The sequence below is a fragment of the Lactococcus ileimucosae genome, assembly GCF_943193185.1.
Classification (GTDB): Bacteria; Bacillota; Bacilli; order Lactobacillales; family Streptococcaceae; genus Lactococcus; species Lactococcus ileimucosae.
This window is the reverse complement of sequence record NZ_CALPDE010000002.1, coordinates 114,623-172,069: the sequence shown is the minus strand read 5'-3', so window position 1 is coordinate 172,069 and position 57,447 is coordinate 114,623. Positions and strand designations below refer to the sequence as shown.

General features: G+C 38.4%; 61 protein-coding genes and 1 other annotated feature (2 of these 62 only partly in view). Of the genes, 14 read left to right on the top strand and 47 right to left on the bottom strand.

The annotated features are described in order from the left end of the window. Positions 1–83, bottom strand: partial view of an excinuclease ABC subunit UvrA gene (gene uvrA, locus NFR51_RS01860; protein ID WP_251712068.1) — the beginning only. The gene continues 2,737 nt to the left of window position 1, outside the view; only the first 83 of its 2,820 coding nucleotides appear in the window; its start codon is at positions 81–83; its stop codon lies beyond the left edge, outside the window. Between the two features lie 104 nt (positions 84–187). Here uvrA and NFR51_RS01855 point away from each other — a divergent pair, with 104 nt between their 5' ends. Beyond that, positions 188–490, top strand: a complete 303-nt coding sequence (locus tag NFR51_RS01855) for a GIY-YIG nuclease family protein (RefSeq protein WP_251712067.1) — start codon at positions 188–190, stop codon at positions 488–490. Positions 491–862: 372 nt separating this feature from the next. Here NFR51_RS01855 and NFR51_RS01850 read toward each other — a convergent pair whose 3' ends face one another. From NFR51_RS01850 to NFR51_RS01805, 10 genes are all read right to left on the bottom strand, one after another. Next, positions 863–1,189 (bottom strand): heavy metal-binding domain-containing protein, encoded by a 327-nt coding sequence (locus tag NFR51_RS01850; RefSeq protein ID WP_251712066.1) that lies wholly within the window; start codon positions 1,187–1,189, stop codon positions 863–865. Between the two features lie 36 nt (positions 1,190–1,225). Continuing rightward, the gene (locus tag NFR51_RS01845) at positions 1,226–2,149 is read right to left on the bottom strand and encodes a Gfo/Idh/MocA family protein (RefSeq protein ID WP_251712065.1); all 924 of its coding nucleotides are present in this window, start codon (positions 2,147–2,149) and stop codon (positions 1,226–1,228) included. 9 nt (positions 2,150–2,158) lie between these two features. Continuing rightward, positions 2,159–2,776 carry a thiamine diphosphokinase gene (locus NFR51_RS01840; RefSeq protein ID WP_251712064.1) on the bottom strand — a complete coding sequence of 206 codons (618 nt, stop codon included), beginning with the start codon at positions 2,774–2,776 and terminating at the stop codon, positions 2,159–2,161. Then, entirely contained in the window at positions 2,773–3,120 is a 348-nt protein-coding gene (locus NFR51_RS01835) for a nucleoside triphosphate pyrophosphohydrolase family protein (RefSeq protein ID WP_251712063.1), read from the bottom strand. Before NFR51_RS01835 ends, NFR51_RS01840 begins: the two co-directional genes overlap by 4 nt. 209 nt (positions 3,121–3,329) lie before the next feature. Continuing rightward, positions 3,330–5,597 carry a BspA family leucine-rich repeat surface protein gene (locus NFR51_RS01830; protein WP_251712062.1) on the bottom strand — a complete coding sequence of 756 codons (2,268 nt, stop codon included), beginning with the start codon at positions 5,595–5,597 and terminating at the stop codon, positions 3,330–3,332. A gap of 280 nt (positions 5,598–5,877) precedes the next feature. Continuing rightward, a complete protein-coding gene (gene asnS, locus NFR51_RS01825) occupies positions 5,878–7,215 on the bottom strand; it encodes an asparagine--tRNA ligase (protein WP_251712061.1) in 1,338 nt (445 codons plus the stop codon). Positions 7,216–7,234: 19 nt separating this feature from the next. Then, positions 7,235–7,564, bottom strand: a complete 330-nt coding sequence (locus NFR51_RS01820; RefSeq protein ID WP_251712060.1) for a GIY-YIG nuclease family protein — start codon at positions 7,562–7,564, stop codon at positions 7,235–7,237. Continuing rightward, positions 7,554–8,747, bottom strand: a complete 1,194-nt coding sequence (locus NFR51_RS01815) for a pyridoxal phosphate-dependent aminotransferase (protein WP_251712059.1) — start codon at positions 8,745–8,747, stop codon at positions 7,554–7,556. The genes NFR51_RS01820 and NFR51_RS01815 overlap by 11 nt, the downstream gene beginning before the upstream one ends. A 3-nt stretch (positions 8,748–8,750) precedes the next feature. Beyond that, on the bottom strand, positions 8,751–9,194 hold the full coding sequence (locus tag NFR51_RS01810) for a cell wall elongation regulator TseB-like domain-containing protein (RefSeq protein ID WP_251712058.1): 444 nt from the start codon (positions 9,192–9,194) through the stop codon (positions 8,751–8,753). Between the two features lie 180 nt (positions 9,195–9,374). Beyond that, positions 9,375–11,729, bottom strand: coding sequence for a helicase C-terminal domain-containing protein (locus NFR51_RS01805; protein ID WP_251712057.1), 2,355 nt, complete (start codon positions 11,727–11,729; stop codon positions 9,375–9,377). 368 nt (positions 11,730–12,097) lie between these two features. On the opposite strand from NFR51_RS01805, the gene NFR51_RS01800 reads away from it, so the two are divergent. Next, a complete protein-coding gene (locus NFR51_RS01800) occupies positions 12,098–12,535 on the top strand; it encodes a universal stress protein (protein ID WP_251712056.1) in 438 nt (145 codons plus the stop codon). Between the two features lie 71 nt (positions 12,536–12,606). Here the strand turns inward: NFR51_RS01800 and NFR51_RS01795 are convergent, their stop codons facing one another. Both NFR51_RS01795 and NFR51_RS01790 read right to left on the bottom strand, forming a co-directional pair. Beyond that, positions 12,607–14,298, bottom strand: coding sequence for a bifunctional lysylphosphatidylglycerol flippase/synthetase MprF (locus tag NFR51_RS01795; protein WP_251712055.1), 1,692 nt, complete (start codon positions 14,296–14,298; stop codon positions 12,607–12,609). Between the two features lie 678 nt (positions 14,299–14,976). After that, on the bottom strand, positions 14,977–15,894 hold the full coding sequence (locus tag NFR51_RS01790; RefSeq protein WP_251420911.1) for a magnesium transporter CorA family protein: 918 nt from the start codon (positions 15,892–15,894) through the stop codon (positions 14,977–14,979). Between the two features lie 632 nt (positions 15,895–16,526). Between NFR51_RS01790 and NFR51_RS01785 the strand changes: the two genes are divergently transcribed. Beyond that, entirely contained in the window at positions 16,527–16,925 is a 399-nt protein-coding gene (locus NFR51_RS01785) for a VOC family protein (protein WP_251712054.1), read from the top strand. A gap of 164 nt (positions 16,926–17,089) precedes the next feature. Here the strand turns inward: NFR51_RS01785 and NFR51_RS01780 are convergent, their stop codons facing one another. Next, positions 17,090–17,611: a hypothetical protein gene (locus NFR51_RS01780; protein ID WP_251712053.1), complete on the bottom strand. Its 522-nt coding sequence runs from the start codon at positions 17,609–17,611 to the stop codon at positions 17,090–17,092. A 205-nt stretch (positions 17,612–17,816) separates the two neighbouring features. On the opposite strand from NFR51_RS01780, the gene NFR51_RS01775 reads away from it, so the two are divergent. Continuing rightward, positions 17,817–18,797: an aromatic acid exporter family protein gene (locus NFR51_RS01775; protein ID WP_251712052.1), complete on the top strand. Its 981-nt coding sequence runs from the start codon at positions 17,817–17,819 to the stop codon at positions 18,795–18,797. A 144-nt stretch (positions 18,798–18,941) separates the two neighbouring features. Here NFR51_RS01775 and NFR51_RS01770 read toward each other — a convergent pair whose 3' ends face one another. From NFR51_RS01770 to infC, 5 genes are all read right to left on the bottom strand, one after another. Further along, on the bottom strand, positions 18,942–19,652 hold the full coding sequence (locus tag NFR51_RS01770) for a demethylmenaquinone methyltransferase (RefSeq protein WP_251712051.1): 711 nt from the start codon (positions 19,650–19,652) through the stop codon (positions 18,942–18,944). 137 nt (positions 19,653–19,789) lie between these two features. Next, positions 19,790–21,091: a surface-displayed alpha-enolase gene (gene eno / locus NFR51_RS01765; protein ID WP_251420918.1), complete on the bottom strand. Its 1,302-nt coding sequence runs from the start codon at positions 21,089–21,091 to the stop codon at positions 19,790–19,792. A gap of 348 nt (positions 21,092–21,439) precedes the next feature. Continuing rightward, positions 21,440–21,799, bottom strand: coding sequence for a 50S ribosomal protein L20 (gene rplT, locus NFR51_RS01760; RefSeq protein ID WP_003133061.1), 360 nt, complete (start codon positions 21,797–21,799; stop codon positions 21,440–21,442). Between the two features lie 326 nt (positions 21,800–22,125). After that, positions 22,126–22,326, bottom strand: a complete 201-nt coding sequence (gene rpmI, locus NFR51_RS01755) for a 50S ribosomal protein L35 (RefSeq protein WP_003133063.1) — start codon at positions 22,324–22,326, stop codon at positions 22,126–22,128. Positions 22,327–22,357: 31 nt separating this feature from the next. Beyond that, positions 22,358–22,855: a translation initiation factor IF-3 gene (gene infC, locus NFR51_RS01750; RefSeq protein ID WP_237459962.1), complete on the bottom strand. Its 498-nt coding sequence runs from the start codon at positions 22,853–22,855 to the stop codon at positions 22,358–22,360. A 52-nt stretch (positions 22,856–22,907) separates the two neighbouring features. Then, positions 22,908–23,034: a sequence feature (ribosomal protein L20 leader region), on the bottom strand. A gap of 238 nt (positions 23,035–23,272) precedes the next feature. Between infC and NFR51_RS01745 the strand changes: the two genes are divergently transcribed. The 4 genes from NFR51_RS01745 (at position 23,273) to NFR51_RS01730 (ending at position 25,462) form a co-directional block, all read left to right on the top strand. Then, positions 23,273–23,776, top strand: a complete 504-nt coding sequence (locus tag NFR51_RS01745) for a GNAT family N-acetyltransferase (protein ID WP_251712050.1) — start codon at positions 23,273–23,275, stop codon at positions 23,774–23,776. Between the two features lie 188 nt (positions 23,777–23,964). Next, positions 23,965–24,171 carry a GNAT family N-acetyltransferase gene (locus NFR51_RS10820; protein ID WP_369127875.1) on the top strand — a complete coding sequence of 69 codons (207 nt, stop codon included), beginning with the start codon at positions 23,965–23,967 and terminating at the stop codon, positions 24,169–24,171. A gap of 428 nt (positions 24,172–24,599) precedes the next feature. Then, complete coding sequence (locus tag NFR51_RS01735; RefSeq protein ID WP_251712048.1) at positions 24,600–25,088, top strand: DUF6568 family protein; 489 nt, start codon at positions 24,600–24,602, stop codon at positions 25,086–25,088. Positions 25,089–25,099: 11 nt separating this feature from the next. Continuing rightward, on the top strand, positions 25,100–25,462 hold the full coding sequence (locus NFR51_RS01730) for a hypothetical protein (RefSeq protein WP_251712047.1): 363 nt from the start codon (positions 25,100–25,102) through the stop codon (positions 25,460–25,462). A gap of 1,409 nt (positions 25,463–26,871) precedes the next feature. Here NFR51_RS01730 and NFR51_RS01725 read toward each other — a convergent pair. The 19 genes from NFR51_RS01725 to NFR51_RS01640 all read right to left on the bottom strand — a co-directional run bounded on the left by NFR51_RS01725 (position 26,872) and on the right by NFR51_RS01640 (position 44,581). Beyond that, entirely contained in the window at positions 26,872–27,555 is a 684-nt protein-coding gene (locus tag NFR51_RS01725; protein WP_251712046.1) for a LutC/YkgG family protein, read from the bottom strand. Between the two features lie 2 nt (positions 27,556–27,557). Then, on the bottom strand, positions 27,558–29,030 hold the full coding sequence (locus NFR51_RS01720; RefSeq protein ID WP_251712045.1) for a LutB/LldF family L-lactate oxidation iron-sulfur protein: 1,473 nt from the start codon (positions 29,028–29,030) through the stop codon (positions 27,558–27,560). 13 nt (positions 29,031–29,043) lie between these two features. Then, complete coding sequence (locus NFR51_RS01715; RefSeq protein ID WP_251712044.1) at positions 29,044–29,811, bottom strand: (Fe-S)-binding protein; 768 nt, start codon at positions 29,809–29,811, stop codon at positions 29,044–29,046. A gap of 478 nt (positions 29,812–30,289) precedes the next feature. Continuing rightward, complete coding sequence (locus NFR51_RS11090) at positions 30,290–30,373, bottom strand: hypothetical protein (protein WP_500683832.1); 84 nt, start codon at positions 30,371–30,373, stop codon at positions 30,290–30,292. A gap of 46 nt (positions 30,374–30,419) precedes the next feature. Continuing rightward, on the bottom strand, positions 30,420–30,593 hold the full coding sequence (locus NFR51_RS01710; protein ID WP_251712043.1) for a hypothetical protein: 174 nt from the start codon (positions 30,591–30,593) through the stop codon (positions 30,420–30,422). A 173-nt stretch (positions 30,594–30,766) separates the two neighbouring features. Then, positions 30,767–31,120, bottom strand: coding sequence for a DUF4176 domain-containing protein (locus NFR51_RS01705; protein ID WP_251712042.1), 354 nt, complete (start codon positions 31,118–31,120; stop codon positions 30,767–30,769). 35 nt (positions 31,121–31,155) lie between these two features. Then, positions 31,156–31,809: a hypothetical protein gene (locus tag NFR51_RS01700; RefSeq protein WP_251712041.1), complete on the bottom strand. Its 654-nt coding sequence runs from the start codon at positions 31,807–31,809 to the stop codon at positions 31,156–31,158. Then, complete coding sequence (locus NFR51_RS01695; RefSeq protein WP_251712040.1) at positions 31,802–33,046, bottom strand: hypothetical protein; 1,245 nt, start codon at positions 33,044–33,046, stop codon at positions 31,802–31,804. Before NFR51_RS01695 ends, NFR51_RS01700 begins: the two co-directional genes overlap by 8 nt. After that, positions 33,037–33,393 carry a hypothetical protein gene (locus NFR51_RS01690; RefSeq protein ID WP_251712039.1) on the bottom strand — a complete coding sequence of 119 codons (357 nt, stop codon included), beginning with the start codon at positions 33,391–33,393 and terminating at the stop codon, positions 33,037–33,039. Before NFR51_RS01690 ends, NFR51_RS01695 begins: the two co-directional genes overlap by 10 nt. A gap of 3 nt (positions 33,394–33,396) precedes the next feature. Further along, positions 33,397–33,678, bottom strand: coding sequence for a hypothetical protein (locus NFR51_RS01685; RefSeq protein ID WP_251712038.1), 282 nt, complete (start codon positions 33,676–33,678; stop codon positions 33,397–33,399). Between the two features lie 92 nt (positions 33,679–33,770). Beyond that, positions 33,771–34,310, bottom strand: coding sequence for a DUF6609 family protein (locus tag NFR51_RS01680; protein ID WP_251712037.1), 540 nt, complete (start codon positions 34,308–34,310; stop codon positions 33,771–33,773). 172 nt (positions 34,311–34,482) lie between these two features. After that, a complete protein-coding gene (locus NFR51_RS01675; protein ID WP_251712036.1) occupies positions 34,483–35,325 on the bottom strand; it encodes a M48 family metallopeptidase in 843 nt (280 codons plus the stop codon). Between the two features lie 533 nt (positions 35,326–35,858). Further along, entirely contained in the window at positions 35,859–37,025 is a 1,167-nt protein-coding gene (locus tag NFR51_RS01670) for a nucleotide sugar dehydrogenase (RefSeq protein ID WP_251712035.1), read from the bottom strand. Positions 37,026–37,059: 34 nt separating this feature from the next. Next, complete coding sequence (locus NFR51_RS01665; protein ID WP_251712034.1) at positions 37,060–38,385, bottom strand: glycosyltransferase; 1,326 nt, start codon at positions 38,383–38,385, stop codon at positions 37,060–37,062. Positions 38,386–38,736: 351 nt separating this feature from the next. Further along, positions 38,737–40,344, bottom strand: coding sequence for a hypothetical protein (locus tag NFR51_RS01660; RefSeq protein WP_251712033.1), 1,608 nt, complete (start codon positions 40,342–40,344; stop codon positions 38,737–38,739). A 213-nt stretch (positions 40,345–40,557) separates the two neighbouring features. Continuing rightward, positions 40,558–41,451 (bottom strand): SPFH domain-containing protein, encoded by an 894-nt coding sequence (locus NFR51_RS01655; RefSeq protein ID WP_251712032.1) that lies wholly within the window; start codon positions 41,449–41,451, stop codon positions 40,558–40,560. Positions 41,452–41,511: 60 nt separating this feature from the next. Continuing rightward, positions 41,512–42,180: a hypothetical protein gene (locus tag NFR51_RS01650; protein ID WP_251712031.1), complete on the bottom strand. Its 669-nt coding sequence runs from the start codon at positions 42,178–42,180 to the stop codon at positions 41,512–41,514. Then, positions 42,170–43,063: a tRNA (adenosine(37)-N6)-dimethylallyltransferase MiaA gene (gene miaA / locus NFR51_RS01645; RefSeq protein ID WP_251712030.1), complete on the bottom strand. Its 894-nt coding sequence runs from the start codon at positions 43,061–43,063 to the stop codon at positions 42,170–42,172. The genes NFR51_RS01650 and miaA overlap by 11 nt, the downstream gene beginning before the upstream one ends. 102 nt (positions 43,064–43,165) lie before the next feature. Next, a complete protein-coding gene (locus NFR51_RS01640; protein WP_251712029.1) occupies positions 43,166–44,581 on the bottom strand; it encodes a polysaccharide deacetylase family protein in 1,416 nt (471 codons plus the stop codon). 198 nt (positions 44,582–44,779) lie between these two features. On the opposite strand from NFR51_RS01640, the gene NFR51_RS01635 reads away from it, so the two are divergent. Together NFR51_RS01635 and NFR51_RS01630 are read left to right on the top strand one after the other, a co-directional pair. Further along, the gene (locus NFR51_RS01635) at positions 44,780–44,959 is read left to right on the top strand and encodes a DUF3042 family protein (RefSeq protein ID WP_251712028.1); all 180 of its coding nucleotides are present in this window, start codon (positions 44,780–44,782) and stop codon (positions 44,957–44,959) included. Between the two features lie 24 nt (positions 44,960–44,983). Next, entirely contained in the window at positions 44,984–45,154 is a 171-nt protein-coding gene (locus NFR51_RS01630) for a DUF3042 family protein (protein ID WP_251712027.1), read from the top strand. A 1,069-nt stretch (positions 45,155–46,223) separates the two neighbouring features. On the opposite strand, the gene NFR51_RS01625 is transcribed toward NFR51_RS01630, so the two are convergent. From NFR51_RS01625 to NFR51_RS01615, 3 genes are read right to left on the bottom strand one after another with little or no spacing between them, the layout of a single operon-like run. After that, positions 46,224–46,496 carry a DUF1048 domain-containing protein gene (locus NFR51_RS01625; protein ID WP_251712026.1) on the bottom strand — a complete coding sequence of 91 codons (273 nt, stop codon included), beginning with the start codon at positions 46,494–46,496 and terminating at the stop codon, positions 46,224–46,226. 1 nt (position 46,497) lies between these two features. Further along, complete coding sequence (locus NFR51_RS01620) at positions 46,498–46,857, bottom strand: DUF1048 domain-containing protein (RefSeq protein ID WP_251712025.1); 360 nt, start codon at positions 46,855–46,857, stop codon at positions 46,498–46,500. Continuing rightward, the gene (locus tag NFR51_RS01615; RefSeq protein ID WP_251712024.1) at positions 46,854–47,177 is read right to left on the bottom strand and encodes a PadR family transcriptional regulator; all 324 of its coding nucleotides are present in this window, start codon (positions 47,175–47,177) and stop codon (positions 46,854–46,856) included. The genes NFR51_RS01620 and NFR51_RS01615 overlap by 4 nt, the downstream gene beginning before the upstream one ends. Positions 47,178–47,342: 165 nt before the next feature. Between NFR51_RS01615 and NFR51_RS01610 the strand changes: the two genes are divergently transcribed. After that, a complete protein-coding gene (locus NFR51_RS01610; RefSeq protein WP_251712023.1) occupies positions 47,343–48,275 on the top strand; it encodes a dihydroorotate oxidase in 933 nt (310 codons plus the stop codon). Between the two features lie 139 nt (positions 48,276–48,414). Here the strand turns inward: NFR51_RS01610 and NFR51_RS01605 are convergent, their stop codons facing one another. Continuing rightward, entirely contained in the window at positions 48,415–50,085 is a 1,671-nt protein-coding gene (locus NFR51_RS01605; RefSeq protein ID WP_251712022.1) for a hypothetical protein, read from the bottom strand. Between the two features lie 437 nt (positions 50,086–50,522). Here NFR51_RS01605 and NFR51_RS01600 point away from each other — a divergent pair, with 437 nt between their 5' ends. The 3 genes from NFR51_RS01600 to NFR51_RS01590 are packed head-to-tail and all read left to right on the top strand — an operon-like array spanning position 50,523 to position 53,047. Continuing rightward, positions 50,523–51,257, top strand: coding sequence for a metal ABC transporter ATP-binding protein (locus NFR51_RS01600; RefSeq protein WP_251712021.1), 735 nt, complete (start codon positions 50,523–50,525; stop codon positions 51,255–51,257). 6 nt (positions 51,258–51,263) lie between these two features. Continuing rightward, on the top strand, positions 51,264–52,118 hold the full coding sequence (locus NFR51_RS01595; RefSeq protein WP_251712020.1) for a metal ABC transporter permease: 855 nt from the start codon (positions 51,264–51,266) through the stop codon (positions 52,116–52,118). Then, positions 52,115–53,047, top strand: a complete 933-nt coding sequence (locus NFR51_RS01590) for a metal ABC transporter substrate-binding protein (protein ID WP_251712019.1) — start codon at positions 52,115–52,117, stop codon at positions 53,045–53,047. The genes NFR51_RS01595 and NFR51_RS01590 overlap by 4 nt, the downstream gene beginning before the upstream one ends. Before the next feature lie 413 nt (positions 53,048–53,460). Here NFR51_RS01590 and gnd read toward each other — a convergent pair whose 3' ends face one another. From gnd to hprK, 5 genes are all read right to left on the bottom strand, one after another. After that, positions 53,461–54,882 (bottom strand): NADP-dependent phosphogluconate dehydrogenase, encoded by a 1,422-nt coding sequence (gene gnd / locus NFR51_RS01585; RefSeq protein ID WP_251712018.1) that lies wholly within the window; start codon positions 54,880–54,882, stop codon positions 53,461–53,463. 123 nt (positions 54,883–55,005) lie between these two features. Next, a complete protein-coding gene (locus NFR51_RS01580; protein ID WP_251712017.1) occupies positions 55,006–55,572 on the bottom strand; it encodes a YtxH domain-containing protein in 567 nt (188 codons plus the stop codon). A 1-nt stretch (position 55,573) separates the two neighbouring features. Continuing rightward, a complete protein-coding gene (locus NFR51_RS01575; protein ID WP_251712016.1) occupies positions 55,574–55,993 on the bottom strand; it encodes a DUF948 domain-containing protein in 420 nt (139 codons plus the stop codon). Positions 55,994–56,126: 133 nt separating this feature from the next. After that, positions 56,127–56,912 (bottom strand): prolipoprotein diacylglyceryl transferase, encoded by a 786-nt coding sequence (gene lgt / locus NFR51_RS01570; protein ID WP_251712015.1) that lies wholly within the window; start codon positions 56,910–56,912, stop codon positions 56,127–56,129. Between the two features lie 10 nt (positions 56,913–56,922). Continuing rightward, positions 56,923–57,447, bottom strand: partial view of an HPr(Ser) kinase/phosphatase gene (gene hprK / locus NFR51_RS01565; RefSeq protein ID WP_251712014.1) — the 3' portion only. The gene runs 399 nt beyond the window's last position; the window shows 525 of its 924 coding nt (coding positions 400–924); its start codon lies off the right edge, out of view; its stop codon occupies positions 56,923–56,925.

Genomic DNA, 57,447 nt, shown 5'->3' with positions numbered 1-57,447 from the left:
AACTTATCACGTGGAATAGTGACATCTATATTTTTTAAATTATGCTCTCTCGCACCATGTATAACAATTTTATCTTGAGGCATTTGTCTTTCCTTCTCAGCTCTATCCCATATATTTAGGATTGAATTTCTTATTTTCGATAAAGATACTTCAATTATACTACATTTTAAGGTACAATAGCCTTATCATGAAATCTTATTTTGTCTATGTTTTACGCTGCGCAGATGATACGCTTTACTGTGGCTACACCGATGATGTTAGCAAGCGTCTAGAAATACACAATTCTGGCAAAGGAGCCAAATACACCAAGGCACGCCGCCCGCTTAAGCTGTTAACTTCCGTCGAATTTTCTGACAAAAAAACAGCCTTAAAATGCGAATGGTGGTTTAAACATAAACTCACACGTTCACAAAAATTAAAAATAATCCAAAACAAGGCAATCAAGGAAAGCTTTGAAAAAGAATGCGCAACAAAAGAAAAGGAACAGTAGCTTTCCTTTTTCTTTTTCCCTGAATACATAATATTGTTTTTAGATTAATAAATGTTATATAATAAGCCCATATGTCACCTTGACGTAACATAAAACAAAGGATTTATTTATGAAAAGAATTTTATTAAACTTCGTCGTTGTGCTTGGTGCATTGGCTTTAGTCACTCTTGTTTGGGTATTTATCTTTAAATATATTTCCGTACAGAATTTTATCATACTCTTTATTCTTAGCTTGTTCTCAGTATATCTGAGATTATTGTACAATAAAATTCCTCATTTCATTCTTTTTGCTTTATATTTAATTCTTTTAACTGCCCTTATCGGTTTAGCCATTATTCATTTATAAAAAACGCAAACATCAAGTTTGCATTTTTATATTTTTTCCAATTTAACAGCTGTTCCGTACGCAGCAACGGAGTCCACATTTCCAAAAGTTGAAGAATCAAAGCGCATAGCAAGCACAGCATTTGCACCTTTATCTCTTGCTTCTTGTGTGAGACGTTCAATAGCACTTGCACGTGTTTCATGTTGAAGTTTCGTGTAACCAGCGATTTCTCCCCCAACAATTGTTTTTAATTGCTGCCCTGCACTTGAAAAGGCATTACGTGAGCGGGTTGTAAGTCCAAATACTTCACCATAGACCTCAACAACACGATAACCCGGAGCATCATTCATTGTAAGAACTAAGATATCTTCCATGTTCACTCTCCTTTTTCATTATAATTTATTACTACTTTACCATATTTTTTCTAAAATTTCATGAATAATCTCATGTGAATCCAAAATATTTGTTTGTTTCATCTGCTTCATGAGTTCGTCTCTATTGTGACCGTCAAAATCAGCTACTGCTTCAACCATGCCAAAAACTAAACTCTCAAAACCACGATTATATGTGGCACTTTGCCAACCATTAATCCCGATTTTTTGTTTGTCCAGTCCTGTGAATATTTCTAAGTCCGTAAGTTCTGATAAACGGTAGGTTCCACTGCTTGCTTCAACGGTAAATTCCTCAGAAAAAGCACCCGAAGTCAAGTTCATGCTGGCAATGCCCATACAAGATTGTGTTCTCAGTGTGACGATTACACGGGACAGCTTTTTGTCGGGTGTCATCGCTAATTGATAACTGTAACGTTCAATCTCATCATCAAGTAAATAAATCAACGTATCCAAGGGATGAATAAAGATGTCATACAAACTAAACTGCACTTCGTCTGCATTATTCGCCAGATTTTTACTTACCCTGATAAAATTCTTTTGCTCGACTTCTTTAAGTTTATCTGTCATTGGAGCAAAACGCCGATTAAAACCGATGACAAAGAGGACATTATTTTCCTCGGCCAAGCGATATAGTTCCTGGACTTCATCAAAGTTTTCGGAAATCGGCTTGTCCATCATGACATGCCTTCCCGCACTCAAATAACGTTTTGCAAGTTCAAAATGTTGAGCAGTTGCCGCATGTATCACGGCCATATCACAAGTTTCCAAAGCGCCTAAATCGGTTGTTGCATATTCGAATTTGTATTTTTTACGAATCTCTTCAGCCTTTTCCCATGTTCTCGAATGCAAAATAAAACGATGTTCGGCTTGCATTTTCGCATAAACGGGCAGATAGGCCTTCCCTGCGATATTTGATGTTGCACCAATTATTCCAATAATCATATAGTCTCTCTAACTGTCTTTTGAATAAATGACGATGAGTTTACCTTGATCGATTTTTAACTCCATCGTCTCACTGATAAAAGCATTACTTGCATAGATATCTGCAAAATTATCCTCGGCTTTAAGGGGATATTTTGCATTTTTAATCTCTAAACTTCTTTTTGTCCCGACCTGAACAATTCCCAAATAGGGATAACCTTCAATCCTTCGAATAGTATGACGCCCTTGAGTAAGGTATCTTACAAAATTTTGATTGTCCTTTAAAGAAATCTTTTCAAGAGATGCAAAATTTAAAGGAAGATAGACATTTGTCAAATGATGATCCAGCCTTCCACCTAACGCACCAATAATCATGATTTCTGCATCTGGAAATCGTGAAAGCACCTGATCTAAACCAGCTTCTAAATCCGTCTGATCCTTCTCTGCTGGAAGTTTAACAAGTTCACGAGCGGCTTCTGATATTTTCCCGAATTCTTCCCTGCTTACAGAGTCAAAATCACCGACCGCTAGGTCTAGCTTTTGATGGTCTTCAAGTAAAAACCATGCCCCTCGGTCAATTCCGACATGATAGTCAAAGTTTTCATCAGGTAAGCTTGCGGGCCGCCCCGCATGAATGAGTACTTTCATCGCTCATCCCCGCTACCTGCTATTTTCCCTCGAAGCTGACGACTTTCTAGTTTATTTAAGTTGACTTGAGCGACTTGCTCCAAATCAAGCCCCAGATAGCGTGCACAGGTCGCCACATGCCACAAGACGTCACCTAGCTCCTTTTCCAGTGCAGTCTTATCGGCTTCTCGAATCACCCCATCCTGATCGCGGATAATCTTTTTGACCTTGTCCGCAACCTCTCCTGATTCGCCAGCTAAACCGAGCACCTTATCTAAAAAAGCAAAGTTTACCTGCTGAAGGTCAGCCAAGGGACCATTGACATCAAATTTTATTATTTTTTGTTGGTAGTCTTTTAGTTTCATGGATAATTACCTCCGCTAGCCTCTCTCTAGTATTTTATCACAAATAGCTATGCAAATCTTATTCCTGCAGTTTATCACTTTCATTACAAAGAGTCTGAGAAAATTTCTCCAAAATAAAAAAGTTTAATCTATGCACAAGAGTGCCATGATTAAGCTTTTTTATTTTCGCATTTTGACTTTTGTCTTCGTGCTTGTGTATATTGAAAAACTTAATTTTCTTTTCTCCGTTTCAACCAAAGTCTTAGGGCAAACCCCAAGTTAGTCAGACCAAGTATACCAATCATGCTGGCAATTTCGCCCGTTTCTGGCAGCTGTTTTTTTCTTACTTGACTGGTATCGTTGCCAATACCGGCTCCTTCTCCCTCTAGGGTGTCCTCTTTGTTAGCAGCACCATTACCTTGACTGTCTCCATTTGTATCTATGCTGTCTTGTCCGTTACTGCCATTTTCACTTTCATCCGCTCTGACTGTGATTTGAGCAACTTCTTCCACGTTATGATAAATGTAGGTTACATGGTAGACACCCGCTTTTGTAGTGTCAACACTTCCAATAATAGTAATTTCTTCAAATAACACTGGGGTGCCATAGCGATTTGTAGCAGCTACAAAGTTATCACGGGCTTTCCAGCTGTCACCCACAGCCAATTGACTATCTTTGACTTGAATACTGGTTTGGTCTGCCTTTACTGTAATTTGAGCAGTTTCGGTTACACCATCAAAAGTGTAAGTCACATTGTAACTTCCTACGCGACTCGTATCCACAGTGTCTCCTCCGACTTGGATTTGGGCAAAGTCAACATCATTGCCTTCTCGGTCGGTTGCACTTATAAAATTATCACTCGCTTGCCATACATCACCAACAACAAGTTGACTGTCTTTGACCTGAACATTGGTTTGATAAGGGACACGCCGCCATGTTCCTGTGGCTTGACCAACACTTTCAGAAAGTGTCATCAAATCTTGTGAGCTTAACCAGTCGGCTGGTCCTCTCTGTGTGTCTCGCTTCCAAGAATTTAGGAAACCTGGTGTTATCACAGCATTGGGCAAGGCAGTGTTCATGATATTCGTGTTTGCGCCTAATCTAAGCTCCAACAAAGCATCCACACCGGCAAAAATATTATTTCTATTATTGGTACTAACTCTGCTCGTATCAAAAGATGAAATATCTATTTTTGTTAGGGCAGTTGCATTTTGAAACATGTTGGCAGCATTCGTAAGTGCAGGCGTTTTAAAGGAAGATAAGTCAAGCTCTTTTAGCGCCGTTGCCTGAAAAAACATTTGGCTCATGTTTGTAACTGCTGCAGTGTTAAATCCTCTTAAATCAAGACTTTCTAGTTGATGTGTATGTGCAAACATCAATGACATATTGGTAACAGCGCTTGTATCAAAGTTCTCTCTGCCTAGATCAATCTTCTTTAAATCTCGTGCACCTGCAAACATAAGAGACATATTTCTCACATTTCCTGTTTTGAAATGTTTGAGATCCAAATTTTCTAACTGGTGTGTATTCGCATACATCCATGACATATCGGTAACAGCACCTGTATCAAATGAAGATACGTCTAAGCTCTCTAAAGATTGCGCCGCCCAAAACATTCCCGCCATATTTGTAACCGCATGCGTTTTAAAAGAGTCCAAACCTTTTATTTCACGCAAATTATGTGTATAACCAAACATATTTTCCATATCTGTAACTCTGTCTGTCTCAAATCCAGATACATCCAAACTTGATAAGGAGATCGCACCAGAAAACATATAACTCATGTCTGTTACATCCCTTGTATCAAAATTTGATAAATCTATGTGGGTTAATCTTCCTGCACCATTGAACATCTGAGTCATGTTTGTTACATGTGTCGTATCCAGATAGTTAAAATTTTCAATGTCTATGAGATTCCTCATATTCAAAAAAAGTCGGGCCAAGCTTCTCTGAGTACCCACATCAACTCTAGCCTCAAATACAATATGTTCTATAGCATTTCTTAAGGTTTGATTATTGGGCTGTTCAAAAAAAGTGGAATTCGTGATTGTCCCTCCAGTAATTGTTAAAGTACTTGTCTGACTGTTCCACACAGCAGCCACGTTCCCCCAAACTGTCAATGCCTGTGTAGGTACTGGAGCGGTACTACTTATTTCTAAAGCCCCTGCTTCATTTTTTAAAAGTATATCCTCCTCCTTGACTTCACTGAATGCTGGAAGACTCTTTTCTTGTGAAACGGAATCAAAGGGTTGCCCCGTTTCCTTTACTTCCATATTACTGTTCTCAAATTCTAATTTATTTGGAGTTTCTAGAAGTGAACCATTAAGAGGTTGGTCCTTCGTATCTTTACTAAACACTGCTTCTCGAGATAGCGTTGTCGCCAAAATACTGCCGCTCTGGAAGAGAGAACTCCCAATAAGACTTACCAAAGTCGCTACTGTCAAAAATCTTTTTCTTTTAGCCCCCACTCTTGTTTTTTTACTTTTCTTTATTTTCATTTCCTTTACGTTCCTCTAACCTCTCCTTTATGTCCTAGCACAAAACGCTCAAATTTGAGCGCTAAGTATGCTCTAGAAAATCATAAAACAATCCTCTATTCTCTGTGCTTATCATGAAACACAACTTTCCCCTTTTCAAGTAATTCATCCACAACAATCTCATATTAATATAATACAATTGTAATATTTTTATCCTTAATATCAAAATAATTTCATAATAAGGATTTTCAAGACAAAAAAAAGAGAGAGGAGTCCTCTCTCAAATCACTTCATCTACTGCTTAAGGGCGGATACGTCCAAGCATACGTGGGAATGGAATGGCTTCACGGATATGCTGGTTACCAGTAATAAAGGTTACCACACGTTCCAGTCCAAGTCCAAATCCAGAGTGTGGCACAGAACCGAATTTGCGTAAGTCAAGGTACCAGCTGTATTCTTCTTCTGAAAGCCCAAACTCTTTTACTTTTTCTACCAAATAATCGTAGTCTGTCGCACGTTCCGAACCACCGATGATTTCACCATAACCTTCTGGTGCAATAAGGTCAGCACAAATCACAACATCTTCACGTGTTGGATGTGGTTTCATATAGAAAGCTTTGATTGCTTTAGGGTAATTGATGATAAATGTCGGCACACCATAGTAGTTAGAAACAAATGTTTCGTGAGGTGAACCAAAGTCATCCCCCCATTCAATGTGATCGTAATCGTTGTTTGCTTCTTCCTTTTGCAGAAGTTCAATCGCGTCATCGTAAGTGACACGTTTGAAAGGTTCATTGACATATTTTTCCAACAAATCGATATCACGTTCCAAAGTTTCTAACGCATGACGTTGGTTTTCCAAAACTGATTTAATTAAATGTTTGACATACGCTTCTTGAATATCCAAAGATTCTTCATGTGTCGTGAAGGCCATTTCTGGCTCAATCATCCAAAACTCCGTCAAATGACGACGTGTTTTTGACTTTTCAGCACGGAAAGTTGGACCAAAGGTAAAGACTTTACCAAAGGCCATCGCTCCTGCCTCAGCATAGAGCTGACCTGTTTGCGACAAAAAAGCAGGGTGGCCAAAGTAATCTGTTTCAAAGAGTTCTGTCGTCCCTTCAGGAGCTGAACCTGTCAAGATTGGGCTGTCAATTTTAACAAAACCATTGGCATTGTAAAACTCATATGTCGCACGGATAATTTCATTACGCACAAGCATGATCGCGTGTTGCTTGCGGCTACGCAACCACAAGTGACGGTTATCCATTAGGAAGTCTGTGCCATGCTCTTTTGGTGTGATAGGGTAATCCACAGAACCACCAACGACTTCAAGGTCTGTGACATCAAGCTCATAACCAAATTTTGAACGTGAATCTTCTTTTACCACACCTGTTACAATTACTGATGTTTCTTGCGCCAAGTGCTTGATTTCAGTGAATTTTTCTACCCCAGCTTCTTCACCAAATTTTTCAATCATGTTTGGTTTGAAAACGACAGCTTGGAAATAAGCTGTCCCATCACGGAGTTGGAGAAATTGTAATTTTCCTTTTCCTGATTTGTCTGCAACCCAAGCGCCAATTTTGATTTCTTCTCCGACATGGTCTTTCACATCGATGATTGATACTAAGTCTTTCATAAATCTTCCTTCTCTTTTATTAATATAAATCTTTGTCTGCAAATTTCTCTAACCAGATTTCCCTCAAAGTTTTCAAATCTTCTTTAAAAGCTTTGGGTGTCTGCAATTCGTCTTTCTTAAGCTCTTCCAGCACCAGAAGTTCAAAGTCATCCGATGTCCAATCCTTGTCAATGGCTAGTGGAACACCAATACCTGTTTTTCGCGAAAATTCAAAGCGATTTTTTAAACCGGGTAAATCTGGCGCTATATCAAGATAAAGCTTGTTTTTAGAAATATTTTTATAAGCTACAACGGCACCCAGTTTTTCTTGGAGCTCGTAGGCTGATTTTGCTTCTTTTTTATCTATCATGCACTTCTTCCATCCAGTTCTTAAGGCGTTTTACAGCTTCTGTTAAACTTTCAAGGTCAGTGGCATAGCTCAATCTTACATGCCCAGGTGAACCAAATCCTTCACCCGTCACAAGGGCAACACCTGTTTCTTCAAGAATCGCTCGCGTAAAATCCGTAACATTGTCAAAACCTTTAATCGTCATAGCTTTCTCAACTTTAGGGAAGAGATAGAATGCACCATTAGGTTTTATGGCTTCGAAACCAGGAATTTGATTAATCATAGGATGAATCAAATTTAGACGCGCTTCAAATGCTGTACGCATTTTTTCGACTGCAGACGCATCAGAATTAAAAGCTTCAATGGCTGCATATTGAGCAACTGTACTTGGATTTGAGGTCGTTTGACCTGCAATCTTCGTCATTGCTGCAATAATTTCACTGTCACCAACGGCAAGTCCAATACGCCACCCCGTCATCGCAAATGTCTTCGATACACCATTAATGACAATCGTGCGTTGACGGATCGCCTCTGATAAGGAGGAAATGGCTGTAAACTCACTTTTATTATAAACCAATCGGTGGTAAATATCGTCTGCTAAGATTAACAAATCATTAGCTACAGCCCAGTTTCCCAAAGCCAGTAATTCTTCTTTTGAATAAATCATTCCTGTTGGGTTGGACGGGCTGTTCAGCAAAAGCACCTTTGTCTTTTCGGTTCTTACTGCTTCGAGTTGTTCGACTGTGATTTTAAAGTCATTTTCTTGCAGGGTCGAAACGACGACAGGATGACCTCCCGACATTTTGACTTGATCCACATAACTGACCCAATAAGGTGCGGGGATGATGACCTCATCTCCTTTATCTAAAACACTTTGGAAGAAGGCATAAAGCGCAAATTTGGCACCCGTGGTAACTAAAATTTCCTTATCTTCAATGGCGTAACCATAATATTTATTCCAATAATTTCGCACAGCATTTTTCAACTCAGGTAAACCAGAAGCTTGTGTATAGAAACTTGCCTTTCCTGAATGAATGGCATCAATTGCTGCTTCTCCGATTAATTCAGGAGTGGTAAAATCTGGCTGTCCTAAAGTTAAATCAATGATGTTTTTACCTTGACTTTTAAGATCTTTGGCACGCTTTGCAGCAGCCAGAGTCACAGACTCTTCGATATTCGAAACAAAATCAGATAGTTTTTTCATAGATTACAGCAACTCCTTACCCGTCTTGAAATCATAAAGTTTAAAGCCTTCATGACTATTGACTTGCCATACTGGCTGATCATTATAAAGCGCCAAAACAATGGAGGTTGTATTATCAGCTTTGAGTGTATCTGCTTTCACTCCCTCTGACAAATCCACAACTGTTAAGTTTCCTCCATTTTTAGGAATCAAAACACCAATTTCTTTCCCTTGCTCAGTTTTTCCAAGCAATGAATAGTCTGTACTGTCTGTCGTTGCTAGGTCAAAGGCTGTCGGCGTTCTCAGCTCCGTCTTCTCTTTTGCAATCGAAATCGCAGCACGTCTTGCTGTACTATAAGGACTTGTAGCTCTCCAGATAAAGAGGCTTAATGCAATAAAAGCCGCCAAAATTACGGTTAAAATACCAATAATAATCTGGGAATGCAGAGACATTCGTTTTTTTCTCATAGCCTGCTTTCTCCCCCTCTAGATAATCTATTTTATTATAGCAAAAAAGCAAAGAAATTGCTTTGCTCCAAAAGTTGAGACATGAAAAGCTTATGCGAACGAAACAGGTGCTCTTGTACTATTTCATCTTAAAACTTATGAAAAACTGACTCAAATATCTTTGGAGTGAAGCTTAAAACACTACAGGAGAAAATCTATAAGTTCACTGACTAACTCACTGTTTTTTACTTTCTTTATTGGCGCCGTTTGCGCTAAATTTTTACGCATCCTTTTAGCATAAGATTTCCCTGCTAACCGATTATCGATAATGACAACTCTAGAATATTGATCATGTCGGCGATTAACACGTCCCAAAGCTTGCTGAAGTTTTAAAGTCGTCATCGGGACATTGAAATCATAAAAAGGATTAGCAAATCTTTTCGCATACTTTTTCGTGAGAATATCGTCAGGAGTAGCAAATGGAAGTCGAGGAATCATTAAGACCAACTTATCTTGCTTTTCAAAGTCAACGCCCTCCCAAAAAGAAGAGAGCCCCAGAAGTATTTGTCCTTCGCCCTTGTCAAACTTTTTCTTGATTTGGGCTGCACTGCCATTGATATCTTGGGCTAAAACTTCCCAACCCTCAGCTGATAACTGTTCTGCAACAAAGGTTAAGGATATTTTTGAGGTGAAAAGAACGACAACTTGCGTTCCAAGTTCAGCAACTTCAGAAATCTTATCTGCAACGTAGTGAGCATAAGCTATTGTCCCTGTATTTTTTATAAATGGCCCGTCTGTCAATAGGATAATCTCTTGATTCTCTGCTGGATGCCCGTCAAACTTGAAGAAACGATAATTTTTAAAGCCTAAAAGTTCTGGGAAGATGGGGTTGTCCTCAGTCAAGGCCAAGGTCGCTCCCAACAAGTATAACTTCGTTCCTTCTGGAACTAACTTTTCAAAGTTATAAAAGTCACTGTTTGAAGCGTGCACAATATCGCCCTCCCGCCAGATGAAGTTCTGTTCAGGTGCATCAAAAATATCAGCCAGTTCGTTTAAACCAAGCTCTCGAGCATCTAAGGCAATCTTCTCTGAATCTAACTTTTTATTCGCAAGCTGGAAGGTCAAACTCTCCATAAGACGTCTGCTAAGATGGGAAGCTTCAACATCTATCTTTTCTAGCTGTTCTGAAATTTTAAGCGTTTTCTGATTCGCTTTTTCAAGTATTGTAAAGAGCTGTTGTGCCTCATCAACAACCAAAACACGATTCTTCAGAAATGTTTCTGGATAGTCGGCAAGTCTCTCGATAAGATAAGCATGATTGACAACCTTAACTTGTGAAAGCTCTGCTCTCTGTTGTGCTTTAAGCCAAAAATCTTGCTCATAGTGTAAGTGTTTACTGTTCACATAGCCCTCGTGAGCAATTTGAGAGAAATAATCTTCATTAGTCATGACTTTTGATAATTCATCCAGTTCTCCCGTTAGGGTTTCTGTCAGCCAAACTAAGATTTTCATCTTGAAGATTTCAAAATTTTTCCCTTCTGTATTTGACAAGAGGAGACGAGAAAATTTTTCCAAAGAGATATAGTTTTTGGTCCCCAAAAGTTTTGCAAAATTTATGCCAAACTTCTCTTTTAAAAGTGGAGCAACACCATGAATCATCTGATTTTGCAATACCTTTGTCGGGGTAGAAACCACAATTTCCTTCCCTTCTGCAAGTAAAGGGAGCAAATAAGCATATGTCTTACCTATACCAGTTGGTGCTTCTATGAAAGAGGGGGTGCTTTGCGAAAGTTCTTCTTTTACTTTCTCTGCTATTTGTTCTTGTCTTTTTCTAGCTTTAAGACCGAGATAGTTGATATTTTTCGCAAAAGACGAGGCAAATGGCTTCTTCTCCTGAGTGATATTTTGTACCCGCGTCGCAATATTATGAACAAGGCGGAGCTGTTCCACTTGTAAAGGCGTATATTCAAGTTGTTCTTTTAAAAACTCCCTTGTCTCGTAAAGGAGACTGTCTGAATGGCGAATGATTTCCTCAAGAACAGGACGAGGCAGCTGTCGTATCTTATCTTGCATTTTAAGTAGCAGTTCTGCTGTTGCTAGAGCATCTGATAGGGCTGCATGTGGCTGATTATGATGCAAGTCAAGTTTCTCACTTAAGGCTTCCATGCCATATTTTTCAAAAGTAGGGAACAGGACACGCGCTAACTCAACCGTATCTACACGAGGCATTTCTAAATCTAACCCCAGTGGGAAAAGACTCTTCATTAAGAGGGAATAGTCAAAACGTGCATTATGCGCAACAAAGACACAGCCCTCCAACTTCTTACGTACTTCTTCTGCAACATCTGAAAAGTCAGGAGCTTTTGCCAACCGCTGATCCGAAAGACCAGTAAGTTCAACAATTCTTGGCAAAAGTGACTCATGTGGATTGACATCGGTCGTATAAGTATCGACCAGCTCCCCGTCCTCGACCAACGCAATACCGATTTGGATAATTTTATTCTGCGAGCTGTGCGCATCAGTGGCTTCTAAATCTACCACAGCATATCGAGTCATTTTTTCACCTTTCATTTCCTATTTTTAAACAGCTAAAATACATCTTAATAATTATAGCAAAAAAGTGAAAAAGCTGCTTTTTAGTAAGAATATATATCAATATATAAAGCTTCTCCAAACTTTTAACTGGAAGACACTAAAGGACTCATAGGGTCTTTAGGAGACCATTCATACCTGTTAGAGAGAAAAGTTTCCCATAGCTAAAAGTTTATCATATGTCCATAAAATTAAGCTTTAGACGCTCAAACTTTACCATATTTAAAAATCTGATTTTTATATCAAAGGACCAAAAATAGTTTTTCTTTTACAAATAACACAAATTAGAGTAAAATTAGAGTATAGTAACAAAAACGAAAAGGAGCTTCACTATGCTTGATAATTACAAAAAAATCCTTGTTGGCCTTGACGGTTCTGTCGAATCAACAAAAGCCTTTGATAAGGCTGTTGCTACCGCTCTTCGCAATGATGCTGAATTAGTCATCGCCAATGTCATCGATTTGCGTGCTTTCCAATCCATTTCTGCCTATGATTCTGTCGTTGCTGACGATACACACAAAGGGGCTGAAAACCTTATTAACGATTTTGCAACTGAAGCAAAAAATGCTGGTGTGAAAACTGTATCAACACGTGTAGAATTTGGCTCACCAAAAGTGATGCTGGGTCAGACTATTCCAACAGAAGAAAATATTGACCTTATTGTTCTAGGAGCTACCGGTTTAAGCTATATTGAACGTATCTTTATTGGTTCTGTTGCAAATTACATCATTAAAAATGCCCCATGTGACACGCTCGTTGTACGTAAATAAATCCGCCTTCTATCCCTTCTACCGGAAAAAGCACTCTAATGAAAAAGCAATGCAAAAATTGGCATTGCTTTTTATTTTTCGATTTTATTTTTTAATTTATCGATGATTAATTTATTAATCCCTTTGGGATTTTGCGCTTTGAGCATGGCGTAGGCATAGCTAAAGCCAAAAGGTTTAGGAGCATATGCAATATAACGTGTCTGCCAATCGCTTGGGTTCCATTTTTTCTTGGCCTGATAAAGGCCTTTGAAACCATACACACCGTTCATATTCTCATATATAAACTGGAAAAGTTGTGTAGTCACCTTACTGCTGTCTTCTTCATCTTCAATATTAGCAAGAGGACATAGTCCAAGATTTCCCCAGGTCACTCCCTCCTCTCGCATCGTTTCAAAAGCTTGGAGTAGGCACAGTTCCATTGAACCGTTCGGAACGTGCGTACGCCGGCGCGTAACATCTGCCATATATCCCGTTTCTTCGCCTTCAGCATAGGGAACAAAAATCACAAAAGCCAACATTTTTCCAGCTTCATCTCTGCTATAAAAATAACGCCGACCTAAAGGATTTTCCAAAGCCAAGCCACCAAGCATAAAGCCTAACTCAGGTCCTTTTGAGCCAAACCACTCCTCTGAAACTTGTCGAAGTTCCTCTTCTATTTTTACATCACGTTTTTCATTGGGCTTGTATTCACTCACTGTGATTCCCAAACGACGCGCATGATTGATATTGGCCCTGACTTTCGCTGTTTTCTTTCCCTTAAGCTCAAAGTCTTCCAAACGTAAGCAGGCATCTTCACCTATCTTAATCATAGAAAAACCATAGGACTCATAAGCAGAGCGCATCGCTTCCGTAATGTCCATAAAAAGAATTTTCCAGCCGTTACGACGTGAAAAATGAACCAGTTCTCCCATAAAACGCATGGCATCTTTCGGCGCACAAACAATGTCGCCGCAGCCTACCAAAACATTATTTACCACTGTATAAGCCAACATTCCCTCAACTGTCACACTAAAGAAATAAGATTTTTGCCCATCAATGGTCATGTAAGCCATAGGATTCTGACCATATTTTTCAACCAGTGCAATTGCTTTTTCTTTTTCACGCCCACTTAAAATAGGATAATAAACCAGCGGCTTCAAGAGATAATATAGTGCCAAAACAACGCAAATCCAAGTAAGAATAATCAAGCCAACAATGTAGAAGCCGTGCACATGAGAGTTAAAGTGTGCCTGCCTTACATCCATAGTTAAAAGAAAATGCAAGGATTGCTTAAAAATCAAATAAACATCCGTATTCCCTAAATAATCTCGTCTTAAGAAACTTAAACTTAACAGAGTGTTAAACAAGGCCAGGGCAAGTGGAATAAATCCTAAAAACACCGCTTTTCTAGCATAATTATGATCGATTGTTCGACTAAAATCCCGATGAGTTAGCCCAAGAATAAGCAAGATTATTAACGAAATAATAGAGCCGAGACTAAAAAAGTTTTGAGTGGATATAAAATTCAACCGTAAAATAACAAATTGGACAATGATGGTAATGATCCAAGCAGATCTCACACGCCTATAAAGGTTGAAAGAAACGAGAAGCCCCAGCAAGCCTAAGGCAAACCCCAAGATATAATGGGGCATAAAACGATAAGAAGGGAAATATTCTCTCAAGGCAGGAAACCTATGCAGATAAAAGGCTGAAATAGCACCAACATCGATCACAAGAGACAAAAAGATAGCTAAATTCTGTGCAAAAATACGTAGTCTATACATAAATAATTCTTTCCTTATTAAAACTTTAGTGTAAACAAACAGAATATGATAAAGATAATTACTCACTCAAGGAGCTAAACAATGTTTTACTTTCAAAAATAAGCTAACGTCACCAAGGGGCCCGAAGTCCATCCAACTTCTTGTGATTAGCTGCTCAACGAAACTTTCTTCCACTCCATTTTATTGTCTATATAGCTATCTTTACTTATTTGCTTAACCGAAAAACAGCTTTCAGACTAAGGAGACTTGACCATACAATCCTCTCAATTTTACTGAAAGCTTTCACTCAGTTTCTCCCTTAAGTTACGTTTTCAACTGCACTTGCAGCTGTGACTCATTAAAAAAATTACTTTAACAAGCGCTTAATTCCGCTAAATTATTTTCTTTTAACTGGAGGTATATGTGGGGTTCCTAGAAGAAGGCTACTGAACCAAGGCTTTCCAAAAGATGACGAATCTCGAGAAAAAGTTTTTACTTTCCATTTTTTATCTTACAGAATGTCCAATAGACAAGATTGAGTTAAAAAATGAAGGCTCTCACTTTATATCTCTTCATATTTTACGTCTATAAATCAAGGAACTTTGCAAGCCATTTGTCAAGGAACAATAGATTTTTCTGTTTTTTCACCCCCTTCTTCAACCCTCATCATTCTTACTTCAAACATTCTGAAAGCAAAGATTATAACATATCCTTTTTGCGTAAAGCCCAAACAACGATGCCACAGAATATGAGTGTCAAACCTAGGATAGCCCACATGATCCAACCGAGTTCCTGCCCGGGTATAGGAACGTTCATGCCATAGAAACCAACAACAACACCTGGAATACCTAAAACAAAGGTTGCTGAAGTCATGATTTTCATGACGATATTAAGGTTGTTGGATACAATATTTGAGAATAAGTCGCGCAAATTTTCAAGCAGTTTAAGCTGGATACGTGTTTCCGTATAAGCCTGATCCGTTTCAACGTAAATATCGTAAATCTTATCTGCAAAGCCATCTTCATCTTCTTCCCTCAGGTAGTCGATGAATTTTTTTAACACTTCCAAGTTATTATTTAAGGCATCTTCAAAATAGATTAGACTGGCTTGAATACCAATCATGTCCACAATTTGATCATTTTTGGTTGAATTTTTAATCCCTACCTCAAGGCGACGACGACGGAGACGAAATTCTCGTAAATAAACGTGAAAATCATGAGTCATCTGGTACATCACCTGATAAATAATTTCATGCTTATAACGACTTGTACTGTATTCCCGACCAAAAATTTGTTCACCTTTTATGTCATGATTTAAGGCAAGGATAACAGCCTCATTTTTCGTCCAAATCAATGAATAAGGAAAAGTACCTACCTCGCCATAACTTGATGAAGCTGGATATTGGAGAAGAATTAGATTATTGTCGATATCATCCGTTTCAAAACGGGCATTTTCATAATCATCGAGAATGCCACTAAGGTAGTCAAAGGGCAGTTGAAAATACTCCGAGACACTACCAATTTCTTCACGTGTCGGATTAAGTACATATGTAAAGTTTCTCATCTCTGCCGTAGAGACTAGTCGCTGATCAGCTGACAGTTCGTAATTTTTAATCATAATTATATTTTAAAGAGAAAACAAGTCCAACCCTTATAAATCCAGTGACAAAAAGGGATTATCTCACCCTTTTTGACTTTTTGTTTTCCTTTGCTTTCCTCCCTTTTCTTTCGTTTTTGGTTAGCCTTCATCCAGATATTCAGAAAGCCAAATCATTATCCTTTAATTTCACTCAGGGATTATTTTGCATACTTTTTGCCACACGCCCTCATAACTTTTAAAGTCCTCTCTATCAACTGACAGGGAAAGGCGCAAGGCTTCAAGCATCTGTAAAGTACTCTTTCCTTCTCCTAAAATTTCTGTACATGATTTTACACACAAAAGATAAATAGCAAGACCATAGATTTATTTTTTTAGGAGCAAGGAAGATAAATATGAATCCTCATTTCTACATTTAGAAGCAAGGTTACAACACTTCCTATTATAACATTTCTCTCTGCTTTTCTCCTCTACTTACCCATATAATAATAAAATCAGCAAACACATTAGGGTTCCACAGCTTTCTACTTTACACATCTTTTCGTCTTATTTTTTTGAAAGCATTTTCCTATAGAATAAGTCTCATTTATGCTACAATTAGCCTAAGGTCAAGAAATGCTTGACATGAAAAACATTATAAGGAGAATTTTTATATGTCAACAATGGTCTTCGTAAACTTTCCTGTGACAGATATTAAAGTATCAACATCTTTTTATGAAAAACTTGGTTTTCAAAAGAACCCTGATTTTTCTGATGAACTCGTGAGCTGTATGGTTTGGGATGAAAATTTCTACATCATGCTCCTTTCACACGAACGTTATCAGACGTTTATCGGCGAAAAGACAATCGCTGATACTAAAAATGTGAGTGGTGCACTGGCTGCCTTCACTCTCCCTAGCGCAGAAGCCGTCAAAGAATTTGGACAGCGCGCCAGCCAAAATGGTGGACAAGCTATCCATCTGGATAACGGTATTCCTGAAGATGTCATGTATAGTCTTGAAGTACAGGATCCTGATGGAAACTGTCTCGAACCTGTTTGGATGGCCATGTAATGCTAATATATCTTCCAGCTAGAAAGAAAGCTTGACACAAAAGTAGAAAGAATGCTTGCAGTTGAGTCGGGCAAATGAAAAACACTTAATCAGAGTACCATGTTGTATCTGATTAAGTGTTTTTCATTTTGCAAATTTTGCCTCAGTAACTTTTTTATTATCGTCTATTTTAAACTGTTTAAATAAGCATCTGTTGCTTTGAAAAAGACAACTTTTCCATCCGAACGAACTGCTCCTAACTCGCTTACTTGCGCATCTGTAGCCCAAAAATAAAGATAAATTTCTTTACCATAAGCATCAAGTGGATGAGGCAGTTCCGTTGAGGCTTCACTGATTAACGCTTTTTCATTTAAGTCCTTATTTGCTTTACTTGTCAAAGTATAGCCGTTTGCTTGCATATAAGCTTCAGCTTCTGGCGCTTTAGCAAGGATTAGAGTTTTATAACTTGTGTGAGGAGGAATAAGCCTATAGAGTTCAGAAATAGATTTTTCACTGCTGCTTGTAGAGGGAGCAGTAGATTCTGAACCCACTGAAGGTTTGGAAGAACTGCTTTCTTTTGGAACTGATGCCGCAGTGTCGTTCTTCGCTACGGGAGTGGCAGGAGGTTGAGTAATATTAGATATTCCCAAAGCCACTATGGCACCAAGTAAAAACGAAAACATACCTACAACAATATATTTTTTCATCTGAAAGTTTTCTCCTTTTTTTATCCTCTCCCCTATTATACACCGTTTTTCCTCTCTTCTCTCCCCATTTGTTCTAAAAAATAAGATTTTAGAGATTGGTGCTTGTTTATCTTGAATTTTTGATATAATAATTTAAGTAAATTTTTCATAATCAGATGTTCGTTTCAAGAAATAAACATTCTGCACGAGCAAGAGGAGACGAGATGTGAATTACACCCCTATCAAAATCGGACAAAGAACCTTAAAAACAGCAATTTGTGCCATATTGGCTATAATCATTGCCGAATTTTTCCATTTAAACTATGCCATAAGCGCAGGAATAATTGCAATCTTATCCATCACGAACACACAAAAAAGCACCTTTCGTTTGGGATTCATGCGGGTACTAGGACTAATAATCGCAACACTGTTAGCGTTTATCGTTTTAAGCTTGTTTCAATTCACCCCTTTATCCTTTGGAATTTTTCTGCTGCTATTTATCCCTATATCTGTGGCAACAAATACGAGTGAAGGCATCGTCGTGAACTCCGTGCTTTTTTCCCACTATCTCCTTGCTAAAGAAATTAATTTTTCCTCAGTAGGCAACGAATTTTCGTTAATGTTTATTGGAGTAGATTTAGCACTCTTAGCCAACATATACATGCCCAATAATGAAAAACTACTTCAAAATAATATTCAGATTTTAGAAAAAGAATTTAAAAATATCTCCGCCCATCTGGTCATTTGCCTAAACCAGAGACAAAACCTTAAAGCGTTAGTAAAACAATGCGACACACTACTTGAACTCATTGAAACAAGCAGTAAAATAGCACGTGAAAAATCTGAAAACAACCTGTTAAGAAATAATACTTTTTATCAAAGATATTTTGACATGAGGCATATACAGATCACTCTTTTAAAAGATATCATTGTAAAATTGCAACACATCGATGTTGATAAGAAACATTTAGCAGAGGTATCAAATATCTTTGAAACTTTATCACTTACTTATGCTACCGATAATGACGGCAGTGATTTATTAAGAAAGATTGACAAGGCTTATTTAAATTACCGTAAAATGGAGTTGCCTCAAACCCGAGAAGAATTTGAAAATCGAGCAGGACTTTTTCAAGTCTTACAATTACTTGAATTATTAATTCAGGAAAAAAATACTTTTGCCCTCAGTCAAGTTGGTGAGAGCTCTTAAAAGAAAAGATATAAAAAATGTGGCAAAACTTGTTGTCACATTTTTATATACTTTAATAATAAACTGCAACAAAGTAGAATCTGCATGAATTTCTGTCATGATAACTCTTCATAAAATTAGACCAACAATCAATAGAAAAATATTTTATTTTTCAGATTTAATCGCAAAATGACTCGCAGTTACACCACCACCATGTTTTTGGTAACTCACTTCTGAAAAACCGGCTTGACTGAACAGGACACTCAAGGCTTGAGCATCTGGGAAGTTTTCTGCTGACTTCTGAAGCCATTGATATTCTCTCAATGAACCGGCGAATATTTTTCCCAGCAAGGGCATAATCTTTTTAAAGTAGAGTTCAAAAAGCTGTTTATAAACAGGAAATGTCGGATGTGAAGTTTCAATACACACGGCTTTTCCTCCTGGTTTTAACACTCTAAAAATTTCTCGCAAAACTACAAGGTAATCCGATGTATTCCTTAACCCATAACCGATAGTAACGACATCAAAAGTTTCATCCTCAAAAGGGAGAGCCATTGCATTTCCTTGAACAAATGTCATATTTTTATACGCCTTATTTTCAAGCCTAGCTTGTGCTATCTCTAGCATCTTTTCAGAAAAGTCAAGCCCAGTCACCTTTCCGGTAGATTTTGCAGCTTCAGCTAAATCAAAAGTCCAGTCTCCTGTTCCACAGCATAAATCTAGTATCTCTAAATTCGTCAAATCTCCCATTTTTTCCATCGTTTTAAGGCGCCATAAGTCATGTTGCTTAAAACTAATAATCGCATTCATTTTATCGTAATCTGATGAGATGTTATTAAATATTTCGTGTACACGCGCTTCGTTTACCTTTTTCATGTTTTCATTATAGCATATGCTGGATATTAGTCAGCTGCTTCTTGTTTCTTAATTTACAACAAAAAAACACTCACGCTATGTCTAAAAATCAAACATAATATGAGTGTTTCTAAAAGCAATCTTTATTCCACTAAACCTTATTTTTTAAGATTGTAGAATGCGTGAAGACCTTTGTAGACAGCAACTTCACCCAATTGGTCTTCGATACGAAGCAATTGGTTGTATTTCGCCATACGGTCTGTACGTGAAAGTGAACCTGTCTTAATTTGACCAGCATTTGTCGCAACAGCAATGTCTGAGATTGTTGAATCTTCAGTTTCACCTGAACGGTGAGAAACGATAGCTGTGTAACCAGCTTCTTTAGCCATTTCAATTGCTTCAAATGTTTCAGTCAAAGTACCGATTTGGTTAACTTTAATCAAGATAGCGTTCGCCGCTCCTTCTTTGATACCACGTGCCAAGTAAGAAGTGTTTGTTACGAAGAAGTCGTCACCAACGAGTTGAACTTTGTTACCCAAACGTTCTGTAAGTGCTTTCCAGCCTTCCCAGTCGTTTTCGTCCATACCATCTTCGATAGTGATGATTGGGTATTTGTTCACCAATTCTTCAAGGTAGTCGATTTGTTCAGCAGAAGTACGTTTAGCACCACCTTCGCCTTCAAACTTAGCATAGTTGTAAACGCCATCTTCGTAGAATTCTGAAGAAGCGCAGTCGAAACCAATCATAACGCCGTTTTCACCAGCTTCATAACCAGCTGCTTCGATAGCTTTAAGGATAGTTTCTACACCGTCTTCAGTTCCTTCAAAGCGTGGAGCAAATCCACCTTCGTCACCAACTGATGTTTCAAGGCCACGAGCTTTAAGGATTTTCTTCAATGCGTGGAAGATTTCAGCACCCCAACGAAGTGCTTCTTTGAATGTAGGTGCACCAACTGGTACGATCATGAATTCTTGGAAAGCGATTGGAGCGTCTGAGTGAGAACCACCATTGATGATGTTCATCATTGGAGTTGGTAATACTTTAGCGTTGAATCCGCCAAGGTAGTTGTAAAGTGGAACACCAAGTTCATCAGCAGCTGCACGAGCAACAGCGATAGAAACACCGAGAATAGCGTTAGCGCCCAATTTACCTTTATTTTCTGTACCGTCAAGAGCAATCATTGCACGGTCGATAGCTTGTTGCTCAGTAACTTCATAACCGATGATAGCTTCAGCGATTACGTTGTTTACATTGTCAACAGCTTTTTGAGTACCAAGACCGAGGTAACGAGATTTGTCACCGTCACGGAGTTCAACAGCTTCGTGTTCACCAGTTGAAGCACCTGAAGGTACCATACCGCGTCCGAATGCACCGTCTTCAGTGTAAACTTCAACTTCGATTGTTGGGTTACCGCGTGAGTCAAGGACTTCGCGAGCATAAACATCAGTAATAATTGACATTTTTATCTCCTTATTGTTTTAAGTGCTGTTTGCACTTTTTAATACACTCTGATTTTACTATTTTTCTGCCTTTATTTCAAGTGAAAAACAAAGTAAAAGCCGTTTTACACAAGGTATGCGGTTACATTTCTCTCTTTAAAATTTATTGATATTTTTCTATGAAACACCCCAGCAACTCCCTTTCTTGCTCTTTTAATTTTATAATTTCCTTCCAATATATGAAGTCCAAACATATCTCATCTTTATCACAGTAATAAAGCATTTAAGTCCCATGATGACTCCCTTTCCATCAATGACAGATTAAATATACTCTAAAGAAAAAAGCCTCCAGTTGGAAGCTTTTGAAAATTATTTAGCCAATGCTTTTTTAGCTTCTTCAGCAAGAGCTGTGAAAGCTGCTGCATCAGCAATAGCGATGTCAGCAAGCATTTTACGGTTGATTTCGATTTCAGCTAATTTCAAACCATGCATCATTTTGCTGTATGAAAGACCATTCATACGAGCTGCTGCATTGATACGTGCAATCCACAATTTACGGAAGTCGCGTTTCTTTTGGCGACGATCGCGGAATGCGTAGTAGTATGAGTTCATTACTTGTTCTTTAGCTGTCTTGAAAAGACGGTGTTTAGAACCGTAGTAACCTTTAGCGAGTTTCAAAATACGTTTACGGCGTTTGCGAGTTGCAACGCTATTTTTAACACGTGCCATGTGTGTTCTCCTTGTTTCTTAGAAAATTTTTAGCCTGTCATCGGCAGTTTATTTAAGTGGTTATTGATTTCTAGTGAAATCTTATAAGTCTTATGTGCTAAGCAATCCTTGACTAATATGTAAGAGGCTATGGTTATCAATTGCTCCATGCATAACAGTCCACAGGACTGTTATTAGCGCATGTTCTTCCTCGTACGGCTTCCGCCTACGCGTCAATTGCTCTCATGCATAACAGTCCACAGGACTGTTATTAGCGCATGTTCTTCCTCGTATGGCTTCCGCCTACTCGTCAATTGCTCCATGCATAACAGTCCACAGGACTGTTATTAGCGCATGTTCGCAACCATACGGCGGATGCGTTTGAAGTCACCTGCTGAAACCATACGGCCTTTACGGAGTTGACGACGTTGTTTTACAGTTTTACCGTGCATACGGTGTGAAGTATATGCGCGGAAGCGTTTGAGACCGCCGTTACCAGTACGTTTGAAACGTTTAGCTGATGCGCGGTGAGTTTTTTGTTTTGGCATTTTAATTCTCCTTAGTTAATAATTAAGAACCTTAGTTCTTTTTGATTGGTGCCAATTGTAAGAACATTTGGCGACCATCCATTTTGGCTTTTTGCTCTACCACAGCGATATCTTTTACTGCGTCAGCAAAATCATCCATAACCTGACGACCCACATCTTGGTGAGTAATCATACGACCTTTAAAGCGAATCGAAACTTTAACTTTGTCCCCTTTTTCAAGGAATTTAGTGGCTTGACGAAGTTTTGTATTAAAGTCATTTTTATCAATGACTGGGCTCAAACGCACTTCTTTCAAAGTAACAGTTGCCTGTTTCTTCTTAGCTTCTTTTTGCTTTTTCTTTTGCTCAAACATGAACTTAGTGTAATCCATGATTTTTGCAACGGGTGGTTCTTGATTCGAAATCAAAACCAAATCCATGTTAAGGTCTTCGGCCTGAGTGAGCGCAACAGCTGTTGGTGTTACACCAAGTTGTTCTCCTTCAGCACCGATAAGACGTACTTCGCGTGAACGGATTTGACCGTTCATCAAAGGTTTTCTGTTGTCTTGCTTTGCTATGTCTATTCTCCTTCTAAAATATTTTTTAGAAAAACAAAAGCGGAACGCACAGTGCGCCCCGCTAATGAAAACATTCGTTTCGTGAATAATTCCATTTTGTTGCCCAGGGCTATTACCACTCAGGCGAGAAGCGGGTGCTTCTGCTTTTCAACTTCTCCATTATACCACAAAAAAAATTTATGTCAACATTCAATGTCTATCAGGTATGTGTCGTAAATTTCCGGTTGTTTGTCAAATCCTGTACATTAACCCACAATATAGAAAGAGGTTTCAAAAAAGGGGAGAATATTGTAAAATTAATTAAAAGAAGAACATGGAGGGAGAACTATATGGGCAGACCAACTTTTTTTGTTAAATAATTTCATATTATTTAACAAGGAGAAAAAATTTATGAGCTTAATAACATTAAAACCTTCACTATCACTTGAAAGAGAGGCTCTTAATCACATATTTAAAGAGGCAAAGCTATATTTCAATAAAGTGGAAGGCCGTGACCCCATACCTCCGCTAGTAAATATTGCAAGCATAATCCCTGAACTTTCTAATGACGATTGTTACTGTTTGAGTATTTTTTATTTAAATACGATAATTGGATATTTATGGGTATTTGAAGACTCTCCATCGAGCATATATATTCTTCATTTCTATATAAGTAAGAAATATAGAAACTGTGGATTTGGTAAACTTGCTATAAGAGAATTGGAGAATCGTTATGCTGAAAAACAACTAAAAAAAGCAGAGCTTGTTGTATCGACCAATAACTACGTAGGTTTAAAATTTTGGAAATCCATGGGTTTCGATAAGATAATAAACATCTATAACGTAAATCAAATAGGAACAAACTCTGTTGAAATTGAACTTCAAAAACAATTTACAACTGAACCTGAGGACTGAATCCATTTACTTCCAGTGAATGAAAAGAATTCTTTCTTAGGAAATAAAATAGTTGTTACCAGTAAGCAGATACATTCAAATTTAGTTTTATCAATCCCAGAGGCAATTCAATCCGCTTTTGCAACTAAATATGCAGAACCTTATTTCATTTGTTTGAATAATGAAATCATTGGCTATGGCAATTTACCATCGATAAATCGTATCAAAATAAGGGATATGGAACAAAAGCATTGGAAATCATTGTTGAACAGTTTAGAAGCAAATCCATTCCAGTCATTACTTTATCGACAAAATCAGATAACGACAATGCATTACGCTTATATAAGAAGTTTGGCTTTACTTTAACTGGTGAAACAAATGGTGATGAGGTCATTTTAAAGAAATATATGGATTAGAAAATTTGTAGTGTACTAATTAGTTTGCTTACGTTTATCATTTTGTTGGTTGAAAAAATCACAAAAAAAAATAAGAACCGTCTGACTTTGGTAGAGTAACGGTTCTTAAATCAAACACTGTCACCGACTTTTATTCGGCTACATGGGGCTTGTTTGCAGCAAGTCCTTTTTTCTTTACCTTTATTTTATAAATTTAAATCAATGCTCAGTGTTGTTGACCGTTTACAATCACTATTAACTCAGAAAGTGAAAATAAGACATTGAGGTATACCCTGTTGGACAATTATAAAAAAACATCGACAGCAAATTTGTAGGAGAATATAAATGCTAATCTTCTCTTCATCATGATACTTCTTGACCACCTTGAAAAAGTCACAAAAAAAAGATATAATTTAACTAGGATAGCGCTTACAAATCGAGGAGGTCTTTTGAAAAGAAGAACGCTTTTATCTTGCATATTATTATTTTCTGTGTGCACTTTTATCATATCAGGATGTCATAAATTCGAAGCCCCGTCAGTAAATAATAATCCAAATATTTCCTCTAAAGAACAAAAAGAAGAACTTGCTATTAAAAAGTACAGAGATAGTTTAAAAGGTTTTAACATTATATCTGCCAAAGATGTTTTGAATAAAAACACAAGAAATATTTTTATCTATTTGGGTAGAGAATCATGTCCCTATTGTAGAGAATATTTACCATTACTAAGCAAAATAAAGCAAGAAACCAAAACAAAAATATATTATATTGAAAATCTTGACCTATCTGATCCTTCCTTACAACAAATTCTTGAAATGAATAGTATTGATAGCATTCCAACCTTATTATATATTAAAAAAGACGGTTCATTTGAAAAAACTGGCATTGATAGCTACGAACAACTGAAGAACTGGTTTAATGAACGAATTTTAAAATAAAGGAGGACTATATGATGTTTAGAAAAAAACTAGTTATACTTGTTACTGGATTATTGATTTTACTTCCAATACTTGGTAGTACGAGAGTATCTGCATCCTCAGTTGCATCTAGTAATAATATAGGACAAGTGAATACACATGAAACTTTCGGTGCACAACGCCCACTGGATAATATGACTTATACGACAAGAGAAAGGGGATGGGATTCCTATGGTAGACGGCCAAAAATTTATCCAGCCAACTTAACTGCAAAGCAAAAAGATTGTTTAATAAATATTGCAGGATCGTCTATACTTTCTTCTTTTGCCAAGCCTTGGTTTCTTTTACCAGGTTCAGTAGCCTTAGCCTGGTACAATCATTGTTCGAAATTATAGAGGTTAAATTTAAAATACTATGAAAAAAAATATATATTATCAAACTGGTTCTTTTATGCTTGTTTTTTCTGTTTTTCAACTCGTTACTTCTATTTATTTTAAAGATAGTCTAACACAAATATTAAGAGAACTAGTTAATACAATAGTCGTAACACTTCTTATGTTTTTAGCGATTTACATCTACAACAAATTTAAAAAATAGAAATACTTCAAAGTTCTGAGGTATTTATCGACACTAATCTAATCACTCTTTGGGGTATATATTTTTTATATTCAGAAGGTCTTAAACGCTCTTAAAACGAAAAGTATGAGCTCCTAGACATAAAAAAGAAGTTGAATTTAAGAATCAACTTCTTTTTACTTTTAAAAATGGTATAGTTTTTACGGTGACACTTGATAGACAGCCAGTATTACTGGTCTAACTATGATTGTGTCACTTCTTATCCCAACTCTTGCACCGCAAGGTATAGGAGCATACGGATATACTGTTTCTCTTATGATCCTTGAACTAAAAATCATCTTTTTGATTTTTTTAATCAACAAAATATGGACAGTCAATAAACTATTTCCTTGTATAATATACTTCTATTTGTCATGATGACGAATACTTAAAAAACCTTGTCTTTACTAAACTTAAAGAACACACGTCAACATGACGGATACTATTTATCTAGAAATCCCCAAGTCCCTATTTCTTATCGTTCTTTTTATAACTAATAGCTAAAATCAACATACTACAAGCTAAAACTAAATAAAAAATCTTTTTACTTATAAACCAATTTATGAACAAAACTAAAGTAAACCAGTAATATGGATTTTTCAAAAATTTACTCATCTTACCTCACATAATAATTTTGTCTCTCATTATTCCAAAGTACAGAAATAATTTCACCACTTGATATTGGAGTTTCCCCATCTCCAACATTGATTAAATCTTCTCCATTGTTATTTTGGTCATAATTTCTTTGGTCGGAAATTATAAGATTTATTATAACATAAAGCGAGAAGTTTTTATTTTCAATTTTTTCGTCCGTGAATTATTTACATATTTATGTATCTTAGATTAAATAATATAAGATAAAAAATGAATCAGTATAGTCAATAATGAATTGGTTAAATCTTAGACATAGCTCTTCAAAGTAAATTATAAGTAGACTTAAAATTTACTTGAAGAAGTTAAAGCTGAAAGTAAAATCACGGATATGTTTTGAATAGAAAATTAATTATAATATAAACCATATAAATCAACTCATAACTTAACAGTTTTTAGCTCTTTGTATGTATACTACAAAGAAAAAGATTTTAACAGCTCATAACTGGTAATCATAAGTGAGAGATAAATTATGAATTTTGGATACCAGCCCAAAATGCGTATCACTAAGACCTACAAGCTTACCCGTAGTAAACTCCTATAAATCTTTGACAATTACATAGTTAATCTCCAAAGGACCGTGAAGTCCGACCACAAGTTGCATTTCAATATCACCAGAATTTGATGGTCCAGAAATAAAATGCAGCGTTGAACCAGGCTTTTTATTTTCATCCAACCAATCTGCAGCTTGTGTAGAGCGTGGAACCATGCGGCTGAGGGGAATCACAGAAATATAATGGGTAGGTAAAAAGTGCAAAGAACGTCCTTGACCAGCTTCTGATTCAACCACAATTGTGGCTGATTCGGCAAGGAAAAATTTGGGAACAGCTACGACAACATTAGAATTTTGAGCAGCATTAATATTCTCTTCGCGATTTTCTTTACCAATTTTCCATTTGACCAGTTGGTCCGAAATAATATTAACTCCTAGTTTTTCTAACTCATCCGTTGAAGGAATCATGACCTGCCCGCCACCAGATTTTTCAATTAATCCCTGAATTATCTCATTCATTTCTGAAGAAGTTGTTTCAACTAAATTCGCTGAAACGCGACGCGCTTGTTCCTTGGCAAGTTCGAGTAATTCGTCACTGCTTAAATCTGCCAAATGTGTTTGGGGCAGGTCTGAAATGAGCTTATAAGGTTCAAATGGCAGTTCTACACCACCACGTTTTTTTAACAATGTGTCTAAAAATTGAGTTCGATTTTCAATAGTTCCTGTCATTTTTATTTACCTGCCTTATGTTTTTTGTACCAGTGACGAAACTGTTCTTTGTGTGGAGGAGCTATAGGTAAGTCGCGAACATCCGTCCAACCTTTGGCTAGAGCAGGAGCTTTTCTAACGGCACCATATTTAAACAAGGAACCACCAACGCTTACTTCCTTAGTTTTGGGTAACATATTGAGACCCGTATGTGCCATATTCATTGCCATACCAAACATTGCAGGACTACTTGTTCCTTTTCCAATCATATTCATTTCAAAATTGACAAAAGAGCCGTCGTGATGCATTGACAAATCATCTTCCATGACTTTACGATGTTCAATTAAAAGGTCATGCAAAGGAATTTTTACGGGACAGGTTTCTGTACAAGCTCCGCATAAGGTAGAAGCATATGGCAAATCACCATATTGTTCATAACCTCCTAAAACAGGAGAGAGAACGGAACCTATCGGACCAGGATAAATAGAACCGTAAGCATGACCACCAATTTGACGATAGACGGGGCAAACATTTAAGCAAGCGCCGCAGCGGATACACTGTAAGACAGCTTCAAAAGCAGTTCCAATCGCATTTGAACGGCCGTTATCAATAATGACAACATGAAAATCCTCCGGACCGTCAGATTCGTCCTCGGCTTTTTGACCAGCGAAAGTGACATAAGTTGTTAACTTTTGCCCCACAGCTGAACGCGCAAGCATATTGTCCAAAATTTCAGCTTCTTTAATAGACGGAACAATTCGTTCCATTCCCATTAACACAATCTGTGTTTTAGGAATAGAAATTGTTAAATCAGCGTTCCCTTCATTGGTAGATAAATTAATGTCACCGGTATTGGCAATGGCGAAGTTACAACCGGTGATGCCAACTTCCGACTTCAAGAAAAGCTTACGCATGGCATCACGGGCACAACGAGCAAGATTAACAGGATTATTATCTCCTTTATATCCAAGTTTTTGAGCAAAAATTTCACGAATTTGATCACGATTTTTGTGTAAAGCTGGAAAAACAATATGCGAAGGCTCATCCCAGTCAGCGAGTTGCAAAATAAATTCGGCCAAGTCTGTCTCTAAAATTTCCATATCATCAGCTAGCGAGACGAGCATTGGATCAATATCTACTTCAGTGGACACCATTGATTTTGACTTGACAATCTTTTTAGCATTTTTTTCAAGAATAATACGTTTCACATAGTCATTGGCTTCCTTAGCATCAGCAGCAAAGAAGACATGCCCTCCGCGAGCGGCTACATTATCCGAAAATTCAGTTAGATAGTGTGGTAAATATTTTAGAGTGTGTTGACGAACAGATTCAGCAATGTTGCGCCATTCTTGCCAATTTCCTAGCTCATTACGTGCAGATTCTCGTTTGTCCCATTGAGCATCTTGTGCTTTTGCAACCGCGGCTTTTGCAAACCGGTCTTTTTTACTCTCTTCTAAACGTTCAGCGAAAGTTTTTGTACTTGTTGAAAGGCCCATTTTCTCCTCCTATTTATTTTATAAATGCTGGATTTTTGATTGCATCGATTCTTTCTAAATCAACATTTGTGTTTAAAATTTCAGCGATATGCATGACTCTAATCTTCTTGCCGTCACGATTCAATTTACCGCCGATATTCATTAAGCAACCTAAATCAGCAGAGATTAAGATTTCGGCACCAGTTGACAAGATATCCCTTGTTTTTTCGGCAACCATCATTTCTGAAATTTCAGGAGATTTAACGGAGAAAGTTCCACCAAAACCACAACAATTTTCTAAATGAGGCAGCGGAAGAAGCTCAAGCCCCTTGACCTTATCCAATAGGATAAAAGGAGCTTCTCGTTCGCCTAAAATGCGGGTCATGTGACAAGAACGATGATAAGTTGCTTTCTCGCCATTAAATGTGGCACCAAGATCTTCAAGACCTAGCACCCGATAAAGAAATTGAGTGAATTCATAGGATTTATTCGCTAAATCAATGGCTTTTTGCTTATAAGGATCAGCTTCATCGAACATATGTGGATACTCTGTAAACATCCCCGAACACGAGCCAGCTATACCCACCACATAATCAGAAGACTCAAAAGCATCAATCTGATTTTTGATTGTAGGCATGGATTCTTTAACTAATCCCGAGTTATAGGTAGGTTGTCCACAACAAATTTGTTGTTCTGGCAAGTCTGTTTCAATCCCCAAACGTTCTAGGACTTCAACCATTGCAATACCAACTTGTGGAAACATGAGATCCATCACACAGGTAGAAAATATTGAAACTTTCATAAGCTCTCCTTAATATTTTTAAATCTTTATTGAAAATTCGACATTTTTTAGATATGTATCCTCTTTCATTATAAGCCGATTTTTTTATATTTTCAAAAAAATAAGGTGTAAAAAGAATTTGACAGCGAGTAGTTTAAAAATTTTTTACGTTTGGAATTGTTTTTGATGAATATCGAAGCGATAAAAGTGACATATTTTAGATTCTGGTGTTCAAACACCAGCATATATTGGTAACTTGACTATTGTTCTACCTGATTTTAATCTAGCTAGGCTTGGAAATAAGAGCATTCAAGAAAAAATAAAAATCTTGAAAAAGATTTATTATCGGAGATTTTTGACATAGAGAAGAGAGTATATTATAAATACCTTATTTGACAAGCTATTTAAATTTAATTCAAATCCTAACTATAGGACTCAAAATGAAAGATATTTGAAATTACTAAATAGAGAAAAAGTTAACACATATTAAAATATGTGTTCATACAGCAGACAAACAGCCTAAAAACCAGCGGTATATAGTATTGATCTGAATTTGCTTGGTGGTCTGACACATAGAGCGCATACCTTCAAGGTACTGCAAGAGGGGGAGTTTAAGGAGTAAAGCAGGTCTAAGCCTGGTGTCCTGTGTCTGAGCCATAGAGAGGTGTGACCAAATCATAAATGAACTCAAAATCAATGTATTTGTCTATATCGCGTAAATAATGGTCTTGAAGAACCCAATCTTCTAAGGTATAAAAGCCGTACGGGTTGCGGGGGAAATCTTTGTTTCGTTTTTTAATCATAAACAGCCCCTGTATCCGTTTTCTTTTAGTCCACTATAACATTGAAGAAACAAAAAAGACAAAGTCTCATGACTTTGTCAACAGTCTGAAGTTCTATCTTTTAGATAGAACTTATTTAATATAGATTATATTAATTTTCTCATGAAAAAATTTCTCGGTAATAAGCATTCGTCTTAGAATCCGAAACTTTGCTCGTCCTCTAAACTTCGTTCGTTTTCTAATGAACTAACATTTCCTTTTTTTAGCTTCTTTCCTTCTTCTTCAAGCCATTCTTCATAAAGTTGAACAAAACGTGTTTCTTCCTCATCATTAAATCCTTCAAAAACAACTTCATCAATATCTTCTTTATTAAAATAAAGTACTTCCTCGGGATTTAATCCTACTGGATAAATTGCTGCTGAATAATCAAAGAGAAGCTGTTCCCCATCTTTTTCAATAATAGAAGCACGATTTAAAATCATTAATTTCTTCGTTCCTTCTTTTAAATATACGATTGTTCCGATTGGTAAAATTTTTGGTGTTTTCATTTTTTATTCTCTCCTTTATTTGTCTTAAAGTTTTATTATTTATAATCTTTTTCTCTCTCTATTGAAAAAGAAAGACCTAATGGTAATGCTCTAATAAAAAACATTCTATGTTGAATTTGAAATATCATGAATCCACAGTATATAAGTAAAATACTCAAAAAATTATGTTCTTTTGCTGATATAAAAAGTGGTAGCAAAAGAAATAAACTTATTTGTAGGAAATTATTTATCCAGATTTTTCTTGTCTTTATACTATCTAAATTCTTTAATACAAGTTTCTCTCTTGACTTTAAAGAATTTAAGAAAATAATGTTTCTGTGTTTAAAAAACAAATTCATAATTTTATAAGACACAAACGCCATAACTATTGAGGTACCCAAGGCAAAAAAATAGTTTTCCTCAATAAGCTGTACAGGAACTATTTTAAAAATTATGTACAATATACTAGCAAAAGGTAATGTAATAGCAGAAATATTTATAACACTTATTCCTTTACTTCCAAGAGTATCTACATTTTTTAAAAGAGCTTTATATTTTTTTTCATCAATTTCATAAACTTTTTGAGAAAATTTATTTGGAAAAATAATATATCTCGAAAATAAATCTGAATCTGAATCAACCAAATAGTATTTTTTTCCATCCGAAGCAAGACAATACTGGGGGATTTTAGAATAAAAAAGTTTAAGCATGTTTTTTCTTCCCCCAACCAAACACTGATTTTATAGATTCTATTCCTGAATTAACAGCTTTGCCAACTGTTTTTACTCCGTCTTGAAAATACAAAAGATTACTATCATATGCTAATTTAGTAAGAGCTCCTGCAGCAACTCCAAGACCTATCGCCCAACCAATAGGGGTAGCCGCAACACTTCCAAAAATAATAGCTCCCGCTCCAGCAGCTATAGCAGAACTAACTGTTGTTGTCGCAGCTGTATGCGTAAATGCCATTCCGACACTCTCTCCATCATTTCTATTTTGAAGGTAGTCAATTCCAAATCCTAGTGTTCCTAAACCTGAAATTTTCGCTTTTCCCACGCCAAACTTGGCAACCGTTACCTTCTGCACCCCTTTTTTAAACAACGAATTCCCTAGTGCCTTACCATAACCTGCTCCATCCCAATTAACATGGATATTTTTCCAGTATTGGTTGCCGCTAGTATAAAAACGTAGATATGACTCAGAGCTCGGCATGCTTGTATCCATGTTTTCTAAAAATGCACTTATTCTTTCAGAAAAACCATCCTGCACTGCACCACTTCCATAGTCTGTTAACACGTCTAATAACGCATTCTTATTTTTTTCTCCGATATTAAATTTCCCACCAGAATCAAAATTTCCACTCCCCAATGCGCTAATTACCGCAGACACCTTGGAAAATTCATCCGCAATTCCACTAAACAAAGGCGCAATTTTCATGTCCAACTCATGGAGTTTTTTGAGTTTCTCCTCCACTTGCCGAATATCTCCTTGCACAACACTCATGAAATTTGTCAATTCAGTCGCATGGTCATTATACATTGCTGTCAGCTCAGGTTTTTCATTGAGCAGTGCTTGGTTCTGGTACGATTGAATTTGACTCGTCAATAGATTTTGCTGATTATTCAATTCCTGAAGTTGTTGATTGAGTTTATCCTCATCTAGGATTTCTCCCCCTGATTCATCTGTGTATTGCCCGTACTGCTGTAATCTTTTTTTCAACTCTTGAATTTCCGTATTTGCTTTTGCCACAGTTGGGATTACAAGTTGCGCAAACAGGCCTTGCCCTGCAACAAATGCTGCACCACTTAACTGGTTACTGTTCAAAACATTCATAAGCTGTGTATTTCCTATTTTCAAATCACTGAGGATTTGTTCGCATGTCGCAATATTTGCCTGAAAATTAGATACCAAATCTCGTGACTCATTCGGATTATAAATCAATCCCATGATAATTGACTCCTTTCCTTGATGAGATTTTTTCGCTCGTCTTCTAATTGCTGACTCGCTTTTCTAAATTGCAATGCTTGTTCTTTTTGCTGATTTTCAATAAGTTGTGTGATATATTTTCTTTTCTGTTCAGTTTCGCTATAACCACTATTGCCGTGATTCCTTAGATTTAGTTCGTCTTCTATTTCCATTAACCTCTGAAAACTTTGTGTTATCTCGCTGTTAAAATTTTCAAGCGACTGTCCGAGCTGGCGCTCTTGAATACGTAATTCTTCTGATTTTTGTTCAATCTCTGTTATTTTCAAGTCATATTCATAGCGTTTCTCATAATTCTTGTCCTTTATCATTTTCTATCTCCCCGATGTATTGTTTAAAAGGACGTTAGCATCTTGTTTGTCACGTTGTTCAATAGCTAATGCAAGTTTCGGAAATTTTTCTGCTTGTTTTTCCACACTTGACTGCAGTTTCAATAAATCTCCAACGATTTTATTAGATACTTGCATGGCTGTTTTCATACCAGAGAGATTACTTTCTCCAAGCGTGCTCGTTTTAGAACTAACACTTCTTGAATTTCCGTACCTAGATACTGCATCTTGTGCTACACCAACATTCGACTTAATAGATCCTGCCATTTCCCTTCTCCTCCTTCTTTTTGAGATAGTTACTTTACTTCTTTCTTCCAATATTCAAATCATCAGCACGCTCTTTCAGAACTTTTAAACGCTCACTCATGACAAGTTCTGCCTTTATAAGTAACTCTGACCATATAAGCCCCATAACCCATCTTTATTAGACCATCAATAATAAAAATAGTTTCTAATTGATTTGAAGATAAAAATAGTCCTAGTAGAGCATTGAATACTAATAAAATTACAAAAATTACTTGTGCTTTCCAATGTTTGTTTTCATTAGCAGGAATAAAAAACAAAAAATGCAGTCCTACAAATAATAGTAGTAGTATCCATGAGATATTTAAGTTATCCAGTACATTTAAACCTATAAATATGCTTGCCCAACAGGTTATTCCTAGGAAGATGAATGCAATGTTGACCCATTTTTTGTTGTTCATTGACCTGCTGCCTCTTCGTATTTTTTTCATTAGAATCAGTTGAACAATAATTGCTATGATATATATAGCGCCAAACAGGATTGGCTTTTTATAATTACTTCCCAACAGAGTAAACATTGCCATTCCAATGACAAAAATGAAGCCTCCAGAAATAGTTTGATTTGCTAGTTTGTTCTCCAAGTTGGGTTCCTCCATTCAATCCACCGTGTGCAATAAGGCTTTCCATGTATTCTAGATTTTCTACAGACCATTTAAAAAATATATTCAGCAAGAAAATCTCTGATTTCTATACATTTCTTCGCTCTTACTTTTACAATATTTCATGGTCTGTTTTTGATGGCAAGTACGTCTGAACGCTTCTCTTTCACTAGAGCATTTTTCCATGTACATCCCAGCCCTTTTCCGCAGTTTCCTTGATGGCTTCCATGCGACGATAACCAACAGCATGATCCGAGAGATAGTTTTCAAGTTTGAGCCACAAACCACCTTTATGATTATGCACTGTTCTAAAGTACTCCTCCATATCGACTTGCTTGTAGAGGTGTTTTCCCGCAATCAAAACCATCATGGACTCTTTACCTTCTGGTGCGTAATAGTAGGCACAACGATCAACCGTCCATTCTTGAGCACGTGTCAGTGATTGTCCTAAGCCGATAAGGTTAGCCATTGGATGCGCTATGGTACGCCATGCACTAACGTGCCCACACTTGATATGCCCTAACTCATGGGCGAGGACAAAACCAATTCCTGAAAGATCATTGTGGCTATAAGCAATTTCTAGCAGATCAGAGTTGATACATACATAACCTTTATGCACTTGGCACTTTGAAGCAAAGGCGTTAAGAGTACCACTTCCATCTGTCATATAGAGGCGTGGGATATTCGACATCGCTCCCTTTCCGCTACCAAATCCCATATCCTTAGCAATACGTACATAAAGCTCATAAACTTCTGGGAACTGCTTATCGGTTAACTCTACTGCATTGACAACTGTCTTCCAGTATGTCCTTTTAAAGCTATAGAGAAGAAGAATAAATGGTGCAGCTGCTCCAAAGATGATGGGGAATGTCCACTCAGCTGGTGATGCATGCTCCACTAAGACAACATACAAAAGAAGACTCCAAATAGCTACAGTGAGGACTATACACAGGGTGAGTAAAGGCATCTCTGCTCTGTGCCGTAGTTTTTTGACGCTCATCTTTTTATTCATTACAAAAAATTCCTCCATTTTTTATTTTTCTCTGTGAATGGTTTTTTAATATCAACTCAAAAAAGATTCCATCTCATGGACAAAACCTGTTGACTTTTTATTTTGTTCTTTCATTCCTATATCAACCAAAAAGAATGAAAACAATCAGAACTCACAAAGCAAATAAAAGCAATTTTTCCTCCTTTGTTAAAACCACTTCATCGCTCTTGCAAAAGATTCTAACGAGTCTCTTTTAGCAAACCACTCACACTATATTATAATATATCTTTCTATTTTAGTAAATTCTGAACACGAGTGAAAAACGTTTACAGAACAGCTGTGATTTCATCAGTCTTAATCTAGCTGAAACTTGCCTTGCCATTTTCCAGTAGTTTTTCTTTCTGCGATAAAAAATAAGAGCACATAAAAAATCCTCCTCTCCATTCTGTACAAATCTGAGAGAAGGATTACTTTTTATGTGCTTAGTTCTACGATTTTCCGTAAGTAAAAAATCCTTTCTTAAAAGCTCACTGTCGGAGAAGCTTAAACTTTAGCTATTCTGTATGAAAAGCATCTCTTGTATAGACCTTTGTCAGAACATCATCGAGATACACATCATATCTGTTCGCCAGTATAACATCACTCTCTGCTTTAAAAGCCATCAAATCATGAATAACCTTTATTCCTTCAAAGTGATCAATTTCTAATAAAGGTTCATAAATAACGATGCGTTTTCCCTTTCTTTTGAGGCTCCTCATTATGTCCACGAGCGCACTGTTCTTGAAATTATCTGAGTCTTTTTTCATTGTCAATCTATATATTCCAATTACTCTTGAATTTTTGGAGCAAATCTCATCTTCGATGTACTTTTTCCTCAGTTCATTGGAGCGTGTAATTGCCCCAATAATTTCTTGAGGAATATTTGAGTAACTGGCCTTTAGGGCTTTGGCATCCTTGGGTAAGCAGTATCCGCCATAACCAAACGAAGGATTGTTATAATATTTGCCTATCCGATCATCTAAGGCAATCCCTGTAATGACTTCTTTAGCATTGAGGTGTTTACTTGCTGCAAATGTGTCCAATTCGTTAAAAAAACTCACTCTCATCGCCAAGTAGGTATTTGCAAACAACTTAATCGCTTCAGCTTCAGAACTCCCTGCCAACAAGACTTCTACTTCTTTTTCAAGGGAACAATCTTTAAAAATATTTCCCAGCATCAAGGCACGTTTGCTCCGTTCCCCAACTATTATTCGTGTCGGATGTAAGCAGTCGTATAGGGCTCGCCCCTCTCTTAGAAATTCAGGAACAAAAATGATATTTTTAGTTTTGTGCTTTTTTCGCACCTTATCCACAAAACCAACCGAAACAGTTGATTTTATCAAGATAACCGCATCCTTTTTGATATTTAAAACATCTTCAATAACCTGTTCGACCAACCCCGTATCAAAGTCCCCTCGCTTATCATTGTAATCCGTTGGAACTGCAATGATGATGTAGTCAGCAAAATCAACAGTTTTTTGTAAATTTGTCGTAAAGTTTAGCCTTGGATTTTCCGTATGCAGAGATTCGATAATCTCTTCATCTTCAAGGTAAGAATGCTGATTTTGCAAACATTGCACCCTGCTCCAACTGATATCATATCCGATAACAGAATGCCTTCTCCCCAACAACAGTGCGTTGGAAAGTCCCACATATCCTAAACCTATTACTGAAAACTTCATGCTTTTTCTCCTTATTAATTCGTCATTGCTAAACTTACCGCGTGCCCCATCTTATTGACTTAAGAGTCAAAAAAGAGTAAAGGCGTACTGGAACCAATATCGTAATATGAATAAATCCATAGATGATAAATAGGATAAATCCAAGATCCTTCGTCCTATAAATCCCATACAGGGAACGAAGAAGGGCAATGAGTATCAGTATTTCAAGATAACTATTTAAATAAATAAAGGTTGACTGATAGCTAGTGAGGATGAGCATATAAATAAGTGTCAGCAGCAAGCAGATAGGCAAGAGAAATTGCATAAACAGCTCATAGAGCAAATAAATATTTTTCTTATAAATGAATGGTAGGGTCCACAGCATTTCTCTATAAAACGATCTGTTCCAGCGCACCTGCTGCTTGATATAGGCGGACAAGTTTGTCGGTACATAAGTGAAAGCTTCTGCAAAAGGATTATATTCGACCTGCCAATCTCGAGATAGAATCAGGTTGGTCAAGTGTCGATCATCGCCATAAGTGCAGTAAGAACCTAGAAATTTCTGATCTATGTATTTGTCTTTGACTTCCTCTATAATTTCAGCACGATAGACTGAAAAAGGACCCGAACAACACATGACTACCGAGCATAAACTCTGTGCAGCGCGTTCTTGATTAAAAGCAACCCAATATCGGTAGCTAATCAACTTGGACACCAGATTTACATTTTTGTTTTCAACGCGTACATCTCCCGTTACAGCGCCAACTTTCTCATTTTCTAAAGGTTGAATTAACTTCAAAACACCCTCAGAATCATGGATAATCGTATCCGAATCTACAGTAACAATCAGTGCCTTGCTGGCATGGTCAAAACCAAGTTTTTGCGCATGTCTCTTCCCTCTATTTTCTTGATAAAAAACCTGAACTTTCGGGTCTTCATCAAATTTTGAATAGACGTCATCAATCAATACCTGCCTATTAACCGATCCGTCATCTATCACCAAAACTTCCAAGTCGACAATATTTTGCTTTCTGCAACTGTCAATACAGCTATAAAGTATATCTGGTTCTTCGTTATAAGCAGGAATGATAATCGAAACCGAGTCTTCAAATGTTTTTTTCTCATGCCTCCCTGTGATTTTCTCAGCTTTTTTTATTGACTTGCCCTGCTTTCTCTTGCGTAAGAACTCTAAATGCGCAAAAGAAACTTGTATGGCTAAATATATCAGTACGAAAACACCATAAAATATAATCCCTTGGGCTATGGCCTCACTCTTAGTTAAGCTCGTTTCAATCGTTTTTTGTATCGATAAATACTGTACCAATGCAAATATAAGCAACCAAAATACAATTATTCCTAGGATGCCTTTATATTTTTTCATCCGCTCCCCTTTATAAGATTCTTTTAGACTCTATCGTCATACATCATGAAATGTCGCATTTCTTTCTTAATTCGTACCTCCTACTTCAACATTATTTATAGTCAAAATTCATCACTACCTTTCCATACTAATAGCTCCCTTATAAAAATTCAAGATAAAAAAATTTAGAAAATAGAACTTTTTTCAAAAGAAAACAGGGGAAAGTTAAACTTTCCCCCTTTTTCATCAAACTATTAATCCCCTTATCTGTAACTTTTTCTATATATTTATTTCCAGTTCTCTCTTTCTCATAAAAAAGCACTCAATGGAGTATGTGAAGTGCCCTGTTGAGTGCTTTTATGTAATGGATTTTTATTGTCTGACAATGAGGGCTGGGCGCGTGCCTCCTCTAGTACCACCCCATGTGTCTTCAAGATCACTGAACCATCCTCCCATAGATATTAGCCAGCCATTATTTGCTGATGCAGGAGTACGTGTCATCCAAAAGACACCATCTGGCTGTTCAGGTATACGTCGGGATTCTCTATTAGGAAAAATGCGTATAATATCTGCCATGGATAGTGAAAATGCACGGGGAGTTCCGTTCGAATCAACTCGAGTCTCATCTTCTGCAACTGCTGGGAAATCACTCAGATTGATCGGGCGATTTATAGCCCCGTCTGTCCAAGTAAGTTCCCCAACTCCAACTTGTCCTGTCACAAAAGTGTTGGCTACGGGCTGAACCATAGCTTGAACTGCTGGGTCAAGGTTGCCATACCATGTGTTATTGAAAGTGTCTTGATTATGAAAGCGTGCATGACGAATGGCATTTTCACGGATAATCATGTGGTTATGGTTCCCCATATTCTCCAAATAACGGTACTGCTCCCCAGCCATAGTAAAGATGGTTCCCGGTGCCATGATACTAAAGTTGATTTGGTCGGGTTGAACATCATCATCTGGTCCCGGGTTCCCCCAGTTGTTATCAATAGAACCGTTCTGTACGGCTGTCAGGAAGTCTGACAAATCGGCATGATGCGTATAGTCTGGATCCACAGCCAAGAAATCATTGATACGGTCAGGACTGATCAGTTGCCCATCCACATGGATACCATAATAATACTCGCCCGGGATGTTGTCTGCCGCTGCGGTCATCTGAGCCGCATCCAAGAGGTAAGAGGTGGTCTCCCCTGCTTGGAGTTGATTCGCCCAGTAGGCCCAGCCTGTTTGGTGGTCGATCACCCAGAAGTTCCCGACTTTCAAGTTATTAGGCAGGGCTGCCCACTGGCTGATTGTCATCGGGGCACGTTCTTGTTGCAGGTTTTGAGCCACATCATGGGTGACTTCTTCGCCCGGCCAAACTGGACCGCTGTTATCAAAGCTGTCGCCAGAGGACCAGTAGGCATCTGTACCGTCTCCGGGATGTGTGGCGCCATCTGTGACACCGTCTGTGGCTGTACTTGTGACCCAGTCACGGGCATGTCCTGCAGAGGCGGTCATCAGGTCTGAGTTGTCCCGATTGAAGGTGGGCATGAACCATGGGGCATCTTGGCCTGAACGGGTCCAACCAAAGGTCAGGTTGGCGTAGGTGTTGAAGGCAGCTGAGTCACCTACACGGGTGTTGAGGTTGGTCTCTGAGGGACGCATGACCGTCCAAGTGTTCACTTGGTCACGGATGGTACCGTTCACTATAGGGGTGAAGTCTGTGTCTCCTGTGGCGCGTTTCTCCATGAACTCGGAGAGGCGGATACGGGCCATGAGGGGCACATTGCCATAGTTCTCCACGAAGACGTCCTTGTTTTCGGTGTCACGGTTGTAGTAGTCGTGGACACGGCCGCCGGGGATGTTTTCCCGGAGACGGTCATTGATGGCCCGCTGGTTGAAGGCTTGGAAGGCGAAGGTGCCGCCTACCAAGAGCAATAAGAGGGACAGGAGCGCGAGGTTGCGCAGCCGCCGCTGGTTTTTCTTTTCTGGTGTCATAAACTCCTCCTTTGACGTAACTTGTACTTTTAGATTTTCATTACATATACATTTCTAATGTTACGTTCACTTTCTGAGTCTATAGTATAAAAAAAAAGTCAAATGAAATGAGTGTTTGATGAGAAAAGGGGGCTTGGTTTGTCTGAGGGCTTGGCTTTTAGACATGAAGAAAAGAAGCCCCCAGAAGGAGCTTCTTGACTCTATTATCAAATTTTATTTGGCCTTTAAGGCACTCAAGATTTGTGTGCGAAGGTCTTCAATACCGTCCGCACTAGCTGGCAAGAAGATCGTCGAATTCCCACCATTCGCAAACTGGTTGAGAGTATCCAGATACTGATTCATCAAGAGAATAGACATGATTTGATCCTCCGTTAAACTTGCACCTGTGTTTTTAATTTCAATAATTTGTTGGGCAAGCCCATCAACGATAGCCTTACGCTGCTCTGCAATACCCACACCACGTAAGCGGTCTTTTTCTGCTTCTGCTTCCGCTGAGGTTACAATTTTAATCTTCTCTGCGTTAGCAAGCATTTGTGAAGCATCCTGTTTGCGTTGTGCAGCATTGATTTCGTTCATGGATTGCTTAACCTCTGCATCGGGTTCTACACGAGTGATGAGGGTTTTAACAATGATGTAACCATAAGTGGTCATTTCTTCTGCGACCTGATGTTGCACTTCTAAGGCAATCTCATCTTTTTTCTCAAAGACCTCATCCAGAGTCAGCCTAGGTACAGCTGAGCGAAGAGCATCTTCAATATAAGCTTGAATCTGCTCCGCGGGATTCATTAGCTTATAGTAAGCATCTTTAATGTTTTCTTCATTGACACGATATTGTGTAGCGACATTCATTGTGACAAAGACATTGTCTTTTGTCTTGGTTTCCATTGTCATTTCATTTTGCAGTAAGCGCAACTGGATGCGGGCAGCAACGCGGTCAATTCCCCAAGGCAATTTTATATGAAAACCTGCGGAAGACGTTTTTTGATACTTCCCAAAACGTTCGATGATTGCTACCGTTTGTTGCTTAATAACATAAAATAATGTACTTACACTCACCAAGAATATGATGAAAAGGACTGCAACGACAATAAGCGAAACTGTTAACATAAAACTCTCCCTATTTTGATTTTCTCTCCTAATTATACCTCATTTTTCAGAATATTCAAATCAAAATCCTTTAGAGATGTACATGTAGCCCTTGTTCTTCTCCGCTTGATAAAGAAGGGGTTTAAGATAACCGATTTTTTCAGCCTGCAAGAGCAAATCTTCAAAGTTATAACCTGTCAAACGGATATAGTTTTCATTTTCATCTGCTGTTGTCAAGTCTGAGAGCTCATGTACATCTGTAAATCTTCCCTTAAAATCAGCTTTCTTCATAACCAAGTATTCATTTTCTTGCTCCAAAACATAGTGAGGGAAAATTTGGGCAATTTCATAAATGAGTGGTGTGGTCATCTTAAGCGGAAATTCACTGAAAACAAGTGCTTCCTCTTGGGCATTCCGGTAACAAAAACCGAAGGATTTTCCTGATATATTCAGACGCACAAAACGGAAGTTTTCTGTCCCTTCTTTTCCCTCCAAACGAAAATTCGGTTGCGCTTGAAACATCGCTAAGTCACGAGACAGCGCGAAGAAATACTTGGTCGCATCCTGAGGAGAACGCTTTTGATAAAGCTCTGCAAAATAAGCATTGATAACACTTGAAGGCGGTGTCACCAAAAGCATCTTTTCTTTTTCATCCGTTAAGCTCTCTAAACGATTTTCTAAAAAGACCCGATCCTGAGCCATATAGCCGCCGTATTTCAAGCCTAAGTCAATATATTCCTTATTTTTCACTTCTTCCCTCCATATTTAAAAACTCTTTTGCACACATTATAGCATTTTCTGGATAATCCATTGATAACACATCATAAAAATCAACATTCATTCGATTACGAAACCAAGTCAGCTGCCGCTTAGCATATCTGCGTGAATTTCTTTTCACAAGCTCCACCGCTTCCTTAAGTGAGCATTCTCCTGAAAAATAAGGGAAGAATTCCTTATAACCAATTCCCTTAGCTGCTTGAACATCTGGATAGCCCTCAAATAAAAATTTGGCTTCCTGAAGAAGTCCTTCGTCCATCATTTGGTCTACTCGGTTGTTAATTCGCGCATAAAGCTCTGACCGTTCGCTACTGAGACCGAGGATACAAAATTCATAGTCCGGTTTCTGATTTTCACCTGTACCGAAAGCTTCTAATTCTAGAAAACGCACCGCCCTTCTCCTATTGAGCTCTGGAATCTCTTGGGTCACGCGCGCAAAGAGTTCTTCATCAGATAATGCCTCTAGATTTTTACGTAATGCCATCATTTCCTCATGATGGGCCTGTCCTCCCAGATGGTACCCTTCAAGAAGGCTCTGAATATAAAGCCCTGTTCCCCCTACTATTATGGGGACTTTTCCTGCTTCAATAATTTGTTCAATGCTTTGTGTTGCTTCTTGAACAAAGTCAAAAGCGGAATAACTCTCACCTACATCACGTACGTCAATCAAATGATGAAGCACAGCAGCCTGTTCTTCTGGACTTGCCTTAGCTGTTCCAATATCCAGTCCTCGATAAACCTGCTGCGAATCTCCTGAGATTATCTCCCCTCCAAATTTCTGAGCCAACTGAATCCCCAAAGCTGTCTTGCCCACAGCTGTAGGACCCACAACCACTAAAACTTTATTTTTCTTCATCCTTTTACTTTTCTACTGTTTCTTTCTATTATAGCATATAGCATTTTTAACTTTGGGAATTATTTTTCGATATAAAAAACCTCAAAAAATTGAGGGGCAATCTTATCTTGTTGCATTAAAATAAACTTGAGAATTTTTGAGCTTCCCACGCGCTTCAATCAGTTGATTTACTGTGACAAAAGTATAGCCCTGACTTTTTAGTTTCTTGATAACTCTTGCGGCTCCATCAACCGAGCTGTTGTAAATGTCATGCATGAGAATGATAGAGCCGTCGTAGACCTCATTCATCACAACCTGTTCAATCTGATCTGCATTTTTGCTCTTCCAGTCTAAAGAATCCACACTCCACTGAATGATTGGTGTCTGTGCCTGCTCATTAATCTGAGGCGTTGTTGCTCCATAAGGCGGACGTAAGCCTTGTGGGGTAATACCAAGGGTCTTTTGGACTAAATCTGCTGTATTTTTGATTTCCTCCTGAACATCTTTCATAGGAAGCTGCGGAAGGTTCAGATGATTAAAAGTGTGAGAACCTACTTGATGTCCCAAAGCATGCTCTTGCTTCACTATTTCCGGATAAAGGGCAAGACGATTGCCGAGGACAAAAAATGTTGCAGGTACATTTTCTTTTTTCAAAATAGAGAGCAAGCGTGGCGTAGTTTGGGGATCTGGTCCATCATCAAAAGTTAAAGCAAGGAGTTTCTTATTGGCAAGCTGCTTATTTCTAACCTGTTGAGCGGAAGGAATTTTTACTTTTGATTTCTCTGCTTCTTCCTTCAAATGCCCTACTAAAATTTGGGGCGTCACAACCTCTCCAAGCTCACGAAGGGGAAGAGAAACCTGTGTATAGGCCTTGGTATCCATGTTTATCTGATGCGGTGCAAAATAGAAGACTAAAGAATCATTATCCAAAACAAAGGTATTAAAATTTTTCTCAACAGGCTTTAAACCGTTTTGTAGAGCCGCCTTTGCCTTTTGTGTGGGAGGACTTTGCTCTTTTGAAAATTTGTCATAAAGATACTTAGAAATACTTTGTAAATCCTCTTTTTCATTAAGTAAATCTAAGATTTGTAATTCTTTTTCTTCTTTTAAGTCATAAGTTTTCGTAATGACTTGACTTTCTGTTTGCAACAGCGGACTGTTTTTTCGAAGCACATTAAACTTAAAACTCACGATATCAGAGGATAGTTTATAAGTTTCAAAAGACTGAAAGAAACTTCCTTTCTCTCTTAGGTTATTTTCAAGAGAAGCTTTTTTAAAAGACGAAAGCTCGTCTCTTAAAAAACTTTCTAACCTTTGATTGATTTTCTTACTTTTAGTTTTAGGATAATTCACCAAGATTTGATTTTCATTATTTTCGGACATCACCTCAATACTGAAATCCTTTAAGGTTACACTTTTTATATAGGTATTAACTGACGGGGCCTTTGACTCTTTCTTATCAACTCTTTCCGACAGCACTCCAATAATAATTCCGAAAACAGGCAAAAGCAGACCTAACCCTAACCACTTCTTTTTCATGTTCTCTTCCCCTCCCCCTCTGCATTCTGATGCTCTTCTCTCTAAGATAACAATAATTTTTAACACTTTCAAATATTTCGTCTGTTTTACACAGGCAACAGCTTAAAATACTGGGCTTAAAAGCTTACAAGTGTTATAATAAACTTATACATTTCTAAAAGTATCATCATAATTGACAAACATGGGAGGAGAAAAAGGATGAATAAATATCTTAAGGGCTATCTTATCGGAAAAGCTATTGAAATCACAGTAGCTGGAACTGCTGTGATGTTTGCTAAACATAAAGGATTGATTGATGCTGAAATGCATCCCAATCTAAAAAAAGATGTCTTCGTTGAAAACCAAAAACGTGCCAGAAGAAAACGTCTGGCGCGCTAACAATCACTCTTGGAGGTATATATTATGAATAAAAATTTTGTTGCTGGTTTTGTTGCTGGTAAAATCTTTACTCTTGCAGCTTTAGTTGCTGCTGGTGCCATTTACAAAAAACGTCGCATTGATCCTATAGAACGTAAATGGGAATTTGTGCAAGAAAACCGTAAAAAAGCAAACCGTAAACGTATTGCACCCTAAGCAAGTTATTGAAAATTTAAACAAAATTGTTCTTCAATGACTCTCAAATAGAGACTGGTCTATTTATGAATGAATAAAGAAAAAACGAGAAATTTTCTCGTTTTTTTGTCTTTCTCGCCGCCTCCAAGAGATAAGAGGCCTCTGCAAAGAGGAGGCAATACTACCCTTTCATTTATAATTACATTATGAAAGCAACAATTAAAAAACTCCCCTATAGTCAGGATGAAAGACAATATGAGTTAATAGAGCCTTATATCCTCTGTTTCTTACAATAGTCACAGGAATAAGCACGGATAAGAATGAATCAAACGACAGTCAAATTAACAACTTTATCAGGCGGATGGATTCGATTTATCAAGGTCTTTTTTTGCGCTGTAATCATACTGTAACGTATTTTAAAGGAGTGACTAACATGATATAATAGCCACGTAGAAGTTCATGGACGGTAGCCTAACTCGAGGTGATGCTTATGAAAAATTGTAGGCGATAACCTCACAATACAGAAAGGCGACAAATTTTGTCGATATATGAAACACTCTCATTGATGATCGCATTTGCGTTATTAATGATTACAGCGGTAAATAAAAACGATAAAAAATAACGTCCAACTTTAGCGAGTGACGTTATTTCACCTTAACATTGCTACCGTGCTTAATACGGCTACATGGGACTTGTTGGCGCAAGTCCTTTTTATTTAACTTTATTATAACACCGCCCTATCGGAATAGCAAGAGGAATAAAAATCTGCTGGAGCATTAATGTAGCCAGCAGAATTTCTTCTTACTCAAATACCCCAATCAGGAGTTGGTTCAATTTTTTCAAACTCTTGCATTGTATTAAACTCAAAACATGCTTTTGTCCCTGCTTTCCAGTTGTTCACTGAAACATAGGTGGTATCATCGATAACTCCAAATTTATTGACATTGAAAAACTCGAAAGGTCTTCACCAGTTTCATTTGTCATAACGGCTGAATATTTTTCAGATTTCCATCACCATAGACAAAAAACGCTCAACAGTGTCTTCTTGTACACCTGTGAAACGTTTCTCTTTTCATGAGATTTGCCGTTTTTATTTTTCACAAAGGTCATCCTGTCTGAGTAAACTGTCACTGAAGGCAGCAATATCCTTTCCCGTCACTTGCAAAACGTCTATCTCTCTCTTTGCTCCATCTTCAAAGATCTCCAGCAGTTCACGAAAAACTTGAGTATCTGTAACACCAATTTTGAAAAAATATTTTTGGATTTCTCGATAGACGATATTATAGTCTTTTGGCAAAGTTTTTACAGCCGCTTGTAAGACACGCCATTCCTTTTTTCCATCTCTTATTTCCTGAAAATTCATCTTAGTCCCTCCCTAGCTTTCTGAATACGTTACGGTTCAGCTGTTCACGGCATTTGTCACGGTAGGACTGGTAAGAGATTGGCTTACGTTGGTCAAAGAGTTCTGCAACAAAAGCCTCCTTATCTTCACCAATCACAGCTGAAACATCTGCATAGTCAGATGCTGTTTCTTCAAAGAAATCCAGCAAACTCGACATGATTGGGATAAGATTTCTCCCAGTTAAATCACTGTATCTTTGAATTTCTGGATCTAGCTCTGCCCATATCATCTGATAGCTCTCTGGCAAATACGACACCCGCTTTTCAAAGTCAGCTCGAGCAAGTGTCATATCTCTCCCTGTTATTCTTTCCCAAAAATTCATCTGTCCCTCCTTATTTCCGCAAGTTTTTCTGAAAGAAAATCCCACCTCGTCCAAAAAGCAGCCAGCTCTTGTTTTCCTGCCTCATTGAGCCTAAAGAACTTCCGTGCTGGTCCCTTTTCTGAAACTTTCTTTTCTGTTTCTAACAGTTTTTGACGTTCAAGTCTAGAAGTTATGGTATAGACTGTCCCTTCAACCACATCGGCAAAGCCGTGTTCTTTTAATTTCTGGGTAATCTCATAACCATAAGTCTCCCTCTGGCTAATAATCTGTAATACACACCCTTCTAAAACGCCTTTTAACATCTCCGTGTTCTTTTCCATTTTTACCTCTGTCTAATCTGTAATAACTCACACAACTACATAGTAACACATATTAGTAGGAAAGCAAAAAGATATAAGTTTTTTCGCAGCTATTCAGACTTAATCATTTAATTTCTCAGCTAATCATGATAGAATAGTAAAAATTATGAAAGAGGTTTTAGAGATTTGAAACAAGAAACAACTTTTGCCCATGCTAAATTTTCCAATCCTTTTATGAATGCTTCTGGCGTGCATTGTATGACTGTCGAGGAGTTGAACGACTTGAAAAAATCTGATGCAGGTGCATACATCACAAAAAGTTCAACTCTAGAAAAAAGAGAGGGAAATCCATCGCCGCGTTATGTTGACTTAGCCCTTGGAAGCATTAACTCGATGGGACTGCCTAACTTGGGCTTCCACTACTATCTAGATTATGCTTTAGAACAGCAAAAGCATCAAGAAACACCACTCTTTTTCTCTATTGCAGGGATGAGCAAAGAGGAAAATATTGAGATGCTAAAGATTATTCAAGACAGTGCTTTTTCAGGCATTACTGAACTTAATCTCTCCTGTCCAAATGTTCCGGGAAAGCCTCAGATGGCTTATGACTTCCAGGCTACAGAAGACCTTCTAGAAAGAGTTTTCAGCTTCTTTAAAAAACCACTTGGCGTTAAGCTTCCCCCTTATTTTGACTTGGTGCATTTCGACCAAATGGCTGACATTCTTAACAAATTCCCTCTCACCTATGTCAACTCTGTCAACAGTATTGGTAACGCCCTCTTTATTGATTCTGAAGCGGAAGCTGTTGTCATCAAGCCTAAGAATGGTTTTGGTGGTCTGGGCGGGCAATATATCAAACCAACTGCTCTGGCTAATGTCCGCGCGTTCTATACACGACTTAAACCAGAAATCCAAATCATCGGCACTGGCGGTATCGAAACAGGGCAGGATGCCTTTGAACACCTACTCTGTGGTGCAACCATGCTCCAAGTCGGAACAGCTCTCCACAAGGAAGGGCCCGGAATTTTCACACGAATTAGCAAAGAATTACAGGAAATTATGGATGAAAAAGGTTATCAGTCCATTGATGAATTTCGTGGTAAACTAAAAAGCCTCTGAAACTTGGCAGCTATGACAAAACTTAGTCAAGTTCAGCACGTTAAGACAGCTGTATCAATAGCTTTAACTTAAAAAATCACTCTAGCTTGACCTATTAAGGAGGCAAGCTTGAGTGATTTTTATTTTGTAGCTTTGTTCTTTAGTTAGATTGGTTGATGATGAGAGCAGGGCGAGTGCCGCCAGTCGGCAGTGGACCAAACTGGCCAACATTAAGGCCATATACACGGTCCCCAACTCGGCTAAGAGTCACCACCCAAGGGGCACTCGTGGTTGTCCCTAGCGTACGCGTCTGCCACCAGCCAAAGCCTGAAACTAAACGTGTAGCAAAATTAGGAAAAGCTCGCCCTGGACCAGATAAGCGTGTTACATCTGCCAATGAAAGTGAAAATGCCCGAGGACTGCCACTTGGATCAACTTGCGTAACATCAGCCGCAACATCTGGGAAGTTTGTGAGGTTATCTGGCAGCCACCCACGATTATCTTCCGCAGTTAAACTGACAAAATTAAGCTCAGCATGATCAACACTGCCTGTATTAAAACTATCAGAGACTGGCTGAACCATATCTTGAACTTCTGATGCAAGGCTGGTGTACCAATCATTGAGAATATCATTATGGTTCGCCCAATGAACATCTCGTATCGCATCATTCCGGATAATCATATGATTCCCAGAACCCATGTTTTCAAGGTAGCGGTACTGCTCCCCTGCCATGGTAAAGATACGCCCCGGACGCATGGTCGAAAAGTCAAAGGCTGCTGGTGCACTGTCTTCGTTAGGCAGTGGGTTCGGGCCGTCATCGTACATCACCCCGTTCTGGATACCACGGAGGAACTCTTCTAACTCCGGATGGTGTTGCTCCCCATCATTGAGGAACTCCTCATGCTGGTCAGGACTTACTAAGCCACTCTCGACATGAATCCCATAGTAGTAAAAGCCGTTAAAAACCTTGTCCTCAATGGCAGCTGTCATCTCCGCTGCATCAAGCAGGTAAGAGCTGGCTTGCTCACTGTCCAGTCTGTTGGCCCAGTAAGCCCATCCTGTGTTGTGGTCAACCACCCAGAAGTTGCCTATCTTGTCTTCGTTAGGCAAGTTGCTCCACTGGTTCATGGTCATTGGCGCACGGTCTTGTTGTAAGTTCTGGGCAGTTTGGTTGGTCACTTCTTCTCCCGGCCAGATTGGACCACTGTTGTCAAAGTTTTCGTTTGCTGACCAGTAAGCATCAATTCCGTCTCCCGGATGTGTCGCACCGTCTGTGACCGCATCTGTAGCACCGTTCCCTTCAATCCAGTCCCGCGCATGTCCTGCCGCTGCTGTTCTCTGGTCTAAGTTGTCGTGGTTGAAGGTGGGCATATACCATGGGGCATCTTGACCGGAACGTTCCCAACCGAAGATGAGGCTGGCATACTGGTCGAAGGCATTTGAGGCATTGCTATTTTCTCGGTCATTGATATTGCCTGCGCTTGGAATCCATGTGGTCCAGTTTTCTACATCGTCACGGCTGGTCCCTGCGACCAGGGGCGTGAAGTCCGTTTCGTCACGCTGGCGGGTTTCGAGGAACTCGGACAGGCGTATCCGAGCCATGATTGGTCGTTCGCCGTAGTTTTCCACGAAGACGTCCTTGTTTTCGGTGTCACGGTTGTAGTAGTCGTGGACACGGCCACCGACATTGATGTCCACTTCATTCAACCGATCATTGATGGCCCGTTGGTTGAAGGCTTGGAAGGCGAAGGTGCCGCCTACTGCGAGTAGCAAGAGCGACAGGAGTGCGAGGTTGCGCAGCCGCCGCTGTTTTTTCTTTTCTGGTGTCATAAACTCCTCCTTTGGCGTAACATTTACTTTTGGATTTTCATTACATATACATTTCTAATGTTACGTTTACTTTCTGAGTCTATAGTATAAAAAAAAAAAAAGGTCAAATGAAATGAGTGTTTGATGAGAAAAGCGGAGAAAGTATTTATCTCTTTGCTTTGTTTTTTTATAGCCTATCCTATAAAACATTTGACTTTTTTTAGTATAACCTGTAAAATATTGTTTAATTCACTTACGATGGATACTTTTTAATTCTCTGTTTCTCGACTTGAACGCTAATTACAGAGCAGGAAGAAAAGAGACTTCAAAAAATTTATTACTGGTCCGTGCTGTTTTCAGCAGACCATTTCTTCGAAACTTAAGAAATGCTATCAATACCAAGTATCTTGGGCGCCAGCAGTCGCTCACTGTGACCGTTTAAAAATTAAGAGGAATAGATGCTAAAGATTACAAATTTATCTGTTGAATATAAAGGAAACTTAGCGTTGGACAACATCTCACTAAATATTCCAGCAGCTACCTGTACAGGAATTATTGGTCCAAATGGGGCTGGAAAATCAACTTTGATGAAAAGTATCTTAGAGATGGTTCCTGTCAAGACAGGAAACGCCACTATTGATAACCAACCTATCAAAAATTTCAAGCGAAAAATTGCTTACGTTGCACAACGTAGCGAAATTGATCTCAGTTTTCCAATCACGGTTTTCGATACCGTTCTCACAGGGACCTACCCGAATTTGAAGTTGTTTCAGAAACCACGGAAAAAAGAAAAAGAAAAGACACATCAAGCTTTGCATAGACTTGGGCTTGATGCGTTTAAGGACAGACCACTTAGTGACTTATCTGGCGGACAGCTTCAACGAGTTTTTATTGCACGTGCTCTGGCCCAAGAGGCTGATTACTACTTTTTAGATGAGCCTTTTGTTGGCATTGACATGATTAGTGAAAAAATCATCATTAAAATTCTTGAAGAACTAAGACAAGAAGGCAAGTCAGTCCTTATCGTGCACCACAACCTTCATAATGTAAAAGAATACTTCGACTATCTGATTATTCTCAACAAAAAACTTGTCTGTGCAGATTATATTCCTCAGTGCTTTACTAACAAAAATCTCCAAAGTGCTTATGGAGAAGCTTTGGGCAACGTCATCATCAAAGAAAGCGAGGTCTAAATCACGATGGATATCCTATTTTCTCTTTCTGACCTTACAGGACTGACTGTAACAATGCTAAGTGCTTTTATTGCTGCTATCCTGTTAGGAACTATTTCAGGAATTTTAGGAAGCTTCATTGTCCTTCGCCGTCTATCACTGATGGGAGATGCGCTTTCTCATGCTGTTTTACCTGGTGTAGCTCTTTCTTATATGCTGGGCATTAACATCTTGATTGGCGCAACCCTTTCAGGCATCTTGGGAGCCGTTCTGATTCAGTTCATCATCAAGCACAGCAATTTAAAAACAGATGCCTCTATTGGTATTATCCTAAGTAGTTTTTTTGCATTGGGCATTGTATTAATCACAAAAGCCGAAAGTGGTGTTGACCTTAATCATATTCTCTTTGGAAATATTCTCGCAGTTACACCACACGAACTCATACAATCTTTTGTATTATTGCTCATCGTTGTTCTTGTCGTCAAGCTTTTCTTCAAAGAATTACTCATTACCTCCTTTGATCCCGTCATGTCTAGAGCTTACGGACTAAAAAATAATTTTTATCACTATCTTCTGATGATTCTCCTTACTCTCTTCACGATTTCCGCCTTAGCTCAAGTTGGGATTGTACTTGTAGTTGCCATGCTCATCATTCCAGCCTCTACCGCTTATTTGTGGGTTAGCACGCTTCCGCGCATGATTATCATGTCCTCTATCTTGGGTATCCTTTTTGGGATACTTGGAGTTATTTTGAGCTTTCACTATGACCTCCCCACAAGTGCCACTATCGTCATTGTTGGTGCTCTCGCTTTTGCCCTGTCATTTTTCCTCAGTCCACGTAACGGTTTTCTCCACTATACTAAGAAAGGAACATCACTATGAAACTCAAGCGACTTGCTCTTGTTGCCGTGTTAGCCGCACTCTTTCTCCTTATTACAGCCTGTGCTTCCCCAAAAGAAGAAGCTGCTGCCTCAAACAAATTGAAAGTTGTCACAACCTACTCTATTATTGCTGATATTGTTGAAAATATCGGAAAAGATCACGTTGAGGTCTATAGCATGGTTCCTCGTGGAACAGATCCACATCTCTACGACCCTAAACCCAATGATACACAAGCTGTAGAAAAGGCTGACCTTGTCTTTTACAATGGTCTAAATCTGGAAACTGGAAAAGGATGGTTTGATAAGCTCATTAAAAACAGTCGTAAAGAGGAGGCCAGTTTCATGGTGAGTGAGGGAGTGTCACCGATTCACTTAAGTGAAAAAGGGAAAGAAAGCGAAGAAGACCCACATGCGTGGCTTAATATTCAAAATGGAATTCTCTACGCTCAAAACATTGAAAAAGAGCTTTCAAAGAAAGACCCCCAAAACAAAACAACCTATCAAAAAAATCTCAAAGCATATACAGAGAAATTACAGCAATTAGATACTGAAGCACAAAAGAAAATCGACAGTATTCCGAAAAATGACCGTATTCTGGTTACAAGTGAGGGAGCTTTCAAATATTTTGCTCAACGATACGGCTTGACTGCTGAGTACATCTGGGAAATCAATACGGATAATCAAGGCACACCTTCACAAATGACACGTATAAACAGCATCGTGAAGGATAAAAATGTAAAAGCACTCTTTGTTGAAACAAGCGTTTCCCCTAAAACAATGGAATCTGTCTCACGACAAACTGGGGTGGACATCTATTCGAAAATATTCACAGACTCTCTGGCCGATAAAGGGCAAGAGGGAGACACTTACTATGACATGCTCAAATGGAATATTAATCACATCTATGAGGGATTGAATAGAAAGAAATGAATGCTTCTCAATTTCTCCCTGTTGAAAGAACAAGTGAAAATCGACTGAGGAAAGTTCCAAACATGAAAAAAAGTGCCTAACCACAGCATTATGATGCATGGGTTAAGCACTTTTTGTTTGTGCTCCTTAACTCAAATCAATCTCTGATTACCTCTGTCCCATTCTCTTTAATTTTTCTGTTCTCATAATAAGATAAGAGAACGAAGACCGAGCTTTCAAGCTCGGCGAGGTGCTTTCAAATCAATCCTCTGTATACCAGTCATAGTGGAAGACACCATCCATGTCCGTACGTTCGTATGTATGCGCACCGAAGTGCCACTATTCTTTGCGCTTTAGCGCTTAGAAAAAGTGGACAGCGCAGTGAGCAGAGCGAACGAAGACCGAGCTTGAAAGCTCGGCGAGGTGCTTTCAAATCAATCCTCTGTATACCAGTCGTAGTGGAAGACACCATCCATGTCCGTACGTTCGTATGTATGCGCACCGAAGTAGTCACGTTGTGCCTGAATCAAGTTTGCGGGCAAGTTTGCAGAACGATAGCTGTCATAGTAGCTGATTGCACTTGCAAATGTTGGCACTGGAATACCTGATTGAACAGCAAGACTTACAACCTCGCGTACTGCTGCTTGATAGCGTTTTGTGATATCAATGAAATATTCATCCAAAAGGAGGTTTTCAAGATTCGGGTCCTTGTCAAAAGCATCTGTGATGTTCTGCAAGAACTCTGCACGGATGATACAACCTGCACGCCAGATTTGCGCGATTGTACCGTAAGGGAGATCCCAATCATACTCTTTTGAAGCTTGACGAAGTTGGGCAAAACCTTGTGCATAACTCATGATTTTTGAGAAGTAAAGCGCTTGACGGATTTTTTCCACAACTTCAGCTTTATCGCCTGAGAATTTTGCTTCTGGACCGGATAATATCTTACTTGCTTTCACACGTTCGTCTTTATAAGTCGAGATGAAACGGGCAAAGACAGATTCTGTAATCAACGGCAATGGTACCCCCAAGTCAAGAGCACTTTGTGATGTCCATTTACCTGTACCTTTATTTCCAGCTTTATCAAGGATTTTATCCACGATATAACCGTTTGTACCTTGATCATCTTTGCGTTTAAGGACTTCTTTTGTGATTTCGATAAGGTAGCTGTCCAACTCGCCTTCGTTCCATTCTTCAAAGATTGCTTGGATTTCAGCGTTGTCAAGTCCGAGTACACGTTTCAAAAGGTCGTAAGATTCGGCGATGAGTTGCATGTCGCCATACTCGATACCATTGTGGACCATTTTTACATAGTGACCTGCACCATTAGGACCCATATAAGCCACACACGGTTTGCCATCTTGAGGTGCTTTACCTGCGATTTGTTCAAAAATTGGTGCAATCAAATCATAGGCTTCTTTTTGTCCACCAGGCATGATTGAAGGCCCTTCAAGCGCACCTTTTTCACCGCCAGAAACACCTGTGCCGATAAAGTTAATACCTGAGTCTGCAAGCTCTGCATTACGGCGCATTGTATCTGGGAAATGTGTATTTCCGCCATCAATCAAGATGTCGCCTTTATCCAAATGTGGTAAAAGTGCTTGAATAGTCGCATCAGTTGCTGGACCAGCTTGTACCATAAGCATGATACGGCGTGGTTTTTCAATGGCAGCTACAAATTCTTCGATTGTTTTTGTCAAAACAAAATTTTTATCTGGATGTTCAGCTACAACTTCTTCCGTTTTTGCAGTCGTACGATTAAATAGGGCAACCGTATAGCCACGTGATTCAACATTGAGGGCTAGGTTTTTCCCCATAACGGCCATACCGACTACGCCAAAGTTAGCTTGAGTCATTGTAAATCCTCCAATTTTTTTATCTTTTATAGCTCTATTATAACGTAAATTCTTTACAAAAGCTTATATAAACGCTGTAAATTCTTTACAAAACAAAAACTGTCCGAGGACAGTTTTTCATTTTTACCATTCTGTTTCTGAAAGTTCTTTGGCCTTTTTTTCAAGGTCGTCTGCTTCTTCAGAAATCTTATCAAAGTCGATATTATCTTCAACCTTTTCGGCTACTGTGTCAATATTATCATCAAGCTTTTCTTTAAATTCTGCTGCTTTTTCAACAACTTCATCTATAATTTCTGATTCATTTTCATCAAAAAGCTCTTCTGTGCCTTCTTTGGCTTGATTAATTTTATCAACAATCGCATCACGTGTACTGTTGAAAAACTCAACAACTGATTCCTTAGAGAGTTCACCTGAATCTACTTTTTCTTTAATCCAATCACGCTTGTTTGTCAAATACTCTTTCGCAGAGTCTGCGGAGAGTTCGCCTGAATCAAAGCGCGCTTTAATGTCATTAAATTTTTCTACAGAAAAGTCACGCAGATTATTAAGCGCTGCCTCTGGATCCTCTTTGAAGTCATCATACATTTTTCCTGCATCTTCACGCATTTCGCTGCCTTTTTTAGGAGCGAAGAACAAAGCTGCAGCTGCACCAACTAAAGCACCTACTAAAAATCCTGATTTTTTAGACATATTATTTATCCTCCACTTTCTTTTTCTTCTTTAAAAATTTGTTTGCTGTTTTAGCCAACACCAAGGTTGAAGCTGAACGTCCAACATTTCCTGTTTTTCTTGAAAAACGTTCCACCATATCACGACTGCTCTTGTTCACTGCAGTTACGCTTTCTGAAAGCTCTGCCACTGCCACAAAAAGAGGATCAATCGTTGCTACCTTCCCGTTGACATCATCCAAAAGAACATTGGCTTTAGCCATTAGTCCATCTGCTTGATGGAGTAAAACATCCACATCGCTGGATACTAACTTGACTGTACGGTTGGCTTCTTCAACAATTTTTGAAACTTTAACCAAAAGTATAATCAAGAAAACAACCAAGGCTGCAAATGCAATTGCAATAATCAACCAAGCTATAGCTTGAATACTTATATCTCCCATAGTCCACCTCCAAAACCGCTTAAATCTATGCGGTAATTTAACTTTATTATAGCAAAATTAATATTTTTTATAAACTAATTTATATTTTTATAAAAAGCACTTTTCCAGATAGCCAAGAAAAAGCACTTTTTATTTAATCAAATTTTTTTAATCGTCTAATCAAAATGAAAGCAATACCTGCTATGACCATCAATGCTGAAAAAATCTGTGATATCCTCAACGCGCCAAGCATCAGGCTATCTGTACGCATACCTTCTACGATAAAGCGGACTAAACCATACCAAATCAGGTAAAAGGCAAAGATTTCACCGCGCTTCAATCCTGGGAGACGATGACGGAAAATCATAATTATTAAAAAACCTGTAAAAGTTCCAACACTTTCATAGAGGAATGTCGGCACACGATAAGCACCGTCAATAAACATCTGTTCTCGAATAAAGGAAGGCAAATAGTTTAATTTACTCACTGCCTCACCATAGGCTTCTTGATTGATAAAGTTGCCCCAACGCCCAATAGCTTGCCCTATAAGTACTCCTGGAACACTGATATCTAGGAGATCCAGTGGGTTAATCATTCGATAATAGGAAAAGATAAACAAGACAATAGCACCAGCAATCAGACCGCCGTATATAGCGCCGCCACCGTCCCAAAGTGCAATAATTTCACCTGGATGCTGACTGTAATACCCCCATTCGAAAGCGACATAATATGCACGTACACCAATCAAAGCGATGGGAAAGGCCCATAAGATATAGTCAATCACATCGTCTGCCGTTAAGCCACGGCGAGGCGCTTCTTTGCAAGCGAGCCACACCCCTAAAGATGCTCCTGCAACGATAAAAATTGCATACCAATGAATGGAAAAAGGACCGAGTTCTAAAGCAATTTTATTTATTGCTAAATTTGGAAAATAGTTCACAGTTAACTCCTTAGCTGTTGTTTTCAATCAAATGTGTCAAGCGATCTTCAAAAAGTGCCGTTGCATCATAGCCCATATCTTTAGCCCGATAATTCATCACCGCCGCTTCAATAATAGTTGAAACATTTCGGCCTGTTTTCACCGGGATTTTAATCTGTGGTACTTCAACGTCTGCTAAAATGATATTTTTAATACCATTTCCCAAACGGTCAAATTCGCCGCCCACTTCATAAGGCTCAAGATAAATCGTTAAGTCAATATCCGTTTGGTCTTTAACAGCACGCGCACCGTATAAACTCATAACGTCAATAATCCCGACTCCACGCAACTCCAAAAAGTTTTGCAAAACAGGCGCAGGCTCACCAGCTAGTGTGAAAGCATCTTTCTGGAAAACGTCAACGCGGTCATCAGCGACTAAACGATGGTTACGTGCCACCAAGTCCAGAGCTGTTTCAGATTTCCCGATGCCACTTGCCCCCTGAATCAAAACGCCAACACCATAGATATCCATTAGGACACCGTGTACACTCACGCG

Excerpts from the sequence above, each read along its gene's own strand:
- NFR51_RS01700 (WP_251712041.1), bottom strand. The coding sequence starts at position 31,809 with ATGCTTAAACTTTTTTATTCTAAAATCCCCCAGTATTGTCTTGCTTCG.
- NFR51_RS01780 (WP_251712053.1), bottom strand. The coding sequence starts at position 17,611 with ATGAAAAAATATATTGTTGTAGGTATGTTTTCGTTTTTACTTGGTGCC.
- NFR51_RS01790 (WP_251420911.1), bottom strand. The coding sequence starts at position 15,894 with ATGATTAAAAATTACGAACTGTCAGCTGATCAGCGACTAGTCTCTACG.
- NFR51_RS01720 (WP_251712045.1), bottom strand. The coding sequence starts at position 29,030 with ATGGGCCTTTCAACAAGTACAAAAACTTTCGCTGAACGTTTAGAAGAG.
- NFR51_RS01635 (WP_251712028.1), top strand. The coding sequence starts at position 44,780 with ATGAATAAATATCTTAAGGGCTATCTTATCGGAAAAGCTATTGAAATC.
- NFR51_RS01630 (WP_251712027.1), top strand. The coding sequence starts at position 44,984 with ATGAATAAAAATTTTGTTGCTGGTTTTGTTGCTGGTAAAATCTTTACT.
- NFR51_RS01785 (WP_251712054.1), top strand. The coding sequence starts at position 16,527 with ATGTCAACAATGGTCTTCGTAAACTTTCCTGTGACAGATATTAAAGTA.
- NFR51_RS01795 (WP_251712055.1), bottom strand. The coding sequence starts at position 14,298 with ATGTATAGACTACGTATTTTTGCACAGAATTTAGCTATCTTTTTGTCT.
- NFR51_RS01745 (WP_251712050.1), top strand. The coding sequence starts at position 23,273 with ATGAGCTTAATAACATTAAAACCTTCACTATCACTTGAAAGAGAGGCT.
- NFR51_RS01855 (WP_251712067.1), top strand. The coding sequence starts at position 188 with ATGAAATCTTATTTTGTCTATGTTTTACGCTGCGCAGATGATACGCTT.
- NFR51_RS01590 (WP_251712019.1), top strand. The coding sequence starts at position 52,115 with ATGAAACTCAAGCGACTTGCTCTTGTTGCCGTGTTAGCCGCACTCTTT.
- NFR51_RS01830 (WP_251712062.1), bottom strand. The coding sequence starts at position 5,597 with ATGAAAATAAAGAAAAGTAAAAAAACAAGAGTGGGGGCTAAAAGAAAA.
- NFR51_RS01670 (WP_251712035.1), bottom strand. The coding sequence starts at position 37,025 with ATGAAGTTTTCAGTAATAGGTTTAGGATATGTGGGACTTTCCAACGCA.
- NFR51_RS01770 (WP_251712051.1), bottom strand. The coding sequence starts at position 19,652 with ATGAAAAAGGTAAACGAAGCGCGTGTACACGAAATATTTAATAACATC.
- NFR51_RS01600 (WP_251712021.1), top strand. The coding sequence starts at position 50,523 with ATGCTAAAGATTACAAATTTATCTGTTGAATATAAAGGAAACTTAGCG.
- NFR51_RS01675 (WP_251712036.1), bottom strand. The coding sequence starts at position 35,325 with ATGAATAAAAAGATGAGCGTCAAAAAACTACGGCACAGAGCAGAGATG.
- NFR51_RS01605 (WP_251712022.1), bottom strand. The coding sequence starts at position 50,085 with ATGACACCAGAAAAGAAAAAACAGCGGCGGCTGCGCAACCTCGCACTC.
- NFR51_RS01695 (WP_251712040.1), bottom strand. The coding sequence starts at position 33,046 with ATGGGATTGATTTATAATCCGAATGAGTCACGAGATTTGGTATCTAAT.
- gnd (WP_251712018.1), bottom strand. The coding sequence starts at position 54,882 with ATGACTCAAGCTAACTTTGGCGTAGTCGGTATGGCCGTTATGGGGAAA.
- NFR51_RS01820 (WP_251712060.1), bottom strand. The coding sequence starts at position 7,564 with ATGATAGATAAAAAAGAAGCAAAATCAGCCTACGAGCTCCAAGAAAAA.
- NFR51_RS01705 (WP_251712042.1), bottom strand. The coding sequence starts at position 31,120 with ATGAAAACACCAAAAATTTTACCAATCGGAACAATCGTATATTTAAAA.
- NFR51_RS01665 (WP_251712034.1), bottom strand. The coding sequence starts at position 38,385 with ATGAAAAAATATAAAGGCATCCTAGGAATAATTGTATTTTGGTTGCTT.
- NFR51_RS01690 (WP_251712039.1), bottom strand. The coding sequence starts at position 33,393 with ATGATAAAGGACAAGAATTATGAGAAACGCTATGAATATGACTTGAAA.
- NFR51_RS11090 (WP_500683832.1), bottom strand. The coding sequence starts at position 30,373 with ATGCGCTCTATGTGTCAGACCACCAAGCAAATTCAGATCAATACTATA.
- NFR51_RS01850 (WP_251712066.1), bottom strand. The coding sequence starts at position 1,189 with ATGGAAGATATCTTAGTTCTTACAATGAATGATGCTCCGGGTTATCGT.
- NFR51_RS01575 (WP_251712016.1), bottom strand. The coding sequence starts at position 55,993 with ATGGGAGATATAAGTATTCAAGCTATAGCTTGGTTGATTATTGCAATT.
- NFR51_RS01815 (WP_251712059.1), bottom strand. The coding sequence starts at position 8,747 with ATGAAAAAACTATCTGATTTTGTTTCGAATATCGAAGAGTCTGTGACT.
- NFR51_RS01580 (WP_251712017.1), bottom strand. The coding sequence starts at position 55,572 with ATGTCTAAAAAATCAGGATTTTTAGTAGGTGCTTTAGTTGGTGCAGCT.
- NFR51_RS01840 (WP_251712064.1), bottom strand. The coding sequence starts at position 2,776 with ATGAAAGTACTCATTCATGCGGGGCGGCCCGCAAGCTTACCTGATGAA.
- NFR51_RS01685 (WP_251712038.1), bottom strand. The coding sequence starts at position 33,678 with ATGGCAGGATCTATTAAGTCGAATGTTGGTGTAGCACAAGATGCAGTA.
- NFR51_RS01730 (WP_251712047.1), top strand. The coding sequence starts at position 25,100 with ATGATGTTTAGAAAAAAACTAGTTATACTTGTTACTGGATTATTGATT.
- NFR51_RS01725 (WP_251712046.1), bottom strand. The coding sequence starts at position 27,555 with ATGACAGGAACTATTGAAAATCGAACTCAATTTTTAGACACATTGTTA.
- NFR51_RS01845 (WP_251712065.1), bottom strand. The coding sequence starts at position 2,149 with ATGATTATTGGAATAATTGGTGCAACATCAAATATCGCAGGGAAGGCC.
- NFR51_RS01620 (WP_251712025.1), bottom strand. The coding sequence starts at position 46,857 with ATGAATTTTTGGGAAAGAATAACAGGGAGAGATATGACACTTGCTCGA.
- NFR51_RS01710 (WP_251712043.1), bottom strand. The coding sequence starts at position 30,593 with ATGATTAAAAAACGAAACAAAGATTTCCCCCGCAACCCGTACGGCTTT.
- NFR51_RS01595 (WP_251712020.1), top strand. The coding sequence starts at position 51,264 with ATGGATATCCTATTTTCTCTTTCTGACCTTACAGGACTGACTGTAACA.
- NFR51_RS01810 (WP_251712058.1), bottom strand. The coding sequence starts at position 9,194 with ATGAGAAAAAAACGAATGTCTCTGCATTCCCAGATTATTATTGGTATT.
- NFR51_RS01835 (WP_251712063.1), bottom strand. The coding sequence starts at position 3,120 with ATGAAACTAAAAGACTACCAACAAAAAATAATAAAATTTGATGTCAAT.
- NFR51_RS01680 (WP_251712037.1), bottom strand. The coding sequence starts at position 34,310 with ATGGAGGAACCCAACTTGGAGAACAAACTAGCAAATCAAACTATTTCT.
- miaA (WP_251712030.1), bottom strand. The coding sequence starts at position 43,063 with ATGAAGAAAAATAAAGTTTTAGTGGTTGTGGGTCCTACAGCTGTGGGC.
- NFR51_RS01625 (WP_251712026.1), bottom strand. The coding sequence starts at position 46,496 with ATGAATTTTCAGGAAATAAGAGATGGAAAAAAGGAATGGCGTGTCTTA.
- rpmI (WP_003133063.1), bottom strand. The coding sequence starts at position 22,326 with ATGCCAAAACAAAAAACTCACCGCGCATCAGCTAAACGTTTCAAACGT.
- asnS (WP_251712061.1), bottom strand. The coding sequence starts at position 7,215 with ATGAAAGACTTAGTATCAATCATCGATGTGAAAGACCATGTCGGAGAA.
- NFR51_RS01715 (WP_251712044.1), bottom strand. The coding sequence starts at position 29,811 with ATGAAAGTTTCAATATTTTCTACCTGTGTGATGGATCTCATGTTTCCA.
- NFR51_RS01660 (WP_251712033.1), bottom strand. The coding sequence starts at position 40,344 with ATGACACCAGAAAAGAAAAACCAGCGGCGGCTGCGCAACCTCGCGCTC.
- NFR51_RS01615 (WP_251712024.1), bottom strand. The coding sequence starts at position 47,177 with ATGGAAAAGAACACGGAGATGTTAAAAGGCGTTTTAGAAGGGTGTGTA.
- eno (WP_251420918.1), bottom strand. The coding sequence starts at position 21,091 with ATGTCAATTATTACTGATGTTTATGCTCGCGAAGTCCTTGACTCACGC.
- NFR51_RS01800 (WP_251712056.1), top strand. The coding sequence starts at position 12,098 with ATGCTTGATAATTACAAAAAAATCCTTGTTGGCCTTGACGGTTCTGTC.
- rplT (WP_003133061.1), bottom strand. The coding sequence starts at position 21,799 with ATGGCACGTGTTAAAAATAGCGTTGCAACTCGCAAACGCCGTAAACGT.
- NFR51_RS01655 (WP_251712032.1), bottom strand. The coding sequence starts at position 41,451 with ATGTTAACAGTTTCGCTTATTGTCGTTGCAGTCCTTTTCATCATATTC.
- NFR51_RS01805 (WP_251712057.1), bottom strand. The coding sequence starts at position 11,729 with ATGACTCGATATGCTGTGGTAGATTTAGAAGCCACTGATGCGCACAGC.
- NFR51_RS01640 (WP_251712029.1), bottom strand. The coding sequence starts at position 44,581 with ATGAAAAAGAAGTGGTTAGGGTTAGGTCTGCTTTTGCCTGTTTTCGGA.